This is a genomic window from Xenorhabdus vietnamensis, assembly GCF_002127535.1.
GTDB lineage: Bacteria > Pseudomonadota > Gammaproteobacteria > Enterobacterales > Enterobacteriaceae > Xenorhabdus > Xenorhabdus vietnamensis.
The window spans coordinates 57,672-108,737 of record NZ_MUBJ01000016.1; the positions used below are offsets into that span (position 1 = coordinate 57,672).

The 51,066-nt window shown below is 40.3% G+C and carries 50 protein-coding genes and 1 pseudogene; 20 read left to right on the forward strand and 31 right to left on the reverse strand.

Annotation, left to right across the window (positions count from 1 at the left end; translation table 11 throughout):
- Window positions 1-383: 383 nt before the first annotated feature.
- Complete coding sequence (copM, locus tag Xvie_RS14035; RefSeq protein WP_086109929.1) at window positions 384-716, reverse strand: CopM family metallochaperone; 333 nt, start codon at window positions 714-716, stop codon at window positions 384-386.
- A 199-nt stretch (window positions 717-915) separates the two neighbouring features.
- Here copM and Xvie_RS22310 point away from each other — a divergent pair, with 199 nt between their 5' ends.
- Window positions 916-1,197, forward strand: a complete 282-nt coding sequence (locus tag Xvie_RS22310) for a hypothetical protein (protein WP_208612594.1) — start codon at window positions 916-918, stop codon at window positions 1,195-1,197.
- Window positions 1,198-1,914: 717 nt separating this feature from the next.
- Here the strand turns inward: Xvie_RS22310 and Xvie_RS14045 are convergent.
- The 12 genes from Xvie_RS14045 to Xvie_RS14105 all read right to left on the reverse strand — a co-directional run bounded on the left by Xvie_RS14045 (window position 1,915) and on the right by Xvie_RS14105 (window position 13,570).
- Window positions 1,915-2,466, reverse strand: coding sequence for a hypothetical protein (locus tag Xvie_RS14045; protein ID WP_086109930.1), 552 nt, complete (start codon window positions 2,464-2,466; stop codon window positions 1,915-1,917).
- Window positions 2,467-3,289: 823 nt separating this feature from the next.
- Window positions 3,290-3,502, reverse strand: a complete 213-nt coding sequence (locus Xvie_RS14055) for an ogr/Delta-like zinc finger family protein (RefSeq protein ID WP_086109932.1) — start codon at window positions 3,500-3,502, stop codon at window positions 3,290-3,292.
- Window positions 3,503-3,793: 291 nt separating this feature from the next.
- Window positions 3,794-6,508, reverse strand: a complete 2,715-nt coding sequence (locus tag Xvie_RS14060; RefSeq protein WP_086109933.1) for a DUF927 domain-containing protein — start codon at window positions 6,506-6,508, stop codon at window positions 3,794-3,796.
- Entirely contained in the window at window positions 6,508-6,726 is a 219-nt protein-coding gene (locus tag Xvie_RS14065) for a hypothetical protein (protein ID WP_086109934.1), read from the reverse strand. Before Xvie_RS14065 ends, Xvie_RS14060 begins: the two co-directional genes overlap by 1 nt.
- A gap of 2 nt (window positions 6,727-6,728) precedes the next feature.
- Window positions 6,729-7,241: a host cell division inhibitor Icd-like protein gene (locus tag Xvie_RS14070; RefSeq protein ID WP_086109975.1), complete on the reverse strand. Its 513-nt coding sequence runs from the start codon at window positions 7,239-7,241 to the stop codon at window positions 6,729-6,731.
- 71 nt (window positions 7,242-7,312) lie between these two features.
- Complete coding sequence (locus Xvie_RS14075) at window positions 7,313-7,834, reverse strand: GPO family capsid scaffolding protein (protein ID WP_086109935.1); 522 nt, start codon at window positions 7,832-7,834, stop codon at window positions 7,313-7,315.
- A complete protein-coding gene (locus Xvie_RS14080; RefSeq protein ID WP_086109936.1) occupies window positions 7,831-8,850 on the reverse strand; it encodes a P2 family phage major capsid protein in 1,020 nt (339 codons plus the stop codon). The genes Xvie_RS14075 and Xvie_RS14080 overlap by 4 nt, the downstream gene beginning before the upstream one ends.
- A gap of 22 nt (window positions 8,851-8,872) precedes the next feature.
- Window positions 8,873-9,712: a hypothetical protein gene (locus Xvie_RS14085; RefSeq protein ID WP_086109937.1), complete on the reverse strand. Its 840-nt coding sequence runs from the start codon at window positions 9,710-9,712 to the stop codon at window positions 8,873-8,875.
- 117 nt (window positions 9,713-9,829) lie between these two features.
- The gene (locus Xvie_RS14090) at window positions 9,830-10,066 is read right to left on the reverse strand and encodes a helix-turn-helix transcriptional regulator (RefSeq protein WP_086109938.1); all 237 of its coding nucleotides are present in this window, start codon (window positions 10,064-10,066) and stop codon (window positions 9,830-9,832) included.
- 489 nt (window positions 10,067-10,555) lie between these two features.
- Window positions 10,556-11,254, reverse strand: coding sequence for a hypothetical protein (locus Xvie_RS14095; protein ID WP_086109939.1), 699 nt, complete (start codon window positions 11,252-11,254; stop codon window positions 10,556-10,558).
- On the reverse strand, window positions 11,251-12,522 hold the full coding sequence (locus Xvie_RS14100) for a tyrosine-type recombinase/integrase (protein WP_086109976.1): 1,272 nt from the start codon (window positions 12,520-12,522) through the stop codon (window positions 11,251-11,253). Before Xvie_RS14100 ends, Xvie_RS14095 begins: the two co-directional genes overlap by 4 nt.
- Before the next feature lie 184 nt (window positions 12,523-12,706).
- Window positions 12,707-13,570, reverse strand: coding sequence for a YicC/YloC family endoribonuclease (locus tag Xvie_RS14105; protein ID WP_086109940.1), 864 nt, complete (start codon window positions 13,568-13,570; stop codon window positions 12,707-12,709).
- 125 nt (window positions 13,571-13,695) lie between these two features.
- Here Xvie_RS14105 and rph point away from each other — a divergent pair, with 125 nt between their 5' ends.
- Both rph and pyrE read left to right on the forward strand, forming a co-directional pair.
- Window positions 13,696-14,439: a ribonuclease PH gene (gene rph / locus Xvie_RS14110; protein ID WP_086109941.1), complete on the forward strand. Its 744-nt coding sequence runs from the start codon at window positions 13,696-13,698 to the stop codon at window positions 14,437-14,439.
- Window positions 14,440-14,535: 96 nt separating this feature from the next.
- Window positions 14,536-15,177, forward strand: coding sequence for an orotate phosphoribosyltransferase (pyrE, locus tag Xvie_RS14115; RefSeq protein ID WP_086109942.1), 642 nt, complete (start codon window positions 14,536-14,538; stop codon window positions 15,175-15,177).
- A gap of 292 nt (window positions 15,178-15,469) precedes the next feature.
- Here pyrE and slmA read toward each other — a convergent pair whose 3' ends face one another.
- The 3 genes from slmA to coaBC all read right to left on the reverse strand — a co-directional run bounded on the left by slmA (window position 15,470) and on the right by coaBC (window position 17,952).
- Window positions 15,470-16,069, reverse strand: a complete 600-nt coding sequence (slmA, locus tag Xvie_RS14120) for a nucleoid occlusion factor SlmA (RefSeq protein WP_086109943.1) — start codon at window positions 16,067-16,069, stop codon at window positions 15,470-15,472.
- A 202-nt stretch (window positions 16,070-16,271) separates the two neighbouring features.
- A complete protein-coding gene (gene dut / locus Xvie_RS14125; protein WP_086109944.1) occupies window positions 16,272-16,730 on the reverse strand; it encodes a dUTP diphosphatase in 459 nt (152 codons plus the stop codon).
- On the reverse strand, window positions 16,708-17,952 hold the full coding sequence (gene coaBC / locus Xvie_RS14130) for a bifunctional phosphopantothenoylcysteine decarboxylase/phosphopantothenate--cysteine ligase CoaBC (protein ID WP_086109945.1): 1,245 nt from the start codon (window positions 17,950-17,952) through the stop codon (window positions 16,708-16,710). Before coaBC ends, dut begins: the two co-directional genes overlap by 23 nt.
- Window positions 17,953-18,185: 233 nt before the next feature.
- Here coaBC and radC point away from each other — a divergent pair, with 233 nt between their 5' ends.
- The 7 genes from radC to Xvie_RS14170 all read left to right on the forward strand — a co-directional run bounded on the left by radC (window position 18,186) and on the right by Xvie_RS14170 (window position 24,321).
- Entirely contained in the window at window positions 18,186-18,878 is a 693-nt protein-coding gene (gene radC, locus Xvie_RS14135) for a RadC family protein (protein ID WP_086109977.1), read from the forward strand.
- A 276-nt stretch (window positions 18,879-19,154) separates the two neighbouring features.
- Entirely contained in the window at window positions 19,155-19,391 is a 237-nt protein-coding gene (gene rpmB, locus Xvie_RS14145) for a 50S ribosomal protein L28 (RefSeq protein WP_010847630.1), read from the forward strand.
- 11 nt (window positions 19,392-19,402) lie between these two features.
- A complete protein-coding gene (gene rpmG / locus Xvie_RS14150; protein ID WP_010847629.1) occupies window positions 19,403-19,570 on the forward strand; it encodes a 50S ribosomal protein L33 in 168 nt (55 codons plus the stop codon).
- A 152-nt stretch (window positions 19,571-19,722) separates the two neighbouring features.
- The gene (locus Xvie_RS14155) at window positions 19,723-20,841 is read left to right on the forward strand and encodes a glycosyltransferase family 4 protein (RefSeq protein ID WP_086109946.1); all 1,119 of its coding nucleotides are present in this window, start codon (window positions 19,723-19,725) and stop codon (window positions 20,839-20,841) included.
- A gap of 192 nt (window positions 20,842-21,033) precedes the next feature.
- Complete coding sequence (locus Xvie_RS14160) at window positions 21,034-22,023, forward strand: glycosyltransferase family 9 protein (protein ID WP_086109978.1); 990 nt, start codon at window positions 21,034-21,036, stop codon at window positions 22,021-22,023.
- Window positions 22,024-22,039: 16 nt separating this feature from the next.
- Window positions 22,040-23,143, forward strand: coding sequence for a glycosyltransferase family 4 protein (locus Xvie_RS14165; protein WP_086109947.1), 1,104 nt, complete (start codon window positions 22,040-22,042; stop codon window positions 23,141-23,143).
- Window positions 23,143-24,321, forward strand: coding sequence for a glycosyltransferase (locus Xvie_RS14170; protein WP_086109948.1), 1,179 nt, complete (start codon window positions 23,143-23,145; stop codon window positions 24,319-24,321). Before Xvie_RS14165 ends, Xvie_RS14170 begins: the two co-directional genes overlap by 1 nt.
- 62 nt (window positions 24,322-24,383) lie before the next feature.
- Here the strand turns inward: Xvie_RS14170 and rfaL are convergent, their stop codons facing one another.
- Window positions 24,384-25,631, reverse strand: coding sequence for an O-antigen ligase RfaL (gene rfaL, locus Xvie_RS14175; RefSeq protein ID WP_086109949.1), 1,248 nt, complete (start codon window positions 25,629-25,631; stop codon window positions 24,384-24,386).
- A gap of 131 nt (window positions 25,632-25,762) precedes the next feature.
- Between rfaL and mutM the strand changes: the two genes are divergently transcribed.
- Window positions 25,763-26,572, forward strand: a complete 810-nt coding sequence (mutM, locus tag Xvie_RS14180; protein ID WP_086109950.1) for a bifunctional DNA-formamidopyrimidine glycosylase/DNA-(apurinic or apyrimidinic site) lyase — start codon at window positions 25,763-25,765, stop codon at window positions 26,570-26,572.
- Window positions 26,573-26,612: 40 nt separating this feature from the next.
- On the opposite strand, the gene coaD is transcribed toward mutM, so the two are convergent.
- From coaD to rfaQ, 6 genes are all read right to left on the reverse strand, one after another.
- A complete protein-coding gene (coaD, locus tag Xvie_RS14185; protein ID WP_086109951.1) occupies window positions 26,613-27,095 on the reverse strand; it encodes a pantetheine-phosphate adenylyltransferase in 483 nt (160 codons plus the stop codon).
- Window positions 27,061-27,870, reverse strand: a complete 810-nt coding sequence (locus Xvie_RS14190) for a glycosyltransferase family 2 protein (protein ID WP_086109952.1) — start codon at window positions 27,868-27,870, stop codon at window positions 27,061-27,063. The genes coaD and Xvie_RS14190 overlap by 35 nt, the downstream gene beginning before the upstream one ends.
- Window positions 27,870-29,147: a lipid IV(A) 3-deoxy-D-manno-octulosonic acid transferase gene (gene waaA / locus Xvie_RS14195; RefSeq protein WP_086109953.1), complete on the reverse strand. Its 1,278-nt coding sequence runs from the start codon at window positions 29,145-29,147 to the stop codon at window positions 27,870-27,872. The genes Xvie_RS14190 and waaA overlap by 1 nt, the downstream gene beginning before the upstream one ends.
- 105 nt (window positions 29,148-29,252) lie before the next feature.
- Window positions 29,253-30,356: a glycosyltransferase gene (locus tag Xvie_RS14200; protein WP_086109954.1), complete on the reverse strand. Its 1,104-nt coding sequence runs from the start codon at window positions 30,354-30,356 to the stop codon at window positions 29,253-29,255.
- Window positions 30,356-31,483: a glycosyltransferase family 4 protein gene (locus tag Xvie_RS14205; protein WP_086109955.1), complete on the reverse strand. Its 1,128-nt coding sequence runs from the start codon at window positions 31,481-31,483 to the stop codon at window positions 30,356-30,358. The genes Xvie_RS14200 and Xvie_RS14205 overlap by 1 nt, the downstream gene beginning before the upstream one ends.
- Window positions 31,480-32,550: a putative lipopolysaccharide heptosyltransferase III gene (gene rfaQ, locus Xvie_RS14210; RefSeq protein ID WP_086109956.1), complete on the reverse strand. Its 1,071-nt coding sequence runs from the start codon at window positions 32,548-32,550 to the stop codon at window positions 31,480-31,482. Before rfaQ ends, Xvie_RS14205 begins: the two co-directional genes overlap by 4 nt.
- Window positions 32,551-32,750: 200 nt before the next feature.
- On the opposite strand from rfaQ, the gene Xvie_RS14215 reads away from it, so the two are divergent.
- The 3 genes from Xvie_RS14215 (at window position 32,751) to Xvie_RS14225 (ending at window position 36,718) form a co-directional block, all read left to right on the forward strand.
- Window positions 32,751-33,713 carry a polysaccharide deacetylase family protein gene (locus Xvie_RS14215; protein WP_086109957.1) on the forward strand — a complete coding sequence of 321 codons (963 nt, stop codon included), beginning with the start codon at window positions 32,751-32,753 and terminating at the stop codon, window positions 33,711-33,713.
- A gap of 100 nt (window positions 33,714-33,813) precedes the next feature.
- The gene (locus Xvie_RS14220; RefSeq protein WP_086109958.1) at window positions 33,814-35,388 is read left to right on the forward strand and encodes a phosphoethanolamine transferase; all 1,575 of its coding nucleotides are present in this window, start codon (window positions 33,814-33,816) and stop codon (window positions 35,386-35,388) included.
- A 355-nt stretch (window positions 35,389-35,743) separates the two neighbouring features.
- A complete protein-coding gene (locus Xvie_RS14225; protein ID WP_086109959.1) occupies window positions 35,744-36,718 on the forward strand; it encodes a glycosyltransferase family 2 protein in 975 nt (324 codons plus the stop codon).
- A 112-nt stretch (window positions 36,719-36,830) separates the two neighbouring features.
- Here Xvie_RS14225 and Xvie_RS14230 read toward each other — a convergent pair whose 3' ends face one another.
- The 4 genes from Xvie_RS14230 to rfaD all read right to left on the reverse strand — a co-directional run bounded on the left by Xvie_RS14230 (window position 36,831) and on the right by rfaD (window position 40,955).
- Window positions 36,831-37,706 (reverse strand): GNAT family protein, encoded by an 876-nt coding sequence (locus Xvie_RS14230; protein ID WP_086109960.1) that lies wholly within the window; start codon window positions 37,704-37,706, stop codon window positions 36,831-36,833.
- Window positions 37,707-37,968: 262 nt separating this feature from the next.
- Window positions 37,969-38,955 (reverse strand): lipopolysaccharide heptosyltransferase RfaC, encoded by a 987-nt coding sequence (gene rfaC, locus Xvie_RS14235; RefSeq protein WP_086109961.1) that lies wholly within the window; start codon window positions 38,953-38,955, stop codon window positions 37,969-37,971.
- The gene (gene rfaF / locus Xvie_RS14240; RefSeq protein ID WP_086109962.1) at window positions 38,955-40,007 is read right to left on the reverse strand and encodes an ADP-heptose--LPS heptosyltransferase RfaF; all 1,053 of its coding nucleotides are present in this window, start codon (window positions 40,005-40,007) and stop codon (window positions 38,955-38,957) included. Before rfaF ends, rfaC begins: the two co-directional genes overlap by 1 nt.
- Before the next feature lie 9 nt (window positions 40,008-40,016).
- Window positions 40,017-40,955, reverse strand: a complete 939-nt coding sequence (gene rfaD / locus Xvie_RS14245; RefSeq protein ID WP_086109963.1) for an ADP-glyceromanno-heptose 6-epimerase — start codon at window positions 40,953-40,955, stop codon at window positions 40,017-40,019.
- Between the two features lie 309 nt (window positions 40,956-41,264).
- Between rfaD and kbl the strand changes: the two genes are divergently transcribed.
- Entirely contained in the window at window positions 41,265-42,461 is a 1,197-nt protein-coding gene (kbl, locus tag Xvie_RS14250) for a glycine C-acetyltransferase (protein ID WP_086109964.1), read from the forward strand.
- Window positions 42,462-42,470: 9 nt separating this feature from the next.
- A complete protein-coding gene (gene tdh / locus Xvie_RS14255) occupies window positions 42,471-43,496 on the forward strand; it encodes an L-threonine 3-dehydrogenase (protein ID WP_086109965.1) in 1,026 nt (341 codons plus the stop codon).
- Between the two features lie 45 nt (window positions 43,497-43,541).
- Here tdh and Xvie_RS14260 read toward each other — a convergent pair whose 3' ends face one another.
- A complete protein-coding gene (locus Xvie_RS14260; protein WP_086109966.1) occupies window positions 43,542-44,618 on the reverse strand; it encodes a divergent polysaccharide deacetylase family protein in 1,077 nt (358 codons plus the stop codon).
- A gap of 13 nt (window positions 44,619-44,631) precedes the next feature.
- Window positions 44,632-45,948 carry a murein hydrolase activator EnvC gene (gene envC / locus Xvie_RS14265; protein WP_086109967.1) on the reverse strand — a complete coding sequence of 439 codons (1,317 nt, stop codon included), beginning with the start codon at window positions 45,946-45,948 and terminating at the stop codon, window positions 44,632-44,634.
- Between the two features lie 334 nt (window positions 45,949-46,282).
- Here envC and Xvie_RS14270 point away from each other — a divergent pair, with 334 nt between their 5' ends.
- The 4 genes from Xvie_RS14270 to cysE all read left to right on the forward strand — a co-directional run bounded on the left by Xvie_RS14270 (window position 46,283) and on the right by cysE (window position 49,130).
- Window positions 46,283-46,720 carry a rhodanese-like domain-containing protein gene (locus Xvie_RS14270; RefSeq protein ID WP_086109968.1) on the forward strand — a complete coding sequence of 146 codons (438 nt, stop codon included), beginning with the start codon at window positions 46,283-46,285 and terminating at the stop codon, window positions 46,718-46,720.
- Window positions 46,721-46,799: 79 nt separating this feature from the next.
- Window positions 46,800-47,270, forward strand: coding sequence for a protein-export chaperone SecB (gene secB, locus Xvie_RS14275; protein ID WP_086109969.1), 471 nt, complete (start codon window positions 46,800-46,802; stop codon window positions 47,268-47,270).
- The gene (gene gpsA / locus Xvie_RS14280) at window positions 47,270-48,289 is read left to right on the forward strand and encodes an NAD(P)H-dependent glycerol-3-phosphate dehydrogenase (RefSeq protein ID WP_086109970.1); all 1,020 of its coding nucleotides are present in this window, start codon (window positions 47,270-47,272) and stop codon (window positions 48,287-48,289) included. The genes secB and gpsA overlap by 1 nt, the downstream gene beginning before the upstream one ends.
- Before the next feature lie 19 nt (window positions 48,290-48,308).
- Window positions 48,309-49,130: a serine O-acetyltransferase gene (cysE, locus tag Xvie_RS14285; protein ID WP_086109971.1), complete on the forward strand. Its 822-nt coding sequence runs from the start codon at window positions 48,309-48,311 to the stop codon at window positions 49,128-49,130.
- A gap of 69 nt (window positions 49,131-49,199) precedes the next feature.
- Here the strand turns inward: cysE and trmL are convergent, their stop codons facing one another.
- Together trmL and Xvie_RS23265 are read right to left on the reverse strand one after the other, a co-directional pair.
- Window positions 49,200-49,703, reverse strand: a complete 504-nt coding sequence (gene trmL, locus Xvie_RS14290; RefSeq protein WP_086109972.1) for a tRNA (uridine(34)/cytosine(34)/5-carboxymethylaminomethyluridine(34)-2'-O)-methyltransferase TrmL — start codon at window positions 49,701-49,703, stop codon at window positions 49,200-49,202.
- A 38-nt stretch (window positions 49,704-49,741) separates the two neighbouring features.
- A pseudogene (locus Xvie_RS23265) lies at window positions 49,742-50,758 on the reverse strand (IS982 family transposase); the annotation flags it as partial.
- Window positions 50,759-51,066 lie beyond the last annotated feature (308 nt).

Consider the following 51,066-nt stretch of genomic DNA (forward strand, 5'->3'; position numbering starts at 1 on the left):
CAATTTTTTAAAATAGACATAATCTCATTATTAATTTAATTGTTTTTATTGAAAAGTATTCCTATATATACTTAATTTTTCGGAAGTTAATATCGTTAGTTAATAAAGACACCTGTTTTAAGTTGTAGTAGACCTATTTAAAAGTAGCGTTTAAATTTAATTGGAATATTTAATTAAAAAAACTCAGAATGGCAATGATATCGCGGATGATTTGTATCCAAAATAATTATACACCAATTTTTTGGAAATACTGCGTTAGTCAGCACTGGCTGAAATAACCATAGAGATTGAGGCATCATATACCAATGCTTTGAAATAGGAAAAGCCAGTAGAGACTTCGTTTCTACTGGCTTTATAGAATTAATATTCAAGGAGGTAACAAATTATTTTTTATTTTTCTCTAACCATTTTTGCATTTGCTTAATCTCATCATCTTGTGCCTGAATAATATTTTCTGCAAGCTGCTTCATTTCTGGATCTTTACCATATTTAAGCTCTATTTTAGCCATCTCAACAGCCCCGATATGATGAGCTAGCATACCTTCTGCAAAAGCTTGGTCTGCATTATCAGTCATCATACTTTTATGCATATCATCATGCATTTTTGTCATTGAGGAATTAAGTTCTTCTTTCATCGTATCGGTATTAGTATTGGCTACGGTATTGAAAGCAAATGTACTGGCAATGATTGATGCGAAAATTAAAGTTTTTTTCATGCTGTTCTCCTTAAGTTATTCTTAAAAAGATAAAGCTTCCCCTTAGGGTAAGGTCAATAATGAGAAGAGAATTTTTAGTAAATTTACACTATATACATAGAATTTTTGATTGTTAGACCATGAATAAATCAGCTATCTATCAGTTTATTAACATATTTTCATATGGTGTGATAGAAAATTCAGAAAGGATAAGAAAACAATGTTCAAACTCGATCACCTAATGATTGAGGTAAATGATCCTCTACAATCCGCTCACGATGTTATCGAACAGCTTGGATTACCATTGGCATGGTCGCTAATAGAAAGTGATGCTTATACCAGCATTGGTGTTAATTTTGGTGATTTGAATATTGAGTTTATCAATTTTAATATCCGGTTTGGTGTCATGGGTAAAACATTCAATGGGTTCAGTGGAATTTCTTTCAAAACAAAACATTCGGTTAGTGAATCTATTAATGTTCTAAATAGAATGAATCTATAACACCGCATTGGTGAAGAAATACAAGCCCATACAACAATAACGGTAGAAGAAAAGATTTTTCCGACAATATTTCTGGTTAAATATAACTTTGATACAACTGGTTGGAATAAAATATTACAAAAGGAATTTGCAGATTGTTTCGGTGGTAAATACCAGATTGGGCATTTAAAGTCACTTTCAATCGCTCAAAAAATTCCAAAAAAAGTTACGAATGAATTTCAGATTAATTGTTGTGGAAATATTAATTGTTGTGAGAAAAATCGGGTAGAGTTTGCATCACAATCACGAACAGCAGCAGGAAGTATTGTTATTGATGGCTTGATTGAGGGCCTCGAAATCGTCATAACTTAGTAAAGACATATATTCCTTAAGATCATAATATGAAAAAAGCCAGATATAACAATGTATATACTGGCTTTGTGAAATGTTGTGAATCGCTAAGAAACACTATTCAATATTGTATTTATTCATTGAGTATCAGGCTTAAACCAGCATGAATGCTGAGTTTGTGTTATTCGATCTTTTCTAGGGGTACACCCTTGTGTACCCGTTAAATCGAGGTGTACCACTGAATTGATAAAAATTTGTTCTCTGGAGGGGTTGCCATCCAAGAATAAGACCCTTTGTAAACTATCTGTGTCTTAATCTCTAACGGTTAAACTGACGGAGAGAAATTGTACAATATCTTTCACTTGATAAGCTCACCTCATAAAGAAGTTAGCATGGTACTCTCATTTCTTCTAGTTGAGAAAAAAGGCGGTAAAATCTAACTGCATCAGACTTGATAGCTATAAACGATTTTGCTTCGTTTTCTATATTGCTGTCTTCAACATCACGTAAATAATCATAATGATAATAAAAGGTTTGATTCCAATAGGCTAGCGTCTTACTAAGAATATAATTGTTGCTGTCATACCACTGATTGATTAGCTCATACAAAGTACAACTTTGTGAATCTGTATCTATAGCGTTCGCGATACGTAAAAAATCTAGCTTGATTAAACAAAAAAGCGATTGTTCTAGGTTCACATCCTTTGAACCAAGTTCTTCACAAAGAAGACTGAAGTAATATTTCACCTCATGTGATTCAATCTGTTTGTCTAATGAGAATGACGCAAGAATATAAGCATTATTACTATCATAGCCTGATATAATTAGAGCTTCTGCCCAATCAATGGTTAATGTGTTGACCTCAATAGTTAAGATATAGTGCTCAACAAGGTAGCGGAGGCATTTTAGTTCATGTAATGAGAGGCTCTGATATGGCATGTTTCACCGCGTTCTGTTTTTACCTTAAAAATGATGTGGCTTAGTGATCGTGTCCAGTAATTGCTGCCCCATATCATCGGATTGTCAGCGCTTCCATTGTATGCTCGTAGCACTGCATAATTGAATCAAACTCTGCATCCAGAACGTTTGAGATCTCGGTACGCGCTTGGGTTGTGTATGTACGCATAATTTGCTTGCGAATATGTCCATAACTTACACGTATTTTGTGCATTTATTCAATTTAATCAAAAAATAGATCTCGGCATAGCTCACCTTTAACCGTAGCATTTTTTATATCCTCATATAACGTAACCAATCGCACTCTAAGCTACGCATATATAATTTTGCGGTCTAGATAGGTTCATTTGGATCATGCCACCACATCACGCTCACGCCACGTAATTTCCACGAAATAAACGTAAACCAGACGTAAAACGCACTACACCGCACCCGCCTGCACGTTTTGGGTCAAAAAGTTTTTTCAGTTTTAAAATTCTACAAATCAAATCGCCAGACCTTGCCAGTACTGGCTGTGTGAGAAAAATCTCAAACTGAAATGAGTGAAAAGAATTTCAGCAAATTTCAGTTTTCTATTCGGTTGCATTCTGTGCGAGGAATTATATTACATTGAAATAAAATGACTTTTCTATTTTACGTGAGATTTTTACTTGGGCGGAAACCCAACATAAAAACTGAAAAGCCAGCCTTTATGCGGGGTAGAGGGAAATGTAAACTGAAATTGTGTGAAAAATTTATTTTCACTGTTCCCGTTCTGTGCCTGACAATTCTGATACAGAAAGTGTTGATGCTAATTCTTATATTGCTACAACTCTAATAAATGATTACTTGGATCTTGTTTCAACTTACTAGGGCGTATGGAATGTGAAAAACTCATGCTTAAAACGTATGTATGACCACATTCAACATCATTACAACAACAGTAAATCTCCGGTATGTTATCTAATCCTTCCCTTTTGATTTTTTTGATTGTTGCCTGCTCACCGCACTCTGGGCAATAAACTTTTAATACTTTCATTATCGATAACCCTCACATCAATTGCCTGCCAGAATAAAGTCAATTTAATACATACCTTTCCATTTTCATTGGTAACACTGGTAACACTGGTAACGGCGTTGATTTAAAAGAGATTAATGTGTTACCACTCCAAAAAACGAACTGGCAACAAGTGGTAACAGCCTATTTTTGTTACCAGTTGTTGCCACTCGCAAAAATTGACTGGTAACAGTGATAAGCCTTGGTATGACTGGTTGTTACCAGTGTTACCACTGTTACACATTAAATATAAGACAGTCAGTTTTATCCTGATTATTCGGCAGAACCTAAGACGTCACTGTTAAATAAGTAAACCCGTTTAAGCCCTATTTCTGGTAGGCGTATACTCGTTTGTATCCTGCCGTCCTTGCCTGCTTCTAACCAACCTTTCTCAACACATAAGCGGGCAACTTTACGCGAATCAAAGCCCTTGCATATTTCTTTCCATGCGGAGGATAAAACATAAAATTGAACAGTTGGATCTTGATTAGCAGTGCCTTTTTCAACACGACGAAAACCCATCATGTTGATAGGACGACTATTCTCATCGTACCAATCCGCAAAGCGGCTGAATTGGTTACGTGAAATAAAATCGGTCACTTGCTCCAATGCAGTAATATCTTCCTGATTCGCGGTGTGACCTCTCTCTTTCATCCATGCCGCTAAACACTTTTCAGCCGCTGTATACGCTTCCCCTTGTTGCCAGCCTGTAATTCCTGCTCGCGTTGCGATTTCTCCCGCCATAGCAACAAGGGCAAAACGGGTAATTGCACGACCAACCTGATTACCCGCATTCTCTGGCATCATTTTTGCGGTATATTCTTTCAATAAGGCCTTAGCCGTTCCTGAGATAAACGTGAGGTCATGAGTGAGATATTTCAGCCAATCACGGAACGGTGAGCCATGATATTTAGTCACGGCGTGCTCAAGATACTCAGCCAGTGATTTACCGCTGGTAAATTGGTGCAACTCTTCAAACACACCGTGTTTACCGGAATCACTCGGAATTTGGATCATACGGACTTCAACACCGGCATAAGTGCGTTCACCCGCATTTGACGCATGTTCAACTAAAGAGAGTTCCCCTGTTGATAAGAAAAGTAAATTCCAGCGGTTGGTTTCTCTGACACTTCCATCTGTTTTCGCTCTGGCTTTCCCCTGACCATTTGCCAGCATATAGGCAATATTACCCGCCTCACGCCCGTCAACTTCTCTGATTTCGTCTAGCATCAATGTTGCATCATTACGGCGACAGGCTGTACCTTCAAGTGCATTGCCGGTTGCCCGCCAGGTATACCAGTAATCCGTTCCGCCACAGACAGACGCAGCCACTTTCATTGTGGTTGTCTTACCATCGGTGGATTCACCTTTTAAGTGATAACCACCGCCACCGACACCGACTAATTTCAACAATGAGGAGGCAAAGGCTAAACTTACGGAAAAGGCGAGTCTTGCGTTTCCTGTGCAATATTTGCTTATATGTTCTCTCCACTCTTCACTTGTGCCTGATACTCTAAAGTCTTTCCCTTGGACACTGGAAGTTTGAAGAATAACGGAATCCGCACCTGTGCCGACAACTTCGTCTTGCAGAACATAGACATTACCGTGCCATCCAGTTTTATTGACACAAGTCACCTTTCTCTCTGGACGGCATAGCGAAATGTATTCCATCAAATGCGCCCGTGCCTGTCCTGATATATTGATATAGGATAATCCATTAACCAAAAGCACGCGGCGTAGCTCCTCACCGCTTCCGCTGAGCATTTCCATCGGCATAGCCCACTTACGGCAATTACCGTAAGTATCTTCCCATTCTAATAACCGTCCGTAATTACTACTGTCAGCATCACAGGTAATTGCAGTCACTTTTATCGGACTACTAATTTTGATATTCCTGACTTCGGTATCACCATCTGATTTATTGACGAGCTTGTCATACCATAAATATTCTTGAGTCAGTCGAAAGCCTTGCGGTAAATAGGCCTTATCTTTTCCGCAGTAGGTCATTTCTTCAAAGAAAGCCTCTTTGACCTTGTTATCGCTGTTTTCCTGTCGGTAATCATCCCAATCCGCTTTATAGTGAGTCGGTGGCAATGTGACCCAGCCATCTACCGCCTTAGCCGCTTTTTCTGCCCAGAGCTTGCCCGTATTTTCCTTGCCATCAATAAAATCGTTGTCGCCAGCAATGATGATTTTTGCCTGTGGCCACCGTTCTCTCAATTGTTGCGCGACTTTGACCAGATTAGTGGCAGCAACCGCCGCCACGATGAAAGAATCGATCACTTTTGACAGGCTTAACCCTGTGGCAAAACCCTCTGTAATCACCACCTGTTCAATGTTTTTATCCGTCTTATCAGCAACAATAATAAATGAACCTGAAAGTGCAGAACCGGATAGCAGGCTCTTTTCCCCTTTCGGGCTGATTAATTGCCCGCCTTTAATGGAAATTTGGTTATCAACTAATGGCAATAAAAGTGAGCCAATTGGAAAAATCATCTCGCCTTGCGTATATTGTTGCTGCGTAATTAAACATTGATGATGGGTTAAGCCTTTATTTGAGAGATATTGGCTTTCCCCTGAAAGAGATAAACCTTTCAGTTTTTTAAATAATTCGATTCCTTTTTGTGCGCTAACCTTTTTTATTCTGGTTGGCGTTATTTTTTTAAATTCAGGCAGGTGGAGTATTTTATTGATTTCAAAACATGCGGTTTTAACATCCTGACCTGTCACCAATTTAATTAAATCGAGCCCGTCACCGTTACCACAGTGATTACAAAACCACGTTCCTTTACCGTTTTTATCATCAAACCGAAAGCGATCTTTGCCTCCACATTTAGGGCAAGCACCGTGCCTGTTATTTTCAGGGACAGATACGCCTAAATTACTTAAAATATAATACCAGCGCCCGTTGGCTGCTTTAACGATATCCGTCACAGTAGGTATACTTGTTGGCATCGTTGAAATGTCAGGATAGTTTTGATTATTCATTATTTAATGTCCCTATTCATTAAGCTGCTTTCCTCAATAATGAGTTCAATTTTTTCCGATAAACACTCCATGACGGCTGCCATACCTTCGCCTGAAATATGCTTACCTGCGCTGTTGTTTAATAATTCAGCGAAGCATGCTGTCATTTGCGCTACTCTTAATAGCTCATTTTCAGCGGTAGCAGAAATGACGGCATTTTTATGGGGGGTATTTTTCATGATCAATGTCCTCTTTTTGGTTGCACAGGTAAACGACCTGCAAACAAGAGAACAAAATCATGAACGAGCAGCATTCTTGCGTTGTGTTCGTCTGGCGCGGTAGCCTCAATACGGCAGGGTTTAGCGGTAATATCAGAACGTTTGACGCACAGAAATAGAAATTTAAATTGAGTTTGGGTAGGGACTGCCATCATAAAGATGATCTCCATTCGATGATTCAAGCAATCACCGCCAGAGTTTCCACGCTCAATAGGGGCGGTGACGTTATCAGAGGTGGAAATACTGGCTCGAATGGATACCAGCCACCCTTTCGGGTGCTCCGATAACGCCACCATTGAATTCGGATAGGCGTAAGCCGCCATTAGATAGGCATTATTTACGACACAAAAAAAGACGCATGTGGCGTCTACTGTCGCCATTCGAGTATTCAGGTTTCCACGCCTGACGTTAGATTTTGCTAACGTTTTTCCAATATAGCCCAACCGATCAGACGGATGCAACCTTTTTATTTTCATGATTAAAATCAGCTTAAACTGCGAAGTTGATAGGAGAGAGAAAATAGCCCAGCCTAAACCGGGCAAAAGTGTTAACCTGCGGAAATTGCGGTAAACCAACGATTCTTCGTATTTTTAAGCCCATCAGAAAGATTGAATACTCTCGGTGAACTAATCGAAAGCTTACTTTTCTTTCGGGAAAAGTGAGAACGGTTAATACTGAATTTTAATCTATCGGTTCCCACACTCGCCGGGCTGTCTGTAACAGCAAGCCCAAATAAATAAAAGATACCCTTACCTTGAAAATCCTCTTCAACTTCGATAGAGCAGAATAATTTTTGCCCCTGCCTGTTATATTCCATGAGTTTTAGATTTGGTCTTAATCGCACGTAGAGCCGTGCTTTTCCATCAATGACATCCGTTCGAGCAGCGAGCACTTCCCCTAAATTATCAAGTGCTCGGTTATGCTCTTCCCAGATTAACGCGGTGTAATAGTTGGTATCGTAGGTCTCTGCAATTTCATACAGCCATTGTGCTTCGATAACACGTTTATCGACGGTTTGCCCTTCAGTTGCAACACAAATCCAAGTGGTCGTTAGCTGTAATTCACTCATAGCGAAAATACTTCCTCTTCAATGTGGATCGCATTTTCATCAACCGCCGCATAAAGGTTTATATCCCCTAAGCCGTAACCCTCATAACGCAAGTAGCTGTGCTCATAGGCTTTTCTTTCGTTAACAAACTCCGCGCGAAAACGTCGGCTATTCTTTAGCGTATAAATATGCAAATTATCTAACGTGGTCACAACCAATCGACGACCAGGCATAAACGGAGGAATGAGCGCAAAGCGTCCCGCGATGGTACTGAGCGCCATTTGACTGGCTTGAATATCTGCCGCTTTATCTGAAGCACTAAATAACTTTTCCCGATAGAGCGCCGCCAGTTCTGAACCGACTAATACCACTAAGCGAGGATCTTCTCGGAATTCTTCAGGAATTTTCTTGGTGATAAGATAATTTGCGATAGTATCTAAATTTGGGAAATTCCCATTCTTACCTAAGACAATTTTATCGGTGATCACTTGTGAACCCTGATTAAATTCTTTCGCTATTGCGTGCCAGCCCCGATTAACATCTTGCCCACGTTTATAGATATCGGGCTGAGTCGGAAATGCACAGAATTCACCATTAAAGCCGATTCTAATCATGTCTAACGATACTGTTTTAGAGAATAAGTCAGACATCACTTGAGTAAAGTGTTCATCATCACCACTGCCACTGTTGGCAATCAGTGACATTTGTTCATAAGAAATTGCAGCACAGGTATCTGTTTCTTCTAAAGCATAAGGTGCACTTTCCATTTTGGCGCGTTTATGGAATCGTCCGTCAAGGATTCTTCCTGTATGGAGGGTATTATCACCTAAACTAATGGTGTCGCCATTTTCTTGGCTAACATCAGCTAACGTTAATTTATTTAAAAACCAACTTGAATCTGAAATAGCTACACGTAATAAATTTTCAGATGTCGGAGAAATAGAAAAAGTATCACTATTACTAGAGGAATATTTAGCCCCACGGGTAAAATTGGCATGAAAAGATCTAGCCACATCAGGAATGGCAGTAATATACATAATAATTTCCTTATATTTTACATTACATGTAATTCAATTTATCTTGAATTCTTTTTTTAGCATTAACCATAGCCTTCACGTACTCATCAGCGGTCAATGCGATTTTTAAATAACCATTCTCTTTGCTATAATAATTTATATAGTAATCAATTCTATAAGATGGAGTATGAATTAAATCGTATTTATCTATCGGATAAGAACAATTTTTTATAACTATATCAATACAATTTTTCAATTTATCCATTGCTGACATAATAAATTTGCATGTGTTACTATGCCCCCAACCCATTTCGGATGATAGTGAATTTAAATACACTATTTCTCTTGGAATGGGTTCTAATAATTCTTTTTTAAACCCCGTTGTTTTTTCAGATAATAGCCATTCAATGACCGGGTTTAATAAACCATAGAGACCACTCATTTTTTCCAGTTTACCTCTCTCGCGCTCAATAGAAACTTTTTTACTTTCTACTTCGCGATGCATGTCAGTAATCCAAACACGGGTACTGAGATGATAACCCGCAGGTTTGTTTATTTTACCGTTTTGAGCGCTATTTAATATATCAACCAAGTTTTTAAGTTCAACTTCCTCTTTTTCGGGAAGCTTTGAATAACTCGATACGATACTTTTTCCTCGTTTAATGAGGAGTTTTATTTCTTCTACAGTGGGAAGAAGATTATCAAAATTAAAGCCTGTTAGTTCAGTAAATTTTTTAATTGAATCTTTCATATTTGCCAGTTTATATAACTCGATAATTCGAACCATAAACCCGGTATCCTTGCCGTTCTCTGTAAACGGTATGAACTTGTAATTAAAAATATATGATAGATTTTCATCTTTGAAAAATGATACTTCATTCATAACCTTTATCCTTTTTTGGTTATATATGGGTGTGAAAGTTCAACACCTATTTAATTGATGTTTTGGGGGGTGCTATTTATGTTGAGTGAGATTTAATTTATCAATAAAGTTATATAACTATATTGATTCTCTGCGTGATTTTTTATTTTCTACCCAGTTGCGTATTTCTGCTGCATCAAAGACAAAGAAACCATCTTCTAACTCAAAAGGTTGCGGTATCTTTTTATCCTTAACCCAACGGTGTAATGTTGAATCAGATATGCCCAGAAAATCAGCGGTATGGCGTTTACGTGCATTACCGATTTCAGGGTATGGGCTTGTATTTTTCATGCGTGGTTTTTTCTGCTTCGTCATGCTGCCCCTAGCCTCCCTATGTTATGCCTATCTCTGCTGTGACGTGTTTAGCGCATTCTAGAGGCTGAGAATTACGATATCCACCAAGAATGGAATCCATTAAAAGAATGATAAAATCCATTGAATTTTTTTTGATCCATTGAAAAATTAGGCTAATAATGGAAGTTTGAAAATTATAGGAAAAATCAAAATAATATATAATATCAACATATTGCGAAATTTCTTATAATGATAGTGAGTAGAGTTGGCAAATAGTGACAATCCATGATAACACCATGTCATACCTTGACTAAGTCTACATAAGACCACATAAAACTGAGTAATATTTACCAATATTGCTCGTTATTGCACACTATTGCTCTTTACTGTCCACTGTCCATCACTGCCCGTCATTATTCATCATCATTCGCCATTATTGCTTACAAAGTAAGCAATAATACGTTCATGTAGGTTTATGATGATTTAGCAGCCCATTGTTTAATGAGCTAACTACTCATCTTGTCCATTTAAATAGTAGTCAGCATTGCTTAGTTTGTTAAAGAATGTTGATCGTCCAACCAAAACTAAAAAATCAGGCCTCTCCATATCTTTAACTAATTTTTTGATGTCATTGTATATGTGTTGTTTACTGGGATTGCCTATTGAGCCGTAGTTGTCTGATGGTTGGCAGCCGTTTATGCTTTTTTCTTGAAGCAGTAATATAAGCAATCCAATTAATTTATAAGTTCCTTTTTGCTCATCATTTTTTCGATATTGTCCCTGACCTTTTTTATTCTGTAGTGCTATTTTTTCAACTAATGCCCGTCCACCAAAGACCTTAATATATTCCTCCCATCCACCATTTTTTTTGTGCTCTTTGTATATATTGTCTAAAGCTTGCTCTATTCTTGATGCAATAACCTCTGGGATATTTTCTATTAAGCTCATATATTGATATGCAGCACCAAACACAATATCAGAGTCAATCACATCGCTTGTGTGTTTTCTTTTGTCCTGAAACAAGCTGAGGGAGTTCACATTACTTAAAATAGCACTTCTTACCTTACGAACATTTTCTGAATATTCTTCTGGTATGTTTGTCATTGATGTATAAGGATCTAATCCAAAGATTGAAAGGGCTACAGCATTAGGCGTCGCAGTTCCTTGTAAGGCAAATAGCTTTAATACATCAATTTCAGGTACTGTCATACAAATTTCCTTTTAATTTTTTCTATTGGAGTAATGTTGTAACCCTCGCCGTTCTCTAGCGTTATCAGCAAATCACACCATTGAGCTAACGCGGCTTTGCGTTCATCAAAGTAATCATGCCTGTTATAAATGCCCTCAACCCCTTTTATACGATGATTTAAACAACGTTCAGCCACAAACGGATCAACACCTAATGCGGCTAAGTGGGTTCTGGCGGTGCGTCTAAAGTCGTGAATCGTGAAGTTAGGGATGCTAGCAGGTAATGTACGTCTTACTTTGGCAAGTGCAACGGGTAGGGTGGTTTCCTGAATATGTGGGATCATGCGGTGTTGCATTTTTCTTGCTGGTAGAACGTACTGGCTACCACAAGACATTGGTTTTAATTCCATAAACCAATCGATAACTTGTGGACATAGAGGAATATCTACCGCATCACCGTTTTTGCTACGTTCTGCTGGAAAATGCCAAATACCATTAGCAAAATCGAATTCCTCCCAACGAGCAGCGCATAGCTCCATTTTGCGCAAACATAGAGCAAGTAGTATCTTAAAGCTGATTTCATTCTGGCGGCTGATTGTAGATGTTCTGAACGCTCTCAGAACAATGATTAGTTCTTCTCTGGTTAACCATCTATCGCGTGATACTTCTTTCCCGCCTGCATCCGCAACTTCAAACGCTGAACAGGGGTTAACATCAATGAGCTGACGCCTGATACCATAATCAAATATGCGTCTGACCCATCTGAGAACATCTGTTGCTATGGTTGGTGCGCCTCTATCAACGATGCTTTTTAGTATTTCATCAATATGGTAGGGTTTAACATCCTCGATCTTCATGTCACCGATACGCGGGTTAATATCTTTATCTATACGTCTGCGTAATATGTCGGGGTGTTTCCAGCGAGGAAGTATCTGGCGCTCGAAGTACTCGGCTGCTAAGTCTGAAACTTTGATAGCATTCTTTTCAGCTTCAATTTTTGCCAGTGCTTCGGCTTTGCGTTCCTGTTTCTCCATCGCAACGTCATAGCCTAGTGACACACGGGCAGATAATTCTTTTGTTATCTCTCTGGCTTTAGCAAGGGATATATCAACATACGAACCAAGCAATACGGATCTGCGTTTACCCGCAAATTTATACCTGAAACGCCATACAGGAATTTTATAGTTTTCTCTATAGCTCAGATATAAGCCATTCCCGTCTGTTCTACCTTCGAATCTTTCCCCTGACTTTATCCATGCCCTGATCTGCTTATCTGTGAGTTTTGGCATTGAGTTATCTCCCATTACTAAGTCGGGTACACCTAAAATAATTCCTAACATCCAAGGTGTACACCTAGGTGTACCCAATAATCATGCGCTATTGTGATTCGCTCTGCAATGCTCTGATAGTAAAAAAGCCAGATATAACAATGTATATCTGGCTTTGTGATTTTCTCTGAAATGCTAAGAAACGTTATTCAATATTTTGTATTTGTTCGCGCATCTGCTCGATCAGCACTTTCAACTCAATTGCAGAATTTGTCACATCTGCATTAATTGATTTTGACGCCAATGTATTAGATTCACGGTTAAATTCCTGCATCATAAAATCCAATCGGCGGCCGACGGCTTCTTTTTTCTTCAGGATATTACGAGTCTCTTTAACGTGAGCATCCAGACGATCCAATTCTTCGGCCACATCAATACGCTGAGCCAATAAAAGCAATTCCTGCTCCAGACGATTATTTTCCAACTGAATTTGTGCTTCTTCCAGCTTGGTCTGTAAGCGCTCGCGCTGCCATTGCAGGATTGCCGGCATTTGTTCCCGAACTTTAATCACTTCCACGGTTACTGCATCTAAACGTTGCTCAATAAGAGCTTTGAGTGCTTGTCCTTCGGTCTCACGGCTCTGGATAAAGGCATCCAGTGCCAGATCCAATTCCGCCAGCAATTGTGTGCTGATGACATCCAAATCCTGCTCCTCGGCAGACATCACACCCGGCCAGCGTAGGATATCCACCGGATTAATTTCACCTTCACTACTTTGTTGTTTAACCCAACTTGCAGCTTCAACCAGTTGTTTTGCCAATTTTTCATTCAGAATCAAGGAACTCTGTGCACGGGCATCCAGTTCGAAACGCAGGTTACATTCCACTTTACCGCGCGTCAGGCGGGAACGAATACGCTCACGGATGACAGGCTCAAGGCTTCTGAATTGCTCTGGCAGGCGAATATAGGTTTCCAAGTAACGCTGATTGACAGAACGCAGCTCCCATGCTGCATTTCCCCAATCTCCTTTGATATCTCGCCGTGCAAAAGCGGTCATACTACGGATCATAATTCGTTCCCAATTTATAAAATGATGGGCGGATTATAACGCCCCATGTAGATGCAGGATAGGCATTCGCCGCTTTAAGCCGTATAATGCGCCCCCAATAATGCATTAACAACGGAGATCACACTATGAGCTTAGTAGGGAAGCGTCCAGCAGGAAGAACAGCGGGACAGATGCGTCCTATTAAAATGACCCGTCATTACACCAAACACGCGGAAGGCTCTGTTTTGGTGGAATTTGGGGATACCAAAGTGTTGTGTAATGCTTCCGTTGAAGAAGGAATTCCACGCTTTCTGAAAGGTCAGGGGCAGGGTTGGATCACTGCTGAATACGGCATGTTGCCACGGGCGACCAATAGCCGTAATGCGCGCGAAGCTGCCAAAGGTAAGCAAACGGGCCGCACGATGGAAATCCAGCGCCTGATTGCCCGTTCATTGCGTGCCGCTGTTGATTTGAAAAAGCTGGGTGAATTTACCATTACGGTGGATTGTGATGTGATTCAAGCGGATGGTGGCACCCGTACCGCAGCTATTTCAGGTGCTTGTGTGGCATTGGTTGATGCTCTGAATAAGTTGGTTGCAGATGGTAAACTGAAAGCAAGTCCGCTGAAAGCGATGGTTGCGGCAGTATCTGTTGGAATCGTTGAGGGTGAAGGACGTTGCGATCTGGAGTACGTTGAAGACTCTGCGGCTGAAACTGACATGAATATCGTCATGATGGATGACGGTAGAATGATTGAAGTACAGGGCACAGCAGAAGGTGAACCCTTCAGTCATGATGAGTTGCTCTCATTGCTCTCATTGGCAAAAGAGGGATTAGATACTATTTTCGAAGCGCAGCGAGATGCGTTAGAACAAAATCCATTAAAATAATAAATGGAACAGGCGGCTGAAGAGTCGCCTTTTTTATGTCTGCAATATAGCTGCAATATAGTAATGAATAACAAGAATCAAAGAGGAGAAACTCCAATGAAAGCCTATCAGCGCGAATTTATTGAGCTGGCACTGAAAAAACAGGTGCTGAAATTTGGCGAATTTACGCTGAAATCTGGTCGCAAAAGCCCATATTTTTTCAATGCGGGTCTATTTAATACCGGGCGTGACCTGGCGTTGATTGGTCGTTTCTATGCGGCAGCACTGCTGGATAGCGGAATTAAGTGTGATTTGCTGTTTGGGCCGGCTTACAAGGGTATTCCGATTGCGACGACTACTGCTGTGGCGCTGGCTGACCGTCATGATATCGATATGCCTTATTGCTTTAATCGCAAGGAAGCTAAAGATCATGGTGAAGGTGGATCGCTGGTTGGTAGCCCTCTGCAAGGTAATGTCGTGGTTGTGGATGATGTCATTACAGCAGGCACGGCGATTCGTGAATCAATGGAAATCATTAAGCAGCATGGAGCAACCCTATCTGGTGTGATTTTGTGTCTGGATCGTCAGGAACGTGGACGTGAAACACTTTCTGCCATTCAAGAAGTTGAACGTGACTACGGTTGTCAGGTTTTCTCCATTATTACTTTGAATGATTTGGTGAGTTATTTGCGTGAAAATCCAGAGATGCAATCTCATCTGGAAGCTGTAGAAGCTTACCGCAGAGAATACGGTATTTGATAGTCAGTAAATGCTGTTAGTTGGTAACAACGAACGTAGGCTAAAAAAAATCCCTCGCCCAAAGGTGGGCGGGGTGAGTAGTAGAAATGGCACCCGCATACTGATAAGGATTTCGACAAGGATGCCATTATTGAGTCACTTAGTAGTGAACTCAATGAGTTGGAACATACTAACACAACTGAATAGAAAATAATTTAATAAAAAATCCGCACGTTATCATTCATCGTATGCGAGGCATGCTATATGCAATGCGAGAATTTACGATGCTGCGATGATCTATTGTCGTGGTGGATTATTGCAGTTGGGTCAATATCAACGGCCATCGGACTTCAAATTCAGTTGTTGGGCGATAGCGAAACTCAGAGCGAACAAAACGGGAGAGCATCCCTTCACAAAACGCCAATAACTGTGATGCCAATACGGTTTCGTCATAATTGAATCCCTGGCCATCACGGATTTTTTTCTCTTTTAAAATTTGACGAAGTTGCATTTCAATTCGCTCAAATAGCTGGTTGATGCGATTTTGCAATCTGTCTTGTTCGAACATTAGAGCATGGCCAGTCATGATACGGGTTAGCCCCGGATTTTTTTCCGCGAAACCCAATAGAAGAACGAGGATTAACCGAATACGTGTGATGGTGTCCTTTTCATCTTGCAGGATCAGATTAATGCGTGAAATTAAGGAATCTTCAATAAACTCAATCAAGCTGTCAAACATCCGGGTTTTGCTCGGAAAATGACGGTAAAGAGCTGCTTCAGAAACGCCAACGTTTGCGGCAAGTTTTGCAGTAGTAATGCGTTGGCTACCATCACTGGACTCCAGCATATGTGCCAGTGTCTGCAAGATTTCCTCGCGTCTATTTTTCTTTTTTGTACGTTCTTTTTCTGCCATGTCTGATAAAACCCCTGCTAAAACAGCAAAACAAATCCAGCTACTTTTTGCTACAACTTGCCACAACGTTATGACTGACAAAAACAATGTTTTTGTCAGTCACTATGTTAAGCGAGAACATGTTAGGCAAAAACATTGTGGTCAAAAACATTGTGGGCAAAAAATATGAAAATCGGCTGACGGTATCAGGCTCTATGGAAAGTTATTGACGACCGGAATGACCAAAACCACCATTGCCACGTTGGCTCGTCTCAAAATCTTCAACCAAATTAAATTCAGCCTGTACTACGGGGACAAAAACCATTTGAGCGATGCGTTCACCAGGCTCGATGGTGAAAGTTTTATCACCTCGGTTCCAAACTGAAACCATCAATTGCCCCTGATAATCGGAGTCGATAAGCCCCACCAGATTGCCCAGAACAACGCCATGTTTGTGTCCCAGTCCAGAACGAGGAAGAATGACCGCTGCCAATTTTTCATCTGCAATATGGATGGCAATGCCGGTTGGCAGGAGTTCAGTTTGGCCGGGAGCCAATTCCACTGCATTATCCAGACAAGCACGTAAATCTAAACCCGCAGAGCCAGGTGTAGCATAAGTCGGTAAAGGAAATTCTTGCCCGATGCGGGGATCAAGGATTTTAACGTCGATTTTTTTCATCATAGCGTTTGAGTATCTCGTCTAATAAGCGGTGGCTGAGTTGTAATTTACCACTGTGGGGTAAATGAATACTGCCATCATGCCAAAATAGATGTAATGCATTAGTATCGCTGTTGAAACCGTGTCCGGCCAGGGATACATCATTCGCGCAAATCAAGTCCAGATTCTTCTGCCTGAGTTTTCCGCGGGCGTATTCTTCCACATTCTGGGTTTCGGCTGCAAATCCAACGACAAATGGGCGATCTTTTTCCATTGCGGCAACGCTCGCTACAATGTCAGGATTTTTTACGAGTGTAAATGTGATTTCATCACCCTGTTTTTTGATTTTCTCTGTCGAGATTTGCTTGAAGCGGTAGTCAGACACGGCAGCACAACCGATAAAGATATTCTGTGAGGTTGTGGTGGCCTGAACTTGTTCATGCATTTCCAATGCACTACTGACATTAATGCGTTTAATGCCTTGCGGGGTCGGTAAGTTAACGGGGCCCGTGATTAATGTCACCTCAGCGCCACGTTCTGCTGCTGCCTGTGCAATGGAAAATCCCATTTTACCGGAGCTGTGATTACTGATGAAACGGACGGGGTCCAAGGCTTCGCGGGTTGGCCCGGCGGTAATTGTGATACGTAGACCAGAAAAATCTTGCTCGGTGCTGAAATGTTGCGTTGCCCGCTCGACAATCGTCATGGGTTCCAACATTCTTCCGGGTCCGACATCGCCACATGCCTGACTGCCTTCATCTGGACCCCAAATCAATACATTACGTTCTTTAAGTATCTTCAGGTTATGTTGGGTTGCCTGTGCACGGTACATTTGTTGGTTCATTGCAGGTGCAATGGCAATAGGTGCAGAGGAAGCCAAGCAGATTGTAGTGACTAAATCATTCGCCATGCCTGCGGTTAAGCGAGCCAGCAGGTCAGCGGTGGCGGGGGCGAGAATGATTAAATCAGCCCACTTTGCCAGTTCGATATGTCCCATGGCTGCTTCGGCCGCAGGATCCAGAAGATCATCAGAAACGGGATGGCCAGATACCGCCTGTAAGGTCAATGGAGTGATAAAAGCTTCTGCTGCGGGAGTCATGGCAACACGTACCTGAGCACCGCGTTCACACAAACGACGCACCAGTTCGGCTGTTTTATAAGCGGCGATCCCCCCGCTGATTCCGAGGACTATACGCTTGCCAGAAAGCTGATTATCAGAAAATTTTGTGCCGGAAAATCCTGTCATTTTGATTGTCCAGATGTAAGTTGCAATTCCTTAAGATTCTATCATAAGAAAATATTGAGTTGAGAATCGCCCCTATTTAAGCAGTCAAAAATGGCCAGTTTGCGAAGCGCTGCGCAAGCCACACAAATCGAACTAGCGATGTTTTTTTCAGCATGGAATAGTAACTGCGTGATTCAGGATGGCGTGCGAGTAAATATTGATTAATGGCTCCCATCGTCATGGGGGGCGTTGTTATGGATTTCATGGTAATGGAAAGAAGTGATGAACTGCATTTAAATCTTCCTCCCAGGGAGAAATTACTGGCTTATGGGGCTGTTTCTCTAACGGATGCAGAGTTATTGGCTATCTTTTTGCGCACGGGAACCAGGGGTATTCCTGTTGTGCAAATGGCAGAGTATCTGCTGAAATCATTTGGCTCGCTTTATCATCTCTTATCCGCTGATTACGCTGATTTTTGTGCACATAAGGGGATGGGGCGATGCAAGTATGTGCAATTGCAGGCGGTATCTGAATTGGCAAAACGATTTTTTTCCAGTCAGTTTATCCACGAAGATATCATGAGCAGCCCCACGATGACCCAGAATTACTTGCAGGATTTATTGTCTTGGCAAGATCGGGAAGTATTTGTCGTGCTGTTTTTGACAAACCAAAATAAAGTCATCTGCCATGATGAAATGTTTAAGGGAACGATAAACAAGGTTGAAGTTCATCCGCGTGAAATTGTGAAACAGGCGGTTAAAGTGAATGCTGCCTCAATTATTCTTGCTCATAATCATCCTTCAGGTAATCCAGAGCCTAGTCTGGCTGATAAATTGGTGACAGAAAAAATTATTGAGGCTTGTGACTTGGTGGGGGTTAAGGTTTTGGATCATATTGTTATTGGCAAGCAATATTGTGTCTCATTTATGGAAAGAGGTTGGATTTAGTACGGTTTTTTCGCGGTACGATCAGATCTTAGTTGTTCGGGACTTGAGCATCAGCGAATGAGGGCGTATACTACGCCACCTTTGAGGATCTTGGGTTTGGCGAGAAGAGCCTATCTCAGTATATTTTTTGCTGAGAAAATGTGTGTCTTTTCAGTGACGTTCTTTTCGGTAACGTTCTTTTCAGTAAAGAAAGTTTGCTGAGATGGGCTCCTAAGCCTGACGAGGCGGTCACACCCAATACAAAGCTCGAGCTGATTTGATTTTTGGAGAATAGACATGTCCCGAGTCTGCCAAGTTACTGGCAAGCGCCCAGTGAGTGGTAACAACCGCTCCCACGCATTAAATGCGACTAAGCGTCGTTTTCTGCCTAACCTGCACTCTCATCGTTTCTGGGTTGAGTCTGAGAAACGCTTTGTAACTCTGCGTGTATCTGTTAAAGGTATGCGTGTGATTGACAAAAAGGGTATCGATACAGTTCTGGCTGAACTGCGTGCCCGTGGTGAGAAGTACTAAGGAGCTGAAAAATGGCTAAAGGTATTCGCGATAAAATTAAGCTGGTTTCTTCTGCTGGTACAGGTCACTTCTATACCACTACGAAGAACAAGCGTACTATGCCTGAAAAACTGGAAATGAAAAAATTCGATCCAGTTGTTCGTCAGCATGTTATGTACAAAGAAGCTAAAATTAAATAATTTTAGTGGATTATAAAAAGCCCAGCATAATGCTGGGTTTTTTTATGTCTGTAGATCGCACCACGGTAGTTAAAATTGGGTTATATATGGACGGCACATACTGTTCGGCTATACTAGCGCTTTTTTAATATAAACCGTCAGGTGTGGCTCTAATGGCTAGAAAGACCTTGAGTATCTTACATACAGAATCATCGTGTGGCTGGGGAGGGCAGGAGATACGTATCCTGACAGAATCTCAGGGTATGATACAACGTGGGCATCATGTAGTTATAGTATGTTGTCCAACTTCAACCCTGTACCGTGAAGCTCATCATTACGGTGTGCCTGTTGTTGCCCTCCCGATTGAAAAAAAACGTCTTCCTTGTTTTCGGGCAATGCGTTGTTGGCTAAAGACAGAAGGTCGTCAATTTGACGTGATCAATACCCATAGTTCTACGGACTCTTGGCTAGTGGCTGCGGCATGCACAACATTAAAAGATATGCCCCCGATAGTCCGAACCCGTCACGTCTCGACCCATGTTTCAAAATCCATTGCAACTCGTTGGCTGTATTTGCATGCTGGTCAGCATATTGTGACAACAGGGGAGAAACTGCGTCAGTATCTGCATGTACATAATAATTACCCTCTTTCTCATATGACTTCTGTACCAACGGGGATAGACTTGTCGCGTTTTCATCCGGAAAACAAGTCCTTGAATCGTCAGCGTATTGGCATTAAAGACAAGCCAACTCTGGGCATTGTTGCCACAATGAGAACATGGAAAGGGCATCGTTATCTGATTGATAGCTGGAAGATTCTTCATCAACGTTATCCTGATTGGCAATTGCTGTTTGTGGGAGATGGCCCTCAGAGAAAGAATTTAGAGCCACAGGTTCAGCGGGAAGGGTTAGCAGAAAGCGTCATTTTTCTTGGTAATCGGCAGGATGTTCCTGATTGCCTAAATTCAATGGATATCTTTGCCTTACCCTCGTTTGGTAATGAAGGTGTACCTCAAGGCATCATGCAGGCAATGGCATGTGGATTGCCTGTTGTATCTACGTCAGTGGGAGCGATTACAGAAGCTGTAATTGATGGAGAGACGGGATATATTATCGAACCTAAAAATGTCGAACAATTAACAGAAAAGTTAGATTTGTTAATGCATGATGCGGGGCTGCGTTTACGAATGGGAGATGCTTCACTGAAGCGGGCAACTTATTTATTTGGTATGGATAATATGTTAGACAAAATGGAATCTATTTTTAATCGCAGTATAGAAAGCAAGCGGTGATATTTTGTTTATTTTTTGTTTATATTGTTTTTATCAATATTGATGGAATAATCGCTATTTTTTTTAACCATTTGAAATAAATTTATTTTTTAGGCCTATAGTATTTTTTAACAGTAAATAGAACATTTAATGAGTTTGCTGTATAGTGCCTTAAGTACCAATCCTTGGATTAATAATTTAATCTTCATTATTATGCAGCCCCAAAATATTTTAATCATCAATATTGCTCGTTTTGGCGACACTCTACTGGTAACTCCGGTCATTCGTGCCCTGAAAGAAAAGTGGCCGGAAGCAAATATTGATATATTTGTGCATAAAAAAACAAAAGAAATCCTTGAAAATATCGATTCAATTCATGAATTGAAGGATTTTTCAAAAGGTAAGGCCAAATGGTGTGGCTGGTTTTCTCGTCGGCAGTATGATCTGGCATTAGTATATGGTCATGATAAATCCTTATTGCAGTATGCTAAACGAGTAGCAAATTTGACCGTTTATTTTGCGGATGCTTCTGATGAAAAATCAAATGAGTGCGCTGTTGCAAGACCCTGCGAACTTATGCCTGCACAACAGGAAAGGGCTCTATTAATTGATGCTCTTGGGGTTGATGTCAGTAATTGGAGTTTGCAATATTGTATAAGCCCGCGTGAAGAGGCATACGCCAGAGATTTTCTTCATCAGCAAGGGATAGAACAACAATTAAGAATCGGTTTTCAGTTACAGAGCTTTCCAGCAAAAGCCTATCGTGATTGGCCTGTAGAATACTTTTACAAATTAGCCCAACGTATTTATCGTGATTATCCACATGTGCATATTTTGCTGCTGGGCAGTAAAGATAGTGAAGATAGTGCGCGAATGTTGGCTGAAAAGTTGGGTTCAAATAGATGCTTATCATTAGCTGGTAAGACGACAATGCGGCAAAACGCTGCAATTATGAGCCAACTTAATTTGTATGTGGGCGTTGATACAGGCACAACCCATCTGGCTGGAGCATTGGGTATACCAATGGTTGCTCTGTATCACAGTTTTCATCCTGGTCGTTTTCTCGCACCCCAACAACATCCGAAATTAGAGATAATTGAACATCCTATAGATTATAGGCAAGCCACTCGCCAAGATACAATGTCAGCGATATCCGTAGATCAAGTCTGGCATTCTGTTCAAAATTTGCTGGAAAATGAATGAAAGGATAATGAATACAATGAAGATAGGATTTATCGATGTTACCGTTACCATGTCCTACGGTGGTATTCAAACCGCAGTTTGGGAGTTAGCCAAAGCGTTGGCAGATGCGGGACATGAGGTTCATATTTTCGGTGGTATTGGTGATGTTCGGCCTGCATTGGGTGGAAGAAATATCCATATTCATACTTTCCCTTTTATTCACAGAGAGCGAGTGCTTAACATCGGGCGCCGCTTTCAACGCATTGTTGAACGTTACTCTTTTGCTCGTCATTCCCGCGAAGCTGTTATTGCTGAAAATTTTGATTGGGTGATTTTGACGAAGCCTTTTGATTTTTTCTGGCCCAGAATGATGCCTAAAACATCCCATACCCGGTTTTGCTATATGAGCGGTGGAACCAGTTTTTTTAAAGGGGATCGGTTATTAAGTCAGAAAATATCAGCATGGGTTGCGTGTAGCCATTTTAATGCTTGGCAGATTCAGCATCACTTCAAGCAATTTCCAAGCGTTATTTATAATGGAGTGGATGTCGACAAATTCAAACCTGCTGATTCTGACGTCCGAGTTCGATTAGGTATTGATGAAAAAACATTCCTGTTAACGTTTGCTGGCAGACTGGTTGGCTGGAAAGGCATGAAAGTGGCGATTGATGCAATGGTTTTGCTGCGGGACAAAGATGTAAAATTATTGATTATTGGTGAAGGTGAAGAGTTGAAAGCACTTGAAAAGCGTGTTTCGGCTTTACAGTTGCAAAAATCTGTCATTTTTCATCCTCCAGTTGGCCATGATCAATTACCTGAATTTTATGCGGCAGGAGATGCGGGTATTTTCCCTAGTATTGGTGATGAAGCGTTTGGTATTACAATTGCAGAATCGATGGCATGTGGACGTCCTGTAATTGCCAGCTATATTGGTGGAATACCGGAGGTGGTTGGCAATGAGGGGAGTGCTGGTATTCTGGTCACTCCGGGGGATGCTGTGGCTATTGTTGATGCGGTAAATCATCTTTTGTCTTTGTCGGATAGAGGAAAAGGTATGGGTAAAACTGCTCGCCAGAGGGTTGAATCGAGGTACACTTGGGAACATTCTGCTAGCCGTTTATTGAACGCGATAAAAAAATAATGAAAATTGCGTATATTGACCCTTATCCTGTGCCTGATTATCGGGTTGCGTCACTGCAAATTTTGCAGAATGTAGATGCTTTTGCTCGGCAGGGGCACTGTGTTTACCTGATTACACCAAAAGGCCAAAGCCAAGTTGAAGATATTCTTGGCAGACCGTTACCGCCTTCTGTGAACTTAATTGCTCTGCACAATATACGAAGAAAATGGTATTTCCCATTAAATACTCAGAAACTATTTTATTTGCAGGTTTCTCGGTGGATTAAAGAGCATGAGGTCGATGCTTTTTTTACCCGTAACCTTAAAATGGCAAATTATCTGCTGCGTAATCATCCAGGTATTCCTCATTTCTTTGAAAGCCATGAAGTATTTTCTCAGTCATTTAAAGAATCCCATGATTTACTCAACCGTAAAAACCAACGTAAATATAATAAATTAAGAGAAATAGAACAGCAGGTTTATGATAGTTCTAAGGTTATTTTTGCTCTGACTTCGTTACTGCAAGAAGATATTTATAAGCAATATAGTGTTAATACACCGATTGTTGTGGCATCCGATGGTGTTGACATGTTGGCGGTTGAATCAGCTAAACAGGCTCTTTCCAATAGCGATCTCAAAAGTACACTTCCTAAAAAAGTGCTTTATTTAGGGAGCTTACATCGTTGGAAAGGCGTCCCAACAGTAATGAAAGCTATGTCTTATCTGGATAATATTGAGCTAAACATTGCTGGAGGGACAACTGAGCAAATTGAGCGATTGCAGAGAACAGCCGAACAGATTGGTGTGATTGATAAAGTTAATTTTCTTGGTTTTGTTCAACCCATAAAACGTTTTCAGGTTATTGCTGATAATGATATCTGTGTTCTGCCACTGACGAAAACCAGTATTGGCAGTCGCTATACCTCTCCTCTTAAACTTTTTGAATACATGGCCATGGGAAAGCCTGTGGTTATTTCTGATTTTCCGTCCATTCGTGACGCTGTTGATGAAAATGCGGTAAATTTTGCTGATAGTGAAAATGCAGAAAGTTTTGCTGAACAGATACAATGGCTAATTAATCACCCCAGCGAAATGATGGCGAAAGTTGACCATTCGCAATGGTTAGTAACAGAACGTTTTAACTGGGATCAGCGTGCGAAGTTAATTATAGGCGTGATAGCGGAAAAGTTATTCCAATAATTGACTGATCTTATTGGATTCAGCCCATATCATTCATTGCTTATGGGCTGGTGTTTTTCCGTTTAGTTCATTGCCTTATCGGTTGTTTTCTTATATAGCGCAATTATTAAACCAAATAAGATACCTATCTGATTGATGTAGGCATTTTCAAAAGCTCCCCTGACGACAAACAAGCCAATAAAAGCAGACAAAAGGATAAGCCCTACTTGCCGGACAATACCTCTATGTTCGCGAATGATTTGCCCTCCAGTAAATAGAGCTGAAAATGTCATCAATAATGTTGTTATCAGACCAAGGATGCCAGCCGAGAACCAAAGTGATAAGAAGACATTATGTGGACCAATCGAAGTTCTAAATGTCCAGTCAGGATAATCGGCAGCACGGCTATTGTAGACTTGATGATAAACTTTATTACCAAAGCCATAGCCTTTGATGGGGTGCTCCATAATTAGGGACCATGCTGAACCTTGGGTGCCGTTACTATAGCGATAACTACTGTCTGTTTGAGTGAGTTTATGGATCAGTAACCGGGTATCAGGGTTAGATGTAGCTGTCCAATGTGTAACGCCAGCCAGTAACCCCAAACATATTGTAGCTGCGAGGGTGAGTTTCCATTCTCTGTTAACCACGATGATGAGCAGAGTAACGACCATAATGGCAACCCAGGCACCACGGGATAGTGTTCCAAGGAGTAAAAACAGGCTCACTGCGGAGGCAATGATTAATAATAACCAGCTTAGTAAAGTATGTTTTTTCCAGAGCGCCCAAGTACATAGCAATACGGGGAAATAGAAAATAAATCCGTAAGAAAATTCACGATGATTGTAATTCTTAAATGGTATTTCACCTGTAGCATGGTAATTGATAAGGTATTTCGCAATATCTGTTAGTGAAATAGTGGTCATACCGATAATAAATGCAATTAAACTCATCTTCGCAATGTGCTCTTTGCTTTCCTTATAGAGCACAATGGGGAAAGTAAAACTAAATAGAAGCAATCCATTTAAGATAGGTTTGTTCATTTCCTTGAAACTCAATGCAGAATCAATGGAGATCCCAACAGAATAGAACATCGCCAGAACAAACAATAAAATGGATAAAAATAGATGATTCTTTAGTGAATTAGCTACTTGGCGAAAATCTTTTACCAGATAATAGAGTGCAGTTGTACAGATAAGAATCATGACAAGATTTTTGTATCTTGTGATATCAGGCAGATAAACAAGAATAATATAGAGTCCAACAATGGATAAATTCCATAAAGATTTCTTATCGTGACTGATGTTAAATCTATTTTTTATATTAAGCATAATGATGGTCTGTTTTTCTTAGCTGTCCAATAGAATCTGGCTGCAAATGATACATGAAAACGGTATTGTAATCTGCTCAGATACAATGTCCTCAGATACCATGTCGTAGATAACTTATTTAAGGAGTCGGTATGCCGGAGCTACCAGAGGTGGAAACCAGTCGGAGAGGGATTGAACCTCACTTGGTTGGGAATGTAATCCAATATGCCGAAGTCAGAAATCCACGTTTGCGCTGGCCTGTTTCCGAGCAAATCATGGCGCTTTCAGACAGGCCTGTACTTAGTGTCCGACGACGGGCAAAGTATTTGTTGCTTGAGTTGCCGGAGGGCTGGATTATTATCCATCTGGGAATGTCTGGCAGTTTACGTGTCTTGTTGGATGAGCAACCGCCAGCAAAGCATGATCATGTTGATTTGATTATGGCTGATGGCAAAATTCTCCGGTATACCGATCCCCGACGTTTTGGTGCGTGGTTATGGAGTGACAATCTCAATGAATGTTCTGTGCTGGCTCATTTAGGCCCTGAGCCTCTTTCTGACCAGTTTGATGGCGAATATCTTTACACACTTTCCCGCAATAAAAAAACGGCTATCAAACCTTGGTTGATGGATAATAAAGTTGTCGTTGGTGTTGGGAATATCTATGCCAATGAAGCGCTATTTGTTGCACGTATCTTGCCTGAACGTCCAGTGAACTCTCTGACACAGCAAGAAGTTCACCTATTAGTCGATACAATCAAACAGATCTTACGTCGTTCCATTGAGCAAGGTGGAACGACGCTGAAGGATTTTCTGCAATCTGATGGTAAACCAGGATATTTTGCTCAGGAGTTGTTTGTCTATGGCAAGAAAGATGAGTCCTGCCCAGTATGCGGTGAGAAAATCGAGAGCGTAAAATTGGGGCAACGCAGTACATTTTTCTGTCGTCAGTGTCAGCATTAAGCGTATTGGGGGCAGAAGATATTTGCCCCCGATGATGGTGTTATTTACCTAATTTATCTAGCATAGCCTTTGTAACCGGCTCTGACAGGAAGGATGAAACGTCACCATCATGGCGTGCAACATCCTTGATTAAAGATGATGAGACGAAAGATAGGGTTTGAGAAGGCAATAAAAAGACACTTTCCAACTCTGGCATAAAATGTCGATTCATATTGGCAAGTTGCCATTCATATTCAAAATCAGCAACAGAACGTAATCCACGGATTAAGATATTAGCTTGTTGTTTTTTGGCAAAATTAACCATCAGTTCACTAAATCCAACTACATCAACATTTTCCAGATGAGCCGTGGCCTCTTTTGCCAGCGTGACACGCTCTTCCAAATTGAACATAGGATTTTTTCTATCACTATTGGCGATAGCCAATAAAACATGGTCAAACATGTTTGCGGCACGAGTAACGATATCAAGATGGCCGTAAGTGATTGGATCAAAGGTGCCGGGATAAATCGCTTTTCTTTTCATCGTTGTTTTTACTCTTTATTTGAGTCATTTCCCAAAGTGCGGCGTATTTATTGAATGTGTATTGGGCATTCACAATTGCTAATACCAGCCCCTGCTTACCATCCAGAAAACCTGCTCTTAATAGCCAAGTTTTGAAAAATGCTCCCAGCGTATGGCTGATTATAGAAAAATAACGGGTTTTCTTGCCTTGCTCATAGCGATGTTTTGCCCAATCTCTCGCGTAATTTAATTGTTTTTGCTGGAACTCCATCAGGTTACGGCAGGTTAAGTGACGTAAATCACCCTTGAGTGTCACGATAGATGCGCCTTGGGTATCCAGGGATTCATGAACCTGATTGTCATTGTATTGGTAACGTTCACGGCAATAAAGACGAATAACTTTATCGGGATACCAGCCACTGTGTTTCATGAATCTCCCCATAAATAAATTGAGGCGTGCACAGTTATAGACTTTATTATCGTCAGGATTGGTCAGGATTTGTTCAATGGATGCTTTTAATTCTGGGGTCACCCGTTCATCGCTATCAATCATAAAAATATAATCACCGCTGGCATAAGATTGTGCGAGCTGTCGTTGACGACCGAAGCCGGGCCATTCGGTATTCAAGTAGACCTTTGCGCCCATCTCGCTGGCTATTTTGCAGGTTGCATCTGTACTGCCAGAATCCAAGACGATGATTTCATCCGCCCAATTAACAGAAAGCAGGCAGTCTACAATCAAATCAGCAGCATTTTTGGTGATCATGACAACGGACAGGCGTTTTTTTGCGGTCATTAATGGCTCCTTGGGGGGAGATAAGGTACCAGTAATTTTAGCAAGCGTTGAAGAGCACCTTGGTTTTCATGCAGGACTTCTGCAGCGTGGTGACCGTAATAGCGTCGGTAATCTTTGTCGGTCAGCAAGCTGTTGATAGCTGAACTTAATGACTGGCTATCAGTAACAGTAATCAATCCATCCGCTTTATCCAGCTTGGCACAGATATCTTTAAAATTGAATGTATGTGGACCCATGATAACTGGAATGGCATGGGCTGCCGCTTCCAGTGGGTTATGTCCTCCACGTTCTATCAGGCTCCCTCCGACAAAAGCCAGATCAGCGATACCGTACAGAAGCATCAATTCGCCCATCGTATCTCCAATAACCACTTGCACATTGGAGTCAGGAATAGTATTTGCACTACGCAAGATTGCGTTCAGCCCGGCTTTTTGGGTCAACTCTGCGGCTTTACCAAAACGCTCAGGATGGCGGGGTACCAGAATTAACAGTAAGTCAGGGAATTGCTTAAGAAGTTTGCAATGTGCATCCAGAATAATCGTTTCTTCCCCATCATGGGTGCTGGTTGCTATCCATACAGGACGATGAGGTGCCCATTGGCGGCGCAGTGTGACGGCTTTGGCTGCGAGTTCTGGTGTAACAGAAATATCGAACTTAAGGCTACCAGTTACAGAAAGCTGGGAGCGTTTTAATCCCAATTCGATAAAACGTTCACCATCTTCCTGATTCTGTGCGGCGATTAATGTGACCTTATTTAAAATGGTTTTAATGAAGCCGCCAATTTTTTGATATCCCGCCGCAGAGCGTGCTGATAGCCTCGCGTTGGCGATAACCAGTGGGATTTCTCTTTGATGTAGCTGAGTGATCAGATTCGGCCATAGTTCGGTTTCCATAATGATCACTAACTTTGGGTTTACATGATCAAGAAAACGGCTCATTGAGCCTGGCAGGTCATAGGGAAGGTATACGTGGTTAACATCATTGCCCAGAGCAGAAAGAACCCTTTCAGATCCTGTTGGTGTCATGGTAGTTATAGTAATGGGCAAAAAAGGATAATGGTGCCGTAAAATTCGCACTAGCGGAATGGCAGCTAATGTCTCTCCGACAGAAACGGAATGCAGTAATATTCCACCGGAAACCACCTTTTTGGCGCAGAAGCCATAGCGTTCCTCCCAGCGTTTGCGGTACGCAGGTGATTTCCGGCTGCGTAGCAGCAGACGTAACCAAATAATTGGTTGGATAAGGTAGAGAAGTACCTGATATACGCGAAGCAACATTCTATCAAATTCACTGACATAGACTGCGGTTATAGTACCACATTGACTTAAAGAAAGTGTGTAAAATACAGTCCCTTTTGAACCATAAGTTTGGTATTCTGTATACTATTTTTCTATTAATTCAATATATTGCTTTTGTATACTGCTTGCCTCAAATTTTTTATATAGTTCATCTGTAATTTGTGGAGGCATATCGTAAGCAAGTCGTATTTTTTCTGCCAAAGAATCTGCATCAAGTTTAGACAGATAGTTTTCCAATTGACCAGCCATTATCTCTCTAACACCACCAGGGCAATCAGTACTGACAATAGGTGTATGGCAAATTAATGCTTCGATTAATACGGTCGGCAATCCTTCACTGTCTGAACTTATAACAACAGCTTTCGCTTCATTGATAATGGGGTGTGGATTAGGCTGAAAACCAGCTAAAATGACTTTATCATCTAACCCATACTGATGGATTTTTACTTTAAGATGATCTTCTATTTCTTTAGGGCCTTGTCCTACAATGATAAGTTTGCATGGAAGATTTGCCTTTGCAAAAGCTTCTATTAATCGGTCTTGACGTTTTACTTGATGTAAGCGTCCGACATGCAGAATGTAACTCAATCCATGATAAGGATTAGTTTCTGAGGCTTGTGCTTTTATTTTCTCAAAATCAAAGGGATTATAGATGGTTTTTATCTGTTTGGGGTTTATTCCAATATTGCTTAACAGATCATTGCTAACAGCGTCAGAAACGCAGATAACCTTTTTATTTTTATAAACCTTTTTTATCTTTTCTTTTTTTATCCAATAAGAAAAGCCACTTTTGTTGCTTAAGTATGATTGAGAAAAAATCCCGTGAATACAATGCCATATATTGCAATTTTTCAGGATTTTGGATTTAACTACGATGCGGTCAGTTTTATGTAGATTAGATATAACAAGTACAGGTTTGCCTTTTTGTTGGAAAAGCTTAAATAAAACTTTATCCATCGCTTTAGCTCTGCGGTTTATTTCATTGAGTTTTCTTAGTGGTCCTTGGTAGTCATCTAAACTGACAATGTACTGAATATCTTCTGGGATGGTATAATCCAATTGAGTATTGAGTGAAAGTAATGAGACTTGGTAGTTTGATTTACTCAAACTGGCTGCAAGGCGAAGAGTAACATTTTCAGCTCCTCCTCCAGGTAATCCATCGATAATAAAAAGAATATGTTCTTTCACTATGCTAAAACTCGCTGATAAAGATCGTTTAATTGTTTAGATAAATTCTCTGGAGTTGCAGCGATTATTTGGTTTCTGGCAGCAATAGACATATCTGTTCCGAATATATTATCAGGAATGCTATGAACAGCATCCTTTAATTTTTCAATATCTAATGCATCACAGATAAAACCATTTTTTCCTTCGGTGATGAATTCTGCCCCCCCACATGTCGTACTAGTAATAACAGGCAAACCGCATGCCATAGCCTCAAGGATCACATTGGGAAATGGATCATATAGTGTCGGTAGGAGCAAAGCATCAGACAGTTGATAAAAAGGCAATGTATTTTTTTGTAATCCCATGAAACGGATGCGATGAGCACATCCTAAAGTATTTGCAATTGACTGATATTTACTTTGTTCTTTGTCTTTGCCAATAACTAATAGATAACTATCTGTTTTCGCGACAGCTTTAATTGCCGCAGATAATCCCTTTCGCTCAAAACCGGAACCAACATAAATCAAGCATCTTGCAGTGGCGGGGATTTGATATTGTTGCCTAAGCTGTAGGCGGGATTGCTCATCCGCAGGAAAAAACTTTATGTTATCAATCGAGTTGTATATAACGGCGATTTTATCTTCGGTTACACCAAATTCTTCGATAATTTCCTTTTTTACCATCTCAGAGTTGCAGATCACTTTTTTTAAAGCAGGATCTGCATACATTTCTGCCTCAGCACTCATGACATAGCGGTGATACCGATCATTTAACAGCCATTGTGCTTTCCATGTTGGCAAGATGCGGGTTCGTTGATGTAACCAGCGTTGATGAACGCCATCTCCAGCTCGATAAATATCACAGCCAGTAATGCGTTCATGGCTTTGAACTAAATCAAACTGTTCTTTTTGCCATAGTTTTCGTGCTGATGTGGCAAAACCTTTTTCACGGCTAATTCTTCCATATTTAATGGGATTGCATAGGTGAATGCGCCAATTTGGATTACTTTCACCTTGCCAAGAACGTGTAATGACATTAAGTTCAAGCTGTTGGTATTCTAATGCTTCCAGAGCTCTTGAAATAAAACGTTCAGCACCTCCATCTGGACGATACTTTTGACGGACAATGGCTAAACGTAATGGTTTCATGAAATATATTTCCTTGCTGCTGAAATGACGGCATCTGTAGGTATCAGATCTAAGTAACGTTCGTTTGTATGAGTTTTTATGTCATCTGGGTGTGGAATATTGCCATAATTGCCAGCCCAAATCACCTCACCAACGGATTGCCAAGGTTTCCAGAATGTCAGTTTGGATGGGCCGAATAATGCAATACAGGGCGTTTCCAGAGCTGCAGCCATATGCATTGGTACTGAATCTACGCCAATAAATAACTTAGCGTGATCAATCAAAGCGGCAAGTTTGGGTAATGTCAACTTTCCGGCTAGAGAAAGAATATTCTTTTTGTTATCAGTGCAGTGTGACAAGATAGTATCGACCATCTCCAATTCCTTTTGATCTGGCCCAGAAGTAATGATAATGCTATGTCCATCTTTTTGTAGTGCAGTAATCACTTCTGCCATTTTTTTTTCATCCCAACACTTAAAAAACCATCGGGAGGTAGGTTGAATAACGACGTATCTTTCTGAAAATCGATGTTTAGAAAGTATTTTCTTGATCCACTGTAAATCATTATCGCTATAACTCATTGTCACTTTTGTGATAATTGAATTAAATTGTAACGGTTTTAGGATGGAAAGATTTTGTTCTACTGTATGCAATGAATCATGATCATCTGTTGGTATAACCTTAGTATGACAGAAACGCCATTTCCAATTTTGTCGTTTAGGGAAACTAAGAGCCAAGCGAGTAGGCGCACCTGTAAAACGGGAAATAAATGAGCTTCTCCATTGGTCAGCAAGGTTGATCACTAAATCATAGCGTTGCTGTCTTAATGTTTTGAGCAGAGTCCACTCATGCAATAATTTCTTTCTTGTACCTAACTGTTTCCATTTGCGGTCTATGGAAAAAATACGAGAAATCTCTGCTGAATTTTCCAACATAGGTGCAGTTTCTTGATAAAGGAGTACATCAATTTCTGCATCTGTATAGTGGTGGGCTAGTGTGCTGATAACTGGTGTTATCAGTAACATATCTCCGTGATGTTGTAATTTAATCACCAAAATGCGTTTGATTTTATTGTTTTTGGAAGTCATTTGTTGAGTTCTTTAGCATATCAAGATCATAGGGTGATCTTAATGTAAAAATCATAGTGTGACATCTTTAAGTAAACCAACCAAGATCAGTATTGAATAGAGTTTACGCGTAATCAGAGATTTGGGATTATCTAATTGCGCTCTTTGATTGCTATGCGTACCATTAGATAATTATTATTATCACATTTTGGTGCATATCAATGTCATTACCCGCTTTTATTATCACGATCGACACTGAAGGTGATGATCTATGGCAAAATAATGGTCAAATCTCAACAAAAAACACAAATTATTTACCAAGATTTCAGAATCTTTGTGAGCACTTTGGGTTTAAACCTGTTTGGCTAACTAACTACGAAATGGTAATGGATGACAACTACATCGAATTTGCCAAGGATGTAATAGCCAGAGACACCGGTGAGATTGGTATGCACTTACATGCTTGGAATAATCCTCCAATTGTTCCTCTGACTGATGATGATATGCGTTATAAGCCTTATCTGATTGAATATCCGAAAGATCAGATCAAAGCGAAAATTGATTTAATAACGAATCTCCTTGAAGAAAAGCTCCAAACGAAAATGCTGAGCCATCGTGCTGGTCGTTGGGCATTCAATGAATATTACGCTCAGTTATTGGTTGAGTATGGCTATCAGGTAGATTGCTCCGTTACCCCAAAAGTTAATTGGAACTTTACTAAGGGGGATCCTAATGGAAATGGCGGAGCAAATTATAGCCGTTTTCCTGAGCATGCTTATTTTATGGATTTACAGGATATTTCTAAAGAAGGCGATTCTTCGTTATTGCAAGTGCCGATGAGTATTCAGTATAGGCATTCTGAGATTATGAACTTTGTTAAGCAGAAATATGATAGATTGAGAGGAAAACAGCGTTCTCCATCGGTTAATTGGTTACGGCCAAAAGGTGGGAATTTGGAGCAGATGAAGATTGTTGTCCAGCAAACTTTAGCAAATGGCAGTGATTATGTTGAGTTTATGCTGCATTCATCTGAATTTATGCCAGGTGGAAGTCCAACTTTTCATAATGAAGAACAGATCGAATTGCTTTATCAAGATTTGGAAGGGTTGTTTGAGTTTTTGAAGCCATTGGTACAGGGGATGACGTTGGGGGAGTATTTTCGAGTAAAATTGCTTAGAAACTAAATATAAAATGAGAGACTGTAGTTTATATGATATGAAAGCATAAGCATTCCTTAAATGTTATTCTTTAATAATAAATAATTTATTTTACGGTAGTTTTTATATGTTAAATTTCTTTGTTAAGTTTATAGTTACTGTGATCAGAATTGATAAATTAATTCTGAAAAAAGTAATACCATTTATGTTTCTATCAATATTTTGTTTTTTAGTAAACTTTTCTTTAGGGTATGGATTTAGACCTTTTTATGCCTTTTTATTGATGTTTTTTCTTATTTCTTTAAATAAATGTAATTTTTTATATAAGGTTAGTATTGTATCTTTGTTGATACTATCTTCTGTTTATTTTCCTATTGGGTTGATTTATGGGCCTCCATCTTTTAATTCGGTGTTGTCGTTATATTATACAAATAAAAATGAAAGTTTTGAATTTATTAAGTCTATTCCTATTTATTATTTTTTCTCTAGTGTTATTGTCATAATCATTGGTTTTCTGAATTTGAATTTTTCATTTAAAATAGAAAGTAAAAAAATTGTTTTATTTTCTTATTTTATTGTTTTTTCTGTTATTTTTTATAATCCCATAAAGATTTATGCCAAGACTAATAAATTTGATTTATTATCAATTAGATTTCCACCTATAAGATTCTTTTGTGAAATATATTTATCGAACCAGGAGGTAAAGAAACAATATGAAGAGCAAAATAGGTTGTTAAATTTAGCTGATGATTGGAATCCATCAAGAAAAATTAACAACAAATATGATACTTATATCGTTGTTATTGGAGAGAGTGTCAGAAAAGATATGATGAACAGTTATGGTTTTCCCTTAGAGAATACTCCTTTTATGAGCAAAGCTAATGGGATATTATTTAATAACTATATTTCTGCTGCTTCTTCAACTGTATTATCATTAACAAATTCTTTCTCTCTGAGAGAAAATAATAATTTAAAAATCAATGATAATATAGTATCGTTGGCAAATAAAAGTGGATACTTTACTTATTGGCTTTCAAACCAGGGAATGTTAGGAGAATATGATACAAGTATCAGCGCCATAGGTCAAAAAGCAAATTATTATTTTTTCTCCAATAAGGGAGAATATAATTATGTTAAATTACCTGATGACATTTTATTACCAAAGGTTATTAATGCGTTGAATAATAATATAAGGAAGAAGATAATTTTTGTTCATTTGATTGGTTCTCATGCGGATCATTGTGAAAGAACAAATGAAAAATATGATGAGTTTTACTTAAATAAAGATATGTCATGTTATATTCAAAGTATTAAAAATACGGATTTACTTTTATCAAAAATTGTTGATGCTGCTAATAAAAGCCATAAGAAATGGTCAATGATGTATTTTTCAGATCATGGTGTTTCTTTTTATAATGAAAAATTAAAAGATAAAAGATTAACTCACGGTGATAAATACAAACAAAACTACCAAGTCCCTTTTTTTATTACATCTTATGATAGTAAGTATAGAAGTTATGTTAATAAATTTAGAAGTGGATTTGATTTTTTATCTATTTATTCTGAGTGGATAGGTGTAAGTGAAGTTAGGATTAATAATGACTGTAAATATTTTTCTAATGATGATTGTGATAAAGAAATTAAAATTATTGATTTTAATAATAACTTGAAATATTATAACTCATTACCATATGAAAAATAAATAAGACTAGCTATTTTAGTAATGATGAGGTTTTTGGTGCCTGAGATATAGTAAGATTTTTCTATTGTCTCGGGCTAAAAAGACTTAAATTATTTATTTGATTTCTTCTTTTAAAATGCTTGATTATGTATTTTCATTTATGTATGAAAGTTGGTAATATCATATTAAAGTATATAAACTTCTATAAGTTTTTTGCATATTTCTTAGTAGAAAACTCATTATATTTCTGTATGCTAACAGTTTGTTGAAAGTTATGTTATAATATAAAAATACTTTGTATTTCATATCTTATAACTCCCTTTCCTAGTTTAAAAGGAAGGATTGTTATATAAAATAAAAAGAGTATATCACCGTTATGAAAAATCCTTTAATTTCTATTATAATACCAGCATTTAATGTTGAAAGTTTTATATCTAATTCTATTAATAGTGTTCTAAGGCAGACATATAATAATATAGAGATAATAATTGTTAATGATGGCTCAACTGATAATACATTAAATGTTATAGAGAATATGGCAGGCAAAAATAAAAATATTATAGTGTTATCTCAAATAAATAAAGGGATTTCGTCAGCAAGAAACTTGGGGTTAAGTAAATCTACTGGTGAATATATTTCTTTTTTGGATAGTGATGATTCCATAGAACCTATTTTCATAGAGAGTATGTTGAAAAAAAATGAGGAAGAAAATAGTGATGTGGTTTTTTGTTTGAATAGAACAATTGGTAAAAACAAAAATATAAAGCTTTCTAAAAATTATGAAGATATGAATAAATTAGCAGTTAATTATATGAATTTTGATTATTTTGATATCTGCTGCATGTTAATAAAACGTAGTTTTTTATTAGACTTTAATTTGACTTTTGATGAGAAATTAATAGTTGGTGAAGATGTACTATTCATTTTGATGTGTATAAATAAAACTAATTTTTCTTGTGTCCCTAAATATTTATATAATTATATTTATAGAGAATGCTCTATAATGAATAAAAAATGGGGGGTGAATGACCATATAAATGAAATCCAAGCTTGGGATGCTATTTACCATAAAATGTATCTTGATTATCGTAAGACAGATCGTAATCTTCTTATGGATAAAATAGGTGCGAAAGTTTTAAATCTTAAAGTGGCTTTTATGTGGAAACTACTTGCTTCTGGGAAATTCAATGAACTTTCAAATTTTATCTCAACTCTTTCATATTATAGTCAATATGCCGTCTTTCTTAGGAAAAAAGAATTATTTAAGTTAAACTTGATAAATTCAAAAAATAAAAAAAAATGGTTTCTAGTTCGATTAATTCTTACAAAGAAAAAAGATATCATTCAATAATTATGTATAAGGCCTGGATTAGCAGGCCATTTGTCAGTATCTTCCGAATTCATATAATAAGTTCGTTGTTTGAGATAATCTCATTTTTTCCTTTATAAAATAATCTTTATAATTAAAATGTTATAACTCTGTATAACTTTTCTCGTCTACACCAGCGTTTTTTATAATTAAATGTAGGTCGGCCAAAACTAAATCTCATCTCAATGTTATTTTTTTCTGCAAGAGCCATAGCACTCTTTATGTTAACCCACATAGCTATTGTTCCTACAGGGATTTTTTCCAAATTCATATCCCTACCAGTATTGATAAAATCAAAATTTATCCAATTAACACATTGTTTTTTTATAACAAATTGAACTGAGGCTGGTTTGTTTTTCCAGAAAAGTACATGTCCAAACTTCAAAGATGGAATATTATTTAATAATTCTCTTATTGCTATTTTATTAATGTGATGTTTTCGCCGCATGAAAAATAATTCATCATAAATCTCAACAAATTCATCCGTTGACATGTCATCAATGTTAATTAAACTGCCATCATCTTTCAGAAAATTTTTTAGTTCTCGATTTCTTGTGTTTATTGTTTTACTTGATAGCTCTTTAACAAAACACATTTCACGACGGGAATTCAATATATGTGAGCTATTAACCACTGCTTCCGCATTTTTATGAGATAAAAATTTAGATTTAAACGGTAATATACATTTAATTTCAGGTTTAATTGGAAATAAGATCTCATCGGTGCAAACAGGATAAGGGTTACCTATTTTTTGGGATAAGCTTGGTTCCCCAGCCAAAGAATTAGAATTCCAGACGCATACTGCAGCCAGAATATTGTTACTGTTATCTGTCTTAACGAAATATTTTTCGTTCAAATCAAACCTAGCATGTAAAAATTGTAGTACTTCTGGAGAGGTTGAGATACCTCCTCCATATAATTCATACGCTTCTTCGTAATTGGCAAAGCTGGCTTTTTTCCAACCTAACATTTACAGCCCTTAGTTTTTGCTTACAAACGCACAATCGTATTTAACCTAAAGCTAGTTGACAACATAAATTTTATACAGTATTCCCACAATTCAGTAAGTGGGAGTATTGTATAAAAACATTCACTCTTGGATTAAAAGTTTTTTTCATATGGTTATAATAATAGCAAAAAAGCTAAAAAATATTTCTTACAATTGCAATAAATAGTGTTTATACACCGTATTACTTTAATAATTTTCAATGAATATTGAAATCGTAAGCGACTCATGTTCTCTGGCTAAAGTCTTTTGGTAATATTCCCCTCAAAAGCAAGATAATGTCTTCTGGAGCAATACCTTGCATCGTATTATCTACCGATTTAAGAGGATGCTGCTCTTTACCATATCCGCCGATCAAACCAGGATTAGTTGATCCAAATAACGTAATATTGGGCCGATCAAGCGCCGCTGTAAGATGGCTCAACCCTGTATCAACAGAAATCACCGCTTTCGCTTCTGCGAGGACATGCGCAACTTCAGCAAGCGTCAGCTTCGGCAGAACATCAACATGAGAAAATCCTACTGCTAGTCTTAGTGCCCGCTGGTGTTCATGCTCTGCACCCCAAGGCAGTTTAATACGCATGCCAGTTGCCTGAATATCAGCAATAAGCTGCCGCCAATGGTTTTCAGGCCAATGTTTTTCGTCGCGTGTTGTTGCGTGGAGGAAAACCAGATAGTTACTTTGGTCATCGGTTTGCTGGTTCAAAAAATGACGGGCGATAGCGTAATCACCTTGGTCTAAAGGTTTTTTATAGCCCAAACTATCAGCAAATAAATCTCGAATACGTTCAACCGCATGCTGTTGCTTGCTGACGGCATGACAATAATCATAGAAAAAACTGGCGATAGGTTCGCGGATGCTTTTTCTGTCGTAACCATGTTTTGGGCCATGTGCCAGCCGAGTTACCAAAAAAGCACTTTTTAACAGACCTTGCGCATCAATGATGGCGTCATATTGGCATTGTTGCAGTTGTTGCCTGAATCGCGCTCTTTCTTCACGAATATCTTTCCTGAACCAATTTTTTCGCCAGCGTCTAATGGCCACGGGAATCACATTTTCGACAGCACTGTGCCAGGCTGGGATCTGGGCAAATCCTTCTTCTACCACCCAATCAAACTGAATGTCAGGAAACTGCTTTCGCGCATCAGTTAACGCCGGTAGAGTATGTAACACATCTCCCATCGAAGATGTTTTCACCAGTAAAACACGCATTAATTTTGGCTCTCCACCTGTAGCAGTTTCTCTAATGAAGATAAAACCATTTCAGGTTGAATATCAATAAGACTTTGGTGATAGCCTTCGTCGCTGTCGCCTTTTCTGATTTTATGGTAGCCCGTAATCAGACGGATCACTTCGGCCTTATGTGATAGCGGTGGCGTGAAATCAGGGCTGCTTGGCCCATATAAGGCCACCAGAGGACGGTTTAAAGCGGCTGCCACATGCATCAAACCTGAATCGTTTGTGACGATAGCATCACAGGCCGCAATGATATTTACCGCCTGCTCCAGTGAGGTTTTTCCTGCCAAATTGAGACAATCTTCGCAGGCATCCTCGCTCAAAAGTGCGCGAATATCTTCACCTGCTTGATGATCTTTGGCGGAACCAAACAGTAATATTTGATAGCCTTTTTCGGTGATTAACTGTTCTGCCAGAGATGCATAATGATAATGTGGCCAGCGTTTGGCCGGGCCGAACTCAGCACCGGGGCAGAAGCCAATGATTGGACGATGATCGGCAATATTGAAGGCTGAGGTTGATTCTGCAATATCTTCATCATTGACACTTAATCGCGGCCACAATAGCGGTTGTGGAAGATCATCGGCACTGCGTATGTTTTTCCTTTCATACGCTAGAGCCACATAGCGCTGCATCATGAGCGGAAACACACTCTTATTTAGGGTTCGGATATCATTCAGCAGTCCGTAACGCATTTCACCGCGCCAGCCTGTACGCAGCGGAATATTGGCGCAGAAAGGTATCAGCGCAGATTTGAATGAGTTGGGCAATACATAGGCACGATCATATTGATGTTCACGTAATGCTAGCCCGAGGCGTCGGCGTTCCCCCAAGGCAAAAGCACCATGACCAAGCGGCATAGCCAATGCCTGATTTACTTCTGGCATTTTTGCCAGTAATGGACGGCACCATGCCGGTGCCATTACATCAATTTCTGCATTGGGGTACAAAGCTTTCAAAGTACGGTAGAGGCTTTGTGACATCATCATGTCACCTACCCATGATGGGCCGATCACCAATATCTTCATAGAAGTCGATTAATTATCCTGATTGAGCCATTGCATATATTCAGCGACACCTTCGGCGACAGTCTTGAAAGGTTTTTCATATCCGGCAGCTCGAAGTTTTGTCAGGTCTGCTTGAGTAAAACTCTGATAACGACCTTTTAATTTTTCTGGAAAGTTGATGTATTCCACAGTTGGAGATTTTTCTTTATGGCATTCAGTTACAGCATCTGCAACGGCCTGAAAAGATTCAGCGCGGCCTGTTCCACAATTAAAAATACCGGAAACGCTATTTTTCCAGAACCACAGATTGACGGCAGCAACATCACCGACATAGATAAAATCACGACGGAAATTCTCACTGCCAGCAAATAATTTCGGATTCTGTCCTTGATGAATCTGATTGTTTAAATGATAGGCGACACTTGCCATGTTGCCTTTATGCCCTTCGCGCGGCCCGTATACATTGAAATAACGGAAGCCACAAATTTGAGAATCTGCGTGGGGCAAAATATCACGAACATATTGGTCGAACAGGAATTTGGAGTAGCCATAAACATTGAGCGGTTTTTCATACTGACGCTCTTCAATGAAGTTGTCACTACGACCACCATAAGTCGCAGCAGAGGAGGCATACAGGAAAGGGATTTGACGCTCAAGACAATAATGCAGCACGTCTTTGGAGTATTGATAATTATTGTCCATCATATACTTACCATCCCATTCTGTTGTGGATGAGCAAGCCCCTTCATGGAAAATAGCATCAATGTCACCTAAATCATCACCTGCAACGATGCTGGCAATGAAGTCTTCCTTATCCATATAATCGGTGATATTCAAATCAACCAAATTGACGAACTTTGTGCCGTCTTTCAGGTTATCAACAACCAGAATATCCTTATAGCCTTCGTCGTTCAGTGCCTTGACAATATTGCTGCCAATAAACCCTGCGCCACCAGTGACAATAATCATTTGGCTCACCTCTAAATAGTCAGTTCACTTTACACCCAGATTATTACACCCAGATTCTGCTAAATTGCAGCCTTATTGCTGCAACTTGACATCTATTGGGTATATCTTAGCTGCGTATAATAGCACTTAACCCTACTGACGGCAGCAGCTTAAACAGGTGAATATCCTGAAATCTTGTTGCATGCCAGACTCTGAGCCGTGATCAACTTTACAAAGTTGATATTATCTTTCTAGTTGTATCGTCACTAGTAGGATCTATCAGTAAAATACATCACGCCTTTCACTTAATTAGGTACTCAGGAGAGAAAAATGTCAGCGTCGTTTTACCAGAAAATTAATGAACAGTTGGAGCAAACCCGTTCTGAAGGGCTATTCAAAAGTGAGCGCATTATCACTTCTGCCCAGAATGCCAATATTGCTGTTGCTGAGGGTAACCAAGTCGTTAATTTTTGCGCCAATAACTACTTAGGTTTGGCCAATCATCCTGACCTGATCGCTGCTGCAAAAGCAGGAATGGATAGCCACGGTTTTGGTATGGCATCTGTTCGCTTTATTTGTGGTACGCAAGACTCCCATAAAGAATTAGAAAATAAGATTGCTGAATTTTTGGGTATGGAAGATGCCATTCTGTACTCCTCTTGCTTTGATGCAAACGGCGGTCTGTTTGAAACACTGTTTGGGCCAGAAGATGCCATTATCTCTGATGCCTTGAACCATGCTTCCATCATTGATGGCGTCCGTTTATGCAAAGCGAAGCGTTACCGCTATGCCAATAATGACATGCAAGAATTAAGAGCACAGTTGGAAAAGGCAAAATCTGAAGGTGCGCAAAATATCCTGATCGCAACTGATGGGGTATTTTCAATGGATGGCGTCATTGCTGACCTGAAATATATCTGTGATTTGGCGGATGAATTTGGTGCGCTAGTCATGGTTGATGATTCGCATGCGGTTGGCTTTGTTGGCAAACAGGGGCGTGGCACACATGAATATTGTGATGTCATGGGTCGTGTTGACATCATCACTGGTACGCTCGGAAAAGCTTTGGGTGGCGCATCCGGTGGTTATACCGCCGCGCGTAAAGAAGTTGTTGAATGGTTGCGTCAGCGTTCACGCCCATACTTGTTCTCCAACTCACTGGCTCCAGCCATTGTCGCTGCATCGATCAAGGTACTGGACATGCTGAAAAATGGTGATGATCTGCGTGAGCGTCTCTGGAAGAATGCGAACTTGTTCCGTGAAAAAATGACTGCGGCAGGTTTCACGCTGGCAGGTGCTGATCATGCAATCATTCCTGTTATGCTGGGGGACGCAAAACTAGCGCAGGAATTCGCTGCGGAACTTCTGAAAGAAGGTATTTATGTGATTGGGTTCTTCTATCCGGTTGTTCCGAAAGGCCAGGCGCGTATCCGAACTCAGATCTCAGCCGCTCATACTGAAGAGCAAATTGAACATGTGGTGGCTGCATTTACACGCATTGGCAAGCAGTTGAACGTCATTGCCTAAGGTATCAATATGAAAGCATTATCTAAATTAAAGCCAGAAGAAGGTATCTGGATGACGGATGTGCCCATGCCAGAACTTGGGCACAATGATGTGATGATTAAAATCCGTAAAACTGCCATTTGTGGGACAGATGTTCACATCTATAACTGGGATGATTGGTCGCAAAAAACGATCCCTGTTCCAATGGTAGTTGGGCACGAATATGTTGGTGAAGTCGTTGCGATTGGTCAGGAAGTAAAAGGATTCAAGATTGGTGATCGCGTGTCCGGTGAAGGTCACATCACCTGTGGTCACTGCCGTAACTGCCGTGGCGGGCGTACTCATTTATGCCGCAATACCACAGGTGTTGGTGTGAACCGTGAGGGTGCCTTTGCTGAATATCTGGTTATTCCTGCATTTAATGCGTTTAAAATTCCGGACAATATAACAGATGAGCTGGCCGCCATTTTTGATCCATTCGGCAATGCGGTACACACTGCGCTGTCTTTTGATCTTGTGGGGGAAGATGTACTGGTATCAGGTGCTGGCCCTATCGGGATTATGGCGGCTGCGGTATGTAAGCATGTTGGGGCTCGTCATGTCGTGATTACAGATGTGAACGAATATCGCCTTGAACTGGCGCGTAAAATGGGTGTTACCCGCGCGGTGAATGTCAGCAAAGAAAACCTGACGGACGTTATGGCAGAATTGGGAATGACAGAAGGCTTTGATGTCGGTTTAGAGATGTCAGGAGCACCACCTGCATTTCGCACTTTGCTTAATACCATGAATCACGGTGGACGTATTGCTCTGTTGGGTATTCCTCCATCAGATATGGCGATAGATTGGAACCAAGTCATCTTTAAGGGATTATTTATCAAGGGTATCTACGGGCGTGAAATGTTCGAAACTTGGTACAAGATGGCGGCTTTAATTCAATCCGGCTTGGATTTATCCCCGATTATCACTCACCAATTCTCAATTGATGATTACCAAAAAGGCTTTGATATTATGAGGTCAGGGCAATCTGGTAAAGTTATCTTGAATTGGGATTAATAATTAATTATCTACGATCTAAGAGATAGTTAAATTAAAAGATAGTTAAAAATTAGCACAGGCGTCTTTGGTTTTTTGGGCGCCTGTTTGATCGTCTTTTTGTTGCGACTTTGTTTTACCTGCCGTTTTGTTTTCCATTGCTTGCCTTACTTCTAGTTTACCTGAATCATTTGGTGCTTCTTGTGTCCGGTGATGATCCAACAGTTTTCGCAGGTGTCGATTTAAAGTATTAACGATAACATTGTTAGATAATTCCTTTCCTAACATCTTGAAATAATCCAACGAAGTTGCTGGTATTTGCTTCGATTCATGGTGCCTTATGCACTTGCGCGCAATTTGAGGATCGTTTTTGGTTGTTGATGCAGGGCTTAACAAGGTGCTGGGTGTTACCAATTCAATATCATTGGGTAATATTGCAAGTGCTTGTTGTAAAGCACGTATAGTTGTTGGATGCGGGTGCCCAATGGCAATAGCAGAACCTTTTTTACGGGCGAGGGTGATAGCGCGATTGAGTTGATGCCGTGTTTCTGCTTCGGTTTGAATATTATCCAAAAACACATTGCGGCGAAGCACAGGAACAGAAGTTCCCCTCGCCGCTTTGGTAACTTGTGTATTCCCAACTGTCACACTATCCAGAAAATAAAGATGATGATGGGATAACACCTGCATTACCTTTTCCATGCCACTTAGATTGGATGTCATTGCACTACCCATATGATTATTCATACCAACAGCATAGGGAACTTTTTGTATCACATCTTGAATAATACGGGCAATTTCTTCTCTGCTCATAACAGGGTGGAGAGTATTTTTTTCCAGAGGTTGCTTGCTTAATGGTGCCATTGGCAAGTGGATTAAAATCTCCCGTCCCTGCTGATGGGCTTTTTCTGCCATTTTCCTGCCATATGGAGAGTCGGGCAGGATTGCGATAGAAACTGCAACAGGCATTTGGAATATCTTATTTTCTTCATTAACACGATAGCCAACATCATCAATGACGATGGCTAAACGTGCTGCTTGAGCGTTTAAGGTAAACAACGAAGATGTGGAAAATATCAGTACTCCAAATAAAAGAGTAAATGAATTAACACATTTTATTAAGCGATACTGCATCTTCACCATCTATTGTTTTATCCTATTTTCCTAACCATGGTAATGGGTTAACAGCCCGACCTTGACGGCGGATTTCAAAGTACAGTGAAGGCTGTTGTTGCCCACCGCTGCTCCCAACCAGAGCTATTGGTTGGCCCGCTCTAACCCGTTGACCAACACTGACTAATGTGCTCTGGTTGTAACCGTAAATGCTCATATCACCTTTACCGTGTTCAACCACGACAACCAGACCATAGCCCTGCAACCAGTCTGCCAGCAGTACACGTCCATCTGAGATTGCTCTTACTTCTGTACCTTCCGCTGCGGAGATAACAACTCCTTTCCAGCGAAGTTCACCTTGTATTGCTTCTCCGAAACTATGGATAACCCGACCGCGTACCGGCCAGATTGCTTGCCCTACAGGGCGTCCAAGACCACCAGTTCGAGCCATGAGAGCACGTTCTGCTTCTGTTGGTTTGTAGCTGGAGCCTTTTTGTTGAGCTTGTTTCTGTTTAGCGGCAACTTGAGCACGAACGCGAGCTGCTTCACGAGCCTCACGTTCAGCACGCGCTTTGGCTTCTCGCTCAGCTTTAGCAATCTTGTCCCTCAATCTGGTTTCATTTTGCCGAAGCTCTGTTAGGCTTTGTTGCTCCTTTTTCAATGAAGATTCCAGTGTCGTTAATGTTTTCTGTCGCGCGGAGCGGGCAACTTCTATCTTTTGTTTTTGCTGTTTCTGGCTGATCAGTATTGCTTTCTGTTCACTTTGTTTTTCTATTTGCTGTTTTTTTTGCTGGCTGAGTTCTTCGGTCGTTTTTTGCAAACTGGCGATAATTTTCTGACGATCTTGATTCAAATAACTGTAATACGCGAGCATACGTTCTTTGCGTTGACTTTCCAGCCCATTGAGCAACAATTCTAATCCTTGGTGATTTCCTTGTCGAAATGCAGCATTCAATTGGTTGGTGAGTAATTGACGTTGTTTCTTTTGTTGCGTTTGTAGATGTTTGATATTTGCATTCAGTGATGAAACTTCATTTTCTAGTTTATTTAGGCGAGTCTGAGTAGTGTGCAGAGAACGTCCGACTTCAGAGATAATGCTTTCTTGTTCTTTTAATTGATTAAGCATCTCAGTATGTTGTTTTTGCTGGTGTTTTACACTTTTTTCTTTCTCGGCAATATCCTGCTGAATATCTTTGAGCTGGTTTTTATTCTCTGAAATCTGATTTGCGAAAGTATTTGTACTGAAGCTGAAAAAGGCGAACAACAAGGCACAGAGTAACTGTAATACTCTGATTTTATTTTGCCATTTATATTGTTTTTGCCGATTCTTGCGGCGCTTTAGATCCTTATTTTCAGCCATCTTAATTGAGTACCTTGCTGCTATCTATATAGCGCTTGATTATTTCATGAGGAATTGCACCTGACCAGAGAACAGCCTATTTTTTATCATTAATATAAGTATCAGTTAATTTAGCTCATTTATTGTTGAAAATCCTGCCTTGGTCTAGTGTTACATGAAATATTTTAATCATGCATTACAATCAAGTTGTTCCCTGTGTATTTTTTAATTTTTCTCGAAACTCTCCGCAAAATCTGCATTAGATTGGTGCTAATTGGCTGTAATTGCCGCAACACACAGGTATACTCTCCTACCTTAGATATTTGTTATTAACTAACGGGAGTTGTTGCCCTCCATGCTGCAAGAAATCATGCAATTTATTAGCCGGAACATGATCCTGAGCCTTGTCTGGATTGCATTGCTGGTGGCTGTCATTGTCATGACGGTAAAAAGCGTGTTCTCTAAGAATAAAGAGATCACCCGTGCTCAGGCCATCCATTTAATCAACAAGGAAGAAGCTATCGTTGTGGATTTACGTTCCCGTGACGATTTCCGCAGAGGGCATATCATTGGTTCCGTTAACCTGACGCCATCTGAGATTAAGGATAATAATCTGGGTGAGTTGGAGAAACATAAAAAGCAGCCTGTCATTGTAGTTTCAGCGAATGGGCTGGAATCCAGAACACCGGCGGAGAATCTGATTCGTTTTGGCTTCGAGCAGGTTTATTCTCTGAAAGAAGGGGTTGCTGGCTGGGCGGGTGAAAATCTGCCATTGGCTCGTGGCAAGAAATAACGAACTTAGGTGCAAGTATTTAGTATGCTTGCATGATGAAAAGGTTTAATAAGGACATCTGAAAAAGGTAAACACTATTATGTCAGAACAAAACAATACAGAAATGGCTTTCCAGATCCAACGTATTTACACGAAAGATGTTTCTTTCGAAGCGCCAAAAGCACCGCAGGTTTTCCAACAGGAATGGCAACCGGAAGTCAAATTGGATCTGGACACTGCTTCCAGTGAATTAGTTCAGGGAGTTTATGAAGTTGTTCTGCGTGTTACCGTTACGGCGGCACTGGGAGAAGAAACTGCGTTTCTGTGTGAAGTCCAGCAGGCGGGTATTTTCTCTATTGATGGCATCGAAGGAACCCAACTGGCACACTGCTTAGGCGCATATTGCCCGAACATTCTGTTCCCATATGCCCGTGAATGCATCACCAGTTTGGTAGGCCGTGGTACTTTCCCGCAACTGAACTTAGCTCCAGTTAACTTTGATGCATTGTTTATGAACTATCTGCAACAGCAGGCTGAGACACAGCCTAATGAGGCTGAACAGGAAGCCTAATGAATACTGCTTCTATGACAGTGATCGGTGCCGGTTCATACGGCACCGCCTTAGCCATTACTTTGGCTCGCAATGGGCATGAAGTTGCACTTTGGGGGCATAACCCTGAGCACGTTAATGCATTGCAACAAGCGCGTTGTAATCAGACATTTTTACCGGATGTTTCTTTTCCTGATAGTTTACTGCTTGAGGCTGATCTGAAAAATGCCGTTTCAGCTAGCCGCAATATCCTGATAGTGGTTCCCAGCCATGTTTTCGGTGATGTCCTGCAACAGATAAAGCCGTATTTGCAACATGATAGCCGTATTGTTTGGGCTACCAAGGGGCTTGAAGCTGAAACAGGACGCTTATTGCAAGATGTGGCTCGTGAGATATTAGGTAATGAAATCCCCTTGGCGGTGGTTTCTGGTCCGACATTCGCAAAAGAACTGGCGGCGGGTTTACCAACAGCAATAGCTGTCTCTGCCACAACACTTGAATTTGGCGAAGATCTTCAACAGCTGTTCCATTGCGGCAAAAGTTTCCGAGTATACAAAAACCCTGATTTCATCGGGGTACAGCTCGGTGGAGCAATAAAAAATGTTATTGCAATTGGTGCAGGGATCTCTGATGGTATGGGATTCGGAGCTAATGCCCGCACCGCGTTGATTACCCGGGGATTGGCGGAGATGAGCCGTCTCGGTGTGGCATTAGGGGCTGATCCGTCGACATTCATGGGAATGGCCGGCTTGGGTGACTTAGTCCTGACTTGCACTGATAACCAATCCCGTAATCGTCGCTTTGGTATGATGCTGGGGAAAGGCATCGGTGTTGATGAAGCACAGCACGAAATCGGACAAGTTGTTGAAGGGTATCGTAATACCAAAGAAGTTCGAGCTTTGGCGGAGCGAGTGGGTGTTGAAATGCCGATCACAGAGCAGATCTATCAGATACTGTACTGTAATAAAAATGTGATTGAAGCCGCCCAAGCATTATTGGGAAGAGCGACAAGAGATGAGGGAGAAAACTCTCACTCTTAAGTAAAATGGGAATACTAATATGTCGCGAACAGAACTGAACGAAGTCTGGAAGAATATAAAAAACGAGGCGAGGGTTCTGGCAGATTGTGAACCCATGTTAGCCAGTTTTTTTCACGCGACACTACTCAAGCATGAAAATCTTGGTAGTGCCCTGAGCTATATGCTGGCAAATAAGCTGGCAACACCAATTATGCCTCCTATTGAAGTCAGAGAAGTTGTTGAAAGCGCGTATCGCAGTGACTCCAAGATGATTGAATCGGCAGCGCGTGATATCAGAGCTGTTCGATTACGTGATCCGGCAGTAGATAAATATTCGACACCATTACTCTATCTTAAAGGCTTTCATGCCCTACAGGCCTACCGTATTGCACACTGGTTATGGAAGCAAGATCGCAAAGCGTTAGCAATTTATATGCAAAACCAGATCTCAGTTGCGTTTGGTGTTGATATCCATCCGGCCGCGAAAATTGGCTGTGGCATCATGCTCGACCACGCAACTGGTATTGTCATTGGTGAAACAGCGGTTGTTGAAAATGATGTCTCTATTTTGCAATCTGTAACTCTTGGGGGAACAGGTAAAACTAGCGGAGATCGTCACCCGAAAGTACGTGAAGGAGTGATGATTGGCGCGGGTTCCAAAATCCTCGGTAATATTGAGATTGGTCGTGGTGCAAAAATTGGAGCAGGATCGGTTGTATTAAGATCCGTTCCACCTCATACCACAGTGGCAGGCGTACCAGCGAGGATTGTTGGAAAACCAGAAAGCGATAAGCCATCATTGGATATGAACCAGCATTTTAATGGCATCAATAATGGATTTCAGAATGGGGATGGAATTTGAAATTCCGTTCCTTTTCTTGTAGTCAATAAATAGAACATTCAGCGCGGGTTAGGCGCTGAATGTTACCTATTAATCCCGCAATAACGCACCTGGATAACCCAGTTGCCGCCATGCTTCAAACACGACCACAGAAACAGAATTGGACAGATTCATGCTACGGCTATCTGGCAGCATGGGAATTCTGATTTTCTGTTCCGGTGGCATGTTATCTAACACATAAGACGGTAAACCACGGGTTTCCGGTCCGAACATCAAATAGTCACCATCACGATAACTCACATTACTGTGCGCCGGAGTGCCTTTTGTGGTTAAGGCAAACAGACGGGTGCCAGAAGGGGATTGTGAATTGAGTGGACTGAGTCCTTCATTTTCTAAAAAGGCGTTGTAATCGTGATGTTGTTTGATATTGGTAAACTCGTGGTAATCCAACCCTGCACGACGCAGGCGTTTGTCATCCCATGTGAAACCTAATGGTTGGATTAGGTGAAGCTGACAGCCTGTGTTGGCGCAGAGGCGGATGATGTTGCCCGTGTTTGGCGGGATTTCTGGTTCGAATAGGACGATGTTTAGCATAGTATTCTAGCGATTATTCTAAGTAACCTGAGATCGGTTTAAGCCATCACCCGAAGTCCTGTTTTTTCAGCGCTTGTGATATTGAGTGATGGCTTTTTGGGTTTTAAGCAGTAAGCGATTAATCCACCTAATAAATTCAGCATGAAGCCATGCAAACTACGATGGCGTGAATGCTCAATTTGTGTGACGTTCTTAAGCTGATCATTGATGGTTTCGATGATGAACCGTTTAGCTAACATGGCTCTATCCCAAGCTGCTAATAACCTGGGTTTCATGTTTTTCCGTTGCCCTGTAATTAAGGTTATTCCTTCTGTTTTTAAGTCTTCCGTTAATGCCTTGCTGATATAACCTTTATCCGCATAAAGTTTATCTAAAAGTTCTTTTGATAATTCTCGAACCGGTGTCCTATCATCAACATTCGCGGGGGTGAGTTCTGCTGCAACAATTTCACCAAGATGATTAATAACGAGGTGAAGTTTAAAACCCTAGTACTACAGCCGTAATCATCCCAAAATTAACGTGTTATCTGATAATCAATAAACTGAGAAACCGTATCATTTCAAGCTGTTCTACGGGCATATTTCCGATTGAGAAAAACAAATACGGCTGTAGTACTAGAACCCTCCCATCGTTCCCTTTCCTCTCGCTGCCGTCTCTTTAAACACTTTATGTCTTGGTATTCTGAGGTTGTGACACACTTTAATACTGGTTGAATCAATAAATTCAATGCCTGTCGGCTTGCCTTTAAGATGCGTAAAAAACGAACTCAATGGGATAAGTACCGTTGGCATGACCTCAAGAAAACGGGTGTAGCTAAGCAATGTAGGAAACGCTCTTCTATGATATAAGCAAATGAATCCAAGATAAAAATTCTTGAAATCACGCTGGTGTGACATATGAAAAGCAATAATAATGGTCATAATTTCACTAGTACTCATTCGTCCTTGGCGTAAACGTTGACGTTCACCGCTCTCAATCAGGTACTTTTGCCATTGAGGCATAAAAATCTGACAAAAATCGTCGACATGACAATATAAGTTGACTAAATTACGCATAGCGGGTTCCTTTGTGAGAAGTCATTCTTGGTCGAAATATCTGATCACGGAACTCGCTTTTAGTTCCCTTCTTTTTATCCCGAGTTCAGGTTAAGTAGTTATATGGACACCGACCTAACTCAAGTCGATGAAAATATTTTTCTGACAAAAGTAGTCGCAAACATATATTCGGCTTCAAAGAGCACTGATGAAAATCCGCACTCTCTGCCCTTGTATCTTGAAACCCGTGTAGAATAAATAATTACTGGGTTTAGCAAGGTTCATGTAGTCCGATGGATCCTTGGGCTTTGAAGCCCGCACTGGAGCAA

Coding starts and splice junctions, on each gene's coding strand:
- copM (WP_086109929.1), bottom strand. CDS start 716: ATGAAAAAAACTTTAATTTTCGCATCAATCATTGCCAGTACATTTGCT.
- Xvie_RS22310 (WP_208612594.1), top strand. CDS start 916: ATGTTCAAACTCGATCACCTAATGATTGAGGTAAATGATCCTCTACAA.
- Xvie_RS14045 (WP_086109930.1), bottom strand. CDS start 2,466: ATGCCATATCAGAGCCTCTCATTACATGAACTAAAATGCCTCCGCTAC.
- Xvie_RS14055 (WP_086109932.1), bottom strand. CDS start 3,502: ATGAAAGTATTAAAAGTTTATTGCCCAGAGTGCGGTGAGCAGGCAACA.
- Xvie_RS14060 (WP_086109933.1), bottom strand. CDS start 6,508: ATGAATAATCAAAACTATCCTGACATTTCAACGATGCCAACAAGTATA.
- Xvie_RS14065 (WP_086109934.1), bottom strand. CDS start 6,726: ATGAAAAATACCCCCCATAAAAATGCCGTCATTTCTGCTACCGCTGAA.
- Xvie_RS14070 (WP_086109975.1), bottom strand. CDS start 7,241: ATGAAAATAAAAAGGTTGCATCCGTCTGATCGGTTGGGCTATATTGGA.
- Xvie_RS14075 (WP_086109935.1), bottom strand. CDS start 7,834: ATGAGTGAATTACAGCTAACGACCACTTGGATTTGTGTTGCAACTGAA.
- Xvie_RS14080 (WP_086109936.1), bottom strand. CDS start 8,850: ATGTATATTACTGCCATTCCTGATGTGGCTAGATCTTTTCATGCCAAT.
- Xvie_RS14085 (WP_086109937.1), bottom strand. CDS start 9,712: ATGAATGAAGTATCATTTTTCAAAGATGAAAATCTATCATATATTTTT.
- Xvie_RS14090 (WP_086109938.1), bottom strand. CDS start 10,066: ATGACGAAGCAGAAAAAACCACGCATGAAAAATACAAGCCCATACCCT.
- Xvie_RS14095 (WP_086109939.1), bottom strand. CDS start 11,254: ATGACAGTACCTGAAATTGATGTATTAAAGCTATTTGCCTTACAAGGA.
- Xvie_RS14100 (WP_086109976.1), bottom strand. CDS start 12,522: ATGCCAAAACTCACAGATAAGCAGATCAGGGCATGGATAAAGTCAGGG.
- Xvie_RS14105 (WP_086109940.1), bottom strand. CDS start 13,570: ATGATCCGTAGTATGACCGCTTTTGCACGGCGAGATATCAAAGGAGAT.
- rph (WP_086109941.1), top strand. CDS start 13,696: ATGAGCTTAGTAGGGAAGCGTCCAGCAGGAAGAACAGCGGGACAGATG.
- pyrE (WP_086109942.1), top strand. CDS start 14,536: ATGAAAGCCTATCAGCGCGAATTTATTGAGCTGGCACTGAAAAAACAG.
- slmA (WP_086109943.1), bottom strand. CDS start 16,069: ATGGCAGAAAAAGAACGTACAAAAAAGAAAAATAGACGCGAGGAAATC.
- dut (WP_086109944.1), bottom strand. CDS start 16,730: ATGATGAAAAAAATCGACGTTAAAATCCTTGATCCCCGCATCGGGCAA.
- coaBC (WP_086109945.1), bottom strand. CDS start 17,952: ATGACAGGATTTTCCGGCACAAAATTTTCTGATAATCAGCTTTCTGGC.
- radC (WP_086109977.1), top strand. CDS start 18,186: ATGGATTTCATGGTAATGGAAAGAAGTGATGAACTGCATTTAAATCTT.
- rpmB (WP_010847630.1), top strand. CDS start 19,155: ATGTCCCGAGTCTGCCAAGTTACTGGCAAGCGCCCAGTGAGTGGTAAC.
- rpmG (WP_010847629.1), top strand. CDS start 19,403: ATGGCTAAAGGTATTCGCGATAAAATTAAGCTGGTTTCTTCTGCTGGT.
- Xvie_RS14155 (WP_086109946.1), top strand. CDS start 19,723: ATGGCTAGAAAGACCTTGAGTATCTTACATACAGAATCATCGTGTGGC.
- Xvie_RS14160 (WP_086109978.1), top strand. CDS start 21,034: ATGCAGCCCCAAAATATTTTAATCATCAATATTGCTCGTTTTGGCGAC.
- Xvie_RS14165 (WP_086109947.1), top strand. CDS start 22,040: ATGAAGATAGGATTTATCGATGTTACCGTTACCATGTCCTACGGTGGT.
- Xvie_RS14170 (WP_086109948.1), top strand. CDS start 23,143: ATGAAAATTGCGTATATTGACCCTTATCCTGTGCCTGATTATCGGGTT.
- rfaL (WP_086109949.1), bottom strand. CDS start 25,631: ATGCTTAATATAAAAAATAGATTTAACATCAGTCACGATAAGAAATCT.
- mutM (WP_086109950.1), top strand. CDS start 25,763: ATGCCGGAGCTACCAGAGGTGGAAACCAGTCGGAGAGGGATTGAACCT.
- coaD (WP_086109951.1), bottom strand. CDS start 27,095: ATGAAAAGAAAAGCGATTTATCCCGGCACCTTTGATCCAATCACTTAC.
- Xvie_RS14190 (WP_086109952.1), bottom strand. CDS start 27,870: ATGACCGCAAAAAAACGCCTGTCCGTTGTCATGATCACCAAAAATGCT.
- waaA (WP_086109953.1), bottom strand. CDS start 29,147: ATGTTGCTTCGCGTATATCAGGTACTTCTCTACCTTATCCAACCAATT.
- Xvie_RS14205 (WP_086109955.1), bottom strand. CDS start 31,483: ATGAAACCATTACGTTTAGCCATTGTCCGTCAAAAGTATCGTCCAGAT.
- rfaQ (WP_086109956.1), bottom strand. CDS start 32,550: ATGACTTCCAAAAACAATAAAATCAAACGCATTTTGGTGATTAAATTA.
- Xvie_RS14215 (WP_086109957.1), top strand. CDS start 32,751: ATGTCATTACCCGCTTTTATTATCACGATCGACACTGAAGGTGATGAT.
- Xvie_RS14220 (WP_086109958.1), top strand. CDS start 33,814: ATGTTAAATTTCTTTGTTAAGTTTATAGTTACTGTGATCAGAATTGAT.
- Xvie_RS14225 (WP_086109959.1), top strand. CDS start 35,744: ATGAAAAATCCTTTAATTTCTATTATAATACCAGCATTTAATGTTGAA.
- Xvie_RS14230 (WP_086109960.1), bottom strand. CDS start 37,706: ATGTTAGGTTGGAAAAAAGCCAGCTTTGCCAATTACGAAGAAGCGTAT.
- rfaC (WP_086109961.1), bottom strand. CDS start 38,955: ATGCGTGTTTTACTGGTGAAAACATCTTCGATGGGAGATGTGTTACAT.
- rfaF (WP_086109962.1), bottom strand. CDS start 40,007: ATGAAGATATTGGTGATCGGCCCATCATGGGTAGGTGACATGATGATG.
- rfaD (WP_086109963.1), bottom strand. CDS start 40,955: ATGATTATTGTCACTGGTGGCGCAGGGTTTATTGGCAGCAATATTGTC.
- kbl (WP_086109964.1), top strand. CDS start 41,265: ATGTCAGCGTCGTTTTACCAGAAAATTAATGAACAGTTGGAGCAAACC.
- tdh (WP_086109965.1), top strand. CDS start 42,471: ATGAAAGCATTATCTAAATTAAAGCCAGAAGAAGGTATCTGGATGACG.
- Xvie_RS14260 (WP_086109966.1), bottom strand. CDS start 44,618: ATGGTGAAGATGCAGTATCGCTTAATAAAATGTGTTAATTCATTTACT.
- envC (WP_086109967.1), bottom strand. CDS start 45,948: ATGGCTGAAAATAAGGATCTAAAGCGCCGCAAGAATCGGCAAAAACAA.
- Xvie_RS14270 (WP_086109968.1), top strand. CDS start 46,283: ATGCTGCAAGAAATCATGCAATTTATTAGCCGGAACATGATCCTGAGC.
- secB (WP_086109969.1), top strand. CDS start 46,800: ATGTCAGAACAAAACAATACAGAAATGGCTTTCCAGATCCAACGTATT.
- gpsA (WP_086109970.1), top strand. CDS start 47,270: ATGAATACTGCTTCTATGACAGTGATCGGTGCCGGTTCATACGGCACC.
- cysE (WP_086109971.1), top strand. CDS start 48,309: ATGTCGCGAACAGAACTGAACGAAGTCTGGAAGAATATAAAAAACGAG.
- trmL (WP_086109972.1), bottom strand. CDS start 49,703: ATGCTAAACATCGTCCTATTCGAACCAGAAATCCCGCCAAACACGGGC.